The following is a 57,493-nucleotide window of genomic DNA, read 5'->3' as shown; positions in this document are numbered from 1 at the left end:
TGCCGACCGAGTTGGCGATCTCCGCCTGCGACGCCTCGTTCTTGTAGGCCGCGCGGACGACGTCCTTCGGGATGCCGAAGTGCCGCACCATCGGGCCGGGCGGGGACAGCATGATCCGCGCCATCACGCCGAGCACGACCGGGGTCGCGGCGCCGAGGAGCCGGCGGCGCAGCGGGTTCATGTTCGGCACCCGGTGCTTGAGGTAGTGGCGGGCGAAGGAGATGTGCCGGGCCTCCTCCGCGATGTGGATCTTCATGATCGTCTCTTCGAGCGGGTGCTTGATGTGACCGCCCTTGAGGGACTTGCGCTGGACGTAGTCGATCGGGTCCTCGCCGCCGAGCACGAACACGAAGAACATCTCCGTGCTGATCAGCGGGATCCACGGGGCGGCCTGCGCGATGAAGCTGAGCGAGCGGGGCATGCCGCGGATCGGCATCTTCGTCCGGTTCACGAACTCCTGGAACATCATCCCGTGGTGACATTCCTCGGTCGTCTCGTGGTAGACGTACCGGAACTCCGGGCGGCCGTTCGGCAGCCGGTAGGCGTAGTTCAGCAGCCCGCGCTTCAGCAGGTTCTCGAACTGCAGGCCGATCTTCATCGCGGTGGCGACGCGCCAAAGCCCGATCTGCGCCTGGACCTCCGGTGGCTGCGACCGGTACCACGCGGTCTCGCCGAGCCGGTCGAACCGCGGCAGCACCCAGCGGGGATCGTTCTCGTCGACGGTGAATTCGGGGTCGTCCCAGGGGATGTCGGCGTAGGCCTCCCAGTGCTTCTCCACCGACGCCTTGTTCAGGCGGTCGATGACGCCGAGGTACGACTTCTTGTCCTTGACCTGCTCGCGGACCTCGTCGGCGAGTTCGGTGGGGGCTTTCGGCATGTGAGGCGCTCCCTCGGGGGTGGTGCGGCGGCCGGGGCCGGCCTACCGCTGGGGGTCTGGTCTGCCCCGCTCGGGGACGATCAGCTGGGCGACGTCCTTGACCTGACGCAGCACCGCGGCCTGGTGGCCCTCGGCGTCGTCGTCCAGCGCGTTCTGTATCGAGAGGCCGACGAACATCGCGAACACGCCGCGCAGCATGGTCGGGGCGAAGTCGGGCGGAAGGGTGTTGTCGGGGAACAGCCGCTCGAACGTCTCCAGGATCACCTCGAGGATCCGCTCGTTCAGATCGCGGCACAGGGGCCGCAGCTCGTCGTCGGTGCGGGCCGCCACGGCCAGCTCCATGAGGGCCTTGGCCGGACGGCCGCGGAACACCTCCCAGAGGAGGTCGAGCGCGCCCGACACGTTGCGCCGCTCCGGCGGGAGCACCGCGAACGCGGTCTCGTACGCCAGGCGCTGCGCCTCCAGCAGGTGCTCCAGCGCGGCGGCGACGAGCACCATCTTCGTCGGGTAGTGGTGCTGCTGCGCCCCGCGCGACACACCGGCCCGCCGCGCCACCTCCGTGGTGGACGTCCCGGACCAGCCGAGGTCCACCAGGCACTCCATGGTGGCCTCCAGGAGGCGGGCCTGCGTGCGCGACCTGCGCTCCTCCTGCGTCCGGCGGCCGGACGGACCGCGCCGATGACGTCGGCGGCTGCTCACTGACACGCCTCCGACGGTACGAGCGCGGAAACAAGCAAGCAAGCCTGCATGTATGTTGCCCGCATCACAATTGGACACCGGGTCTTATTGATCTCCGCGTACCCCAGCGGACGTAGCCGGGCGGGCCGCGATGCGTCCGGGGGAGCAGGGCCGGTGCCTCTCCTGGCCCGACGACGCGCCCCGGAACGCGGGACGACGATCCCGGGCATGGGAAACGCAGCAGAAGCAAGGCAAGCGATCGGCGACGGCGCGGCGACCACTGAAGGCGGCGCCCGCACCGTGGGACTCACCAAGGTGTACGGCACCGGGACCACGGCGGTCCGCGCCCTCGACGACGTCACCGTGGAGTTCCCGGCGGGGCGCTTCACCGCGATCATGGGGCCGTCCGGCGCCGGCAAGTCCACCCTGATGCACTGCGTCGCGGGGCTGGACGACGCGACGTCCGGCAAGGTCTACGTCGGCGGCCAGGAGCTCGGCGCCCTGTCGGACCGCCGCCTGACCCGGCTCAGGCGGGAGCGGATCGGGTTCGTGTTCCAGGCGTTCAACCTGCTCCCCACGCTCACGGCGCACGACAACATCGTGCTGCCGCTGACGCTGGCGGGGACGGACCCGGACCGGGAATGGCTGGACACCGTCGTCCGCGTCCTCAAGCTGGGGGACCGGCTGGCGCACCGTCCGTCCGAGCTGTCGGGCGGCCAGCAGCAGAGGGTGGCGCTGGCGCGCGCACTCGTCACCCGCCCGCAGATCGTGTTCGCGGACGAGCCGACCGGCAACCTCGACTCGCGCACCGGCGCCGAGGTGCTCGCGCTCCTCCGCGACGCCGTGGACGACCTCGGCCAGACGGTCGCGATGGTCACCCACGACCCCGTCGCCGCCGGGCACGCCGACGCGGTGGTGTTCCTCGCCGACGGCCGCGTCGTCGACGTCATGGAGGCCCCCACGCCCGACCGGGTGCTGGACCGCATGCGAGGGCTGGGAGACCACCGATGATCGGGCTCGTCTTCAAGGAACTGTGGGGACGCAAGCGCCGGATGGCCGGCTCCCTCATCGCGGTCTTCCTGGGAGTGACCTTCCTGAGCGGGACGCTCGTCCTCGGCGACACGCTCGCGGCGAGCATCGACGGCTACGTCTCCAGCGCCTACGGCAAGACGGACGTGACCGTCCGGAACGCGACCAGGGTGAGCGACGCGCCGTGGGGCGCGCGCGGGCAGATCGACGCGTCCGTCCTGGACAGGGTGCGGAAGGTGGACGGCGTCGCGAACGCCGAGCCGACCATCGAGGGATCGGGCCAGCTGCTCGCCAAGGACGGCACGACGATCCAGTCGCGCGGCCCGCGGACGGCCGGCAACTGGATGACCGACCCGAAGCTCAACCCCTACCGGCTGGCCGAGGGCCGCGCGCCCCGCGCGCCGAACGAGGTCGTCATCAACAAGATGTTCGCCGACGAGGGAGACCTGACGATCGGCGACCGGACGGCCGTGCTCACGCCGGAGAAGGTCCCCGTGACCGTCGTCGGCATCAGCATGTTCGGTGACGAGGAGGCGTTCGGCGAGACGTCGTTCACGGCGTTCTCCCTGGAAGGCGCCCGCCGCCACGTTGCGAAGGGGACCGACCGCATCACCGGCGTCGCCGTCCGCGCGCGGGACGGGGTGAGCCAGGACGAGCTGGCGTCGCGCATCAGGCCCGTCGTGCCCGCAGGGGCCGAGGCCGTCACGACGGAGACGGCGGTCGAGGAGGGCATGAGCCTCGTCGAGAGCGGCTTCCTGCAGGTGTTCCGGGTCGTGCTGGCCTCGTTCGGCGGGGTGGCGCTGCTCGTCGCGGCGTTCAGCATCCACAACACGTTCGCGATCACGGTCGCGCAGCGCACCCGCGAGTCGGCGCTGCTGCGCGCCCTCGGCGCCGGACGCCGGCAGGTCCTCACCATCGTCGGCTTCGAGGCGCTGGTGATCGGCGGCGCCGCCACGCTCGCCGGGCTCGCCGGCGGGATCGGGTTCGCGGCCCTGCTCCGGCAGCTGTTCACGCAGTTCCGGATCGGGATCGAGATGGAGGGGCTCACGGTCGCCGCCACCTCGGTCATGATCGCGGTGCCGGTCGGGCTGCTGGTCACCCTGGTCGCGGCGCTCGGCCCCGCGCTGAAGGCGTCGCGGACGCCGCCGCTGGCCGCGCTGCGCGAGGTCGCCGCCGAGACGTCCCGGCCGTCGGAGACCCGCGTCATCGTCGGCGGCGTCTTCGCCGCGGTCGCGATCGGCACCGTCGTGTTCGGCGCGGTCACCGAGCAGACGGCGATGGCGGTGGCCGGCGCCGTGGTGACCGCGGTGTCGATGGTCGTGCTCGGTCCGGTGGCGGCCCGCCCGGTCGCGGCGCTGCTCGGCGGCCCCGCGGCGCGGCTGCGCGGCGTCCCCGGGACGCTGGCGCGCGACAACGCGTCCCGCAGCCCGGCCCGCACGGCCGGCGCCGCGACCGCGCTGATGATCGGCGTCGGGGTCGTGACCCTGATGACGGTGTTCATCGGGTCGCTGCGGGCCTCGCTGGAGGACGGTGTCGCCGGCTCGTTCAAGGGCCCGATCGTGGTGGACTCCGGCGGCAACGAGACCGGAGGGTTCAGCACGTCCCTCGTCCAGGACGCGGCGAAGCTGCCCCAGGTGAGCGACGTCGCGGGACTCGGAACCGGCAGCATGCGGGTGGCGGGCGAGCCGTCCATGGTCAGCGTGGCCGACCCGTCCAGCCTCCGGCGCGTCCTCGACCTGGACGTCACCGAAGGCGGCCTCGGCGACGCCGGTACGTTCGCCGTCTCGAAGAAGGCCGCGGACGACAACGGCTGGCGCGTCGGCACCGCGGTCGGTGTGACGTTCGCGGACGGCGCCTCGCAGAAGCTCACCGTGGGGGCCGTCTACAACAACACCGACCTGACCGGCGACTACCTGGTCCCGCGCACCGCATGGAACGCGCACACCAGGCAGCCGCTCGACACCCGGGCGTTCGTCGAGCTGAAGCCCGGCGCGTCGGTCGCGTCCGCCCGCCAGGCCCTTGCGGCGGTCGCCGAGCCGTACGGCGCGCCCGACATCGAGTCGCGGGACGAGTTCGTCGCCGCCCAGACCGAGGACATGGCCGGCTTCATCACGGTCGTCTACGGGATGCTCATCCTGGCCATCGTCATCGCGCTGCTCGGCATCGCCAACACGCTGTCGCTCGCCGTCCACGAGCGGACCCGCGAGCTCGGGCTGCTCCGCGCGGTCGGCGGGACGCGCCCGCAGATCAGGTCGATGGTCCGCTGGGAGTCGGTCATCGTGGCGCTGTTCGGCACCGGCGGCGGCCTCGGGCTCGGGGTGTTCCTCGGCTGGGGCCTCGGCACCGCGCTCGGCAACCCGTTCGCGCCTCCGGCGGTGCAACTGGCGGTCATCGCGGTGGTCGGCGCGATCGCCGGAGCGCTCGCCGCGATCCGGCCCGCCCGGCGCGCGGCGCGGTCGGCGATCCTGTCCGCGATCTCCGCGCCGTGAGGCGTCCGTCCCCGTCCCCTCCCGCCCGCGGAGGGGGCGGGGCGCGTCCAGGCCCGGCCATCGGGGGCCCGGGCCTGTCGCGCGTGTCGCGGACGGCTCACGGTTAAGGTGTGTCCATGCAGGTCAACCAGTCGGGCAAGCTGACCAACGTCTGTTACGACATCCGGGGACCGGTCCTCAAGCGCGCCAAGCAGCTGGAGGCCGAGGGGAACAACATCCTCAAGCTGCACATCGGCAACCCGGCCCCGTTCGGGTTCGAGGCCCCGCCCGAGCTCCTCCAGGACATGATCCGCAACCTGCCGGACGCGCACGGCTACAGCGACTCCAAGGGCATCCTGTCCGCCCGCCGCGCCATCGTGCAGCGCCTGGAGGACGACGGCGTCCCCGGCATCGACGTCGAGGACGTCTACCTCGGCAACGGCGTCTCCGAGCTCATCGTGATGACCCTGCAGGCGCTCCTCAACGACGGCGACGAGGTGCTCATCCCGGCCCCCGACTACCCGCTGTGGACGGCGTCGGTCTCCCTCTGCGGCGGCACGCCCGTCCACTACCTGTGCGACGAGGACGACGGCTGGCAGCCGAGCCTGGACGACATCGAGTCCAAGATCGGCGACCGGACCCGCGCCATCGTCATCATCAACCCGAACAACCCGACCGGCGCCGTCTACTCGCGCGAGGTGCTGTCGAGCATCGTCGAGGTCGCCCGCCGCCGGAACCTGATCGTCTTCGCCGACGAGATCTACGACCGGATCCTCTACGACGACGCCGAGCACGTGCCGATCGCGTCGCTGGCCCCCGACCTGCTGTGCCTCACCTTCGGCGGCCTGTCGAAGAACTACCGGGTCGCGGGGTTCCGGGCGGGATGGGTGGTGCTGTCCGGGCCGAAGGAGCACGCCGAGTCCTACATCGAGGGCCTCGACATCCTCGCCAACATGCGGCTCTGCCCGAACGTCCCCGGCCAGCACGCCATCCAGGCGGCGCTCGGCGGCTACCAGAGCATCGACGACCTCGTCCTGCCGACCGGACGCCTCGGCGAGCAGCGCGACCGCGCCTGGAAGCTGCTGAACGACCTGCCGGGCGTCAGCTGCGTCAAACCCAGCGGCGCCCTGTACGTCTTCCCGCGCCTGGACCCCGAGATGTACCCGATCGAGGACGACATGCGCTTCGCCCTCGACCTGCTGGAGCAGCAGAAGCTCCTCGTCGTCCAGGGCACCGGGTTCAACTGGCCGTCCACCGACCACTTCCGCGTCGTCACGCTCCAGTACGCCGACGACCTGGAGGACGCCGTCGGCCGCATCGGCGAGTTCCTCGGCACCCGCCGCCGCTGACGCCCGCGGGCGGCACGGTTCGGCCCTTCGCTCAGCCCTTCTCCGCGGCGGCGTCCAGCCGGCGGAGGGCGCCGCGCACGACGTCCGGGTCGGTGGTCGCCCAGAACGGCGGCAGCGAGTTCTTCAGGAAGCCGCCGTAGCGGGCCGTGGCGAGCCGCGGGTCGAGGACGGCGACGACGCCGCGGTCGTCCATCGACCGGAGCAGCCGCCCCGCGCCCTGCGCCAGCAGCAGCGCGGCGTGCGTCGCGGCGACCGCCATGAACCCGTTGCCGCCGCGCGCCGCGACCGCCCGCGACCGCGCCGACGACACGGGGTCGTCCGGCCGCGGGAACGGGATGCGGTCCATGATGACCAGTTGCAGCGACGGGCCGGGGACGTCCACGCCCTGCCAGAGCGACAGGGTGCCGAACAGGCAGGTCCGCTCGTCCTCGGCGAACTGCTTGACCAGCAGGGACGTGGAGTCCTCGCCCTGGCAGAGCAGCGGGTGGGTCAGATGGTCCTTCAGCTCGTCGGCGGCCTGGCGCGCCGCCCGCATCGAGGAGAACAGGCCGAGCGTGCGCCCGCCCGCCGCCTCGATCAGCTCGGTGATCTCGGTCAGGTAGGCGTCGGCGAGCCCGTCGCGGCCGGGCTGCGGCAGGTGCCGCGCGACGTACAGGATGCCCGCCTTCGGATGGTCGAACGGCGAGCCGACGTCCAGCCCGGACCACACGACCTCGGTCTCCTCGCCCTTCTCCGTCGCGGTCTGCGCGAGCCCCTCCGCGGCGGTCTTGGCGTCGCGCGGCCCGCTCTCGTTCAGCGGCGGCAGCCCCCACTGGCGGGCGAGCGGCTCGAACGACCCGCCCAGCGTGAGCGTCGCCGACGTCAGGATCGCGGTGCGCTGCTCGAACAGCGTCGTCCGCAACAGGCCGCCCACACCGATCGGCGCCACATGCAGGGCCGGCGGCCTCTTCGGACGCCCTTCCTGGACGAACGGCTTCTCCAGCCACACCACGTCGAAGCGCTGCCCCATCTCGGGCTGGAACGCCTCCAGCATCCGCACGGCCGTCTCGTGCATCTCCTCCAGCGACGACCGTGCCGCCTTGCGCGCGGCCATGTCGCCGGGGTCGGCGTCCTTCTTCTCCGGGCCGAGCGCCGTGATGCACGCGTGCGCGGCGTCCCGGACGGCGGCGAGCGTGTTGCCGAGCGCGGGCGACAGGACGTCCATACGTCCGGCGGGCATGTCCTCCAGAAGGAGGCCGAGCCCTTCGGCCGACTCCTTCATGCGGTCGGCGATGCCCTCCTCGATGAGGCGCCCGCAACGCCGCGCCGCCGTCTCGACGCCGGCCGCGCTCAGATCGCCGGTCGCGACCGACGTGACCCGGTCGACCAGCTCGTGCGCCTCGTCCACGATCACCACATCGTGCTCGGGCAGGACCTGGAACTCCTCCAGCGCGTCGATGGCCAGCAGCGCGTGGTTCGTGACCACGATGTGCGCCTCGCCGGCCTCCGCCCGCGCCAGCTCCGCGAAGCACTCGGTGCCCTGCGGGCACCGCTGCGCGCCCAAGCACTCCTTCGCCGTGACCGCGACCTGCCGCCACGCCTGCTCGCTCACCCCCGGCACGAGCTCGTCCCGGTCGCCGGTCTTCGTCTCCTCGGCCCACTCGTTCAGCCGCTTGACCTGCCGTCCGAGCGTGGAGAGCTGCTGCGGGTCGAACAGGCTCGGCCCGCCGTCCTCCTCCTCGGGCACCCCCGTCTGCACCCGGTGCAGGCACAGGTAGTTGCGGCGGCCCTTGAGGATCGCGAACTTCAGCTCGGTGCCGAGCTGCGGCCCGAGAGCCTCGGCGAGCCTGGGCAGGTCGCGGTCGACGAGCTGCCGCTGCAGCGCGATCGTCGCGGTGGAGACCACCACGGTCGTCTTGTTCTGCACGGCGTACCGGATCGCCGGGACGAGGTAGGCCAGCGACTTGCCCGTCCCCGTGCCGGCCTGGGCGGCGACGTGCTCACCGGACTCGATCGCCTTCTCCACCGCCCGGGCCATGCTCACCTGCCCCGGGCGCTCGGCGCCCCCGATGGACGTGACGGCCGCGGCGAGAAGGGTCGCCATGTCCGGAATCTGGGTATCGCTGTCGGTCAGCAGATCAGGGGCGGGCACGTCGCCCAACGCTACCGTCCGCGGCCGACACCCGCGCCCCGGTAGCCCGCACTCGGGCCGCCGGTTCCCGCCGGCCCGGAGTTATCCACAATCGCGGGACCGTGCTCGGCCGGCGCGCCGCCCCTGCGAGGGTCGAGCCATGACACCCCTGGTGATCCGCTCCGCACAGGACGCCATCGCGGCCGTCCCCTACCTGCTCGGCTTCCACCCGTCCCGCAGCCTCGTCGTGATCGGCTTCGAGGGCCGCTCCGGCGGCACGTGCGCGATCCGGCTCGACTTACCGTCCGGCGACGCCGGCCGGGTGGCCGCCCTCCTCGCCGCGAACGGCTTCACCCGCTCGCTCGTGCTCGGCTACGGTCCGGCCGGCGAGGTGGCCGCGGCCGCCGCCCCGATGCGCGCGGCGCTGTCGGACGCCGGCGTCCCCGCCGCCGAGGCGATCCGCGTCGCCGAGGGCCGCTGGTGGTCGCTGACGTGCGACGACGACTGCTGCCCGCCCGAAGGGACCCCGTACGACATCTCCGCCAGCGCCCTCGCCGCCCAGGCGACCTTCGCCGGTCACGTGGCCCTCGCCGGCCGCGCCGAACTCGTCGCGTCGGTCGCCCCGATCGGCGACCCCGCGATGCACCGGGCCACCGAGCGTGCCGAGAAGCGCCGCCTCGCCTGCCCCCGCACGGACGCCGAGAGCGACCTCGCCTTCGTCCTGGCCCTGCTCGCCCACGTCCGCACCGGCATCCGCCCGACCGACGACGAGGTCGCCTGGCTCGGCCTCCTCCTCACCGACCTGCGCATCCGCGACGAGGCCTGGATCCGCATCGACGAGGACGCGCCCGCCGCCGACATCGCCTTCTGGCGCGACATCGTCCGCCGCGTGGACGAGAGGCACGTCCCGGCCCCCGCGTCCCTCCTGGCGTTCGCCGCCTACACCGCCGGCGACGGCGGCCTGGCCAACGTGGCCCTGCAACGCGCCCTCGACGCCGACCCCGCCTACTCCATGGCCGTCCTGCTCCGGGAGGTGATCCACGCGGGCATCCCCCCGTCCAAGCTCCGCCTGGGCATGAACCCCGACCAGCTCGCGACCGCCTACGACGCCCACCCCCACCGCAAGGCCGGGTAACCCACCCCACCCACCCAAGCCTCCACACGGCCCGTGTAGGCGTGCAGGGTCCGGGGGCGGCGTCCTGCCGCGCAGCTCGTTCGGCACACCCGTCCACGCTGGTCGGGGGGCGCGCGGGTCAGGGGGCGACGGCCTGGCCGGGCGTGCCGGGGTCTATGCGGCGGTCGCGGTTGCGCTCGTTCCAGGCGCGCATGCGCGGCGGGTAGCCCACGATCTGGACGTCGTAGATGGGCAGGCCGAGGTCGCGTGCCACCTTGGCGATGACCTTGGGGGAGCCGACCCGGCGGCGGGTCCACTCGCCGTCGTGGGCGACCGCGACGGCCGTGGTGTCGGTGGCGAAGGTCTCCGGCTCGACGAAGAACTCCACGCCCTGCCGGGACCGGGCGAACGCGATCAGGGCCTCGATGTCGGAGTCCGTCGCCTCGCGGTCGAGTCTCGTCACCGTGGGTCCGCGATGTCTGCGGATCCCGAATCGATCCCGGAACCTCATCGCCCATCCCGTCGCCTGTGCCGCCGGATTGCGGTGTACGACGATAACGACACCCGCGCGGCGCGGGTTCCCGACACAGCGGCGGCATCCCCGGCGGGCGGGGGGTCGAGCCCTAGACTTGCGCACCTGGGGGATCATCATCGGGGGGATCGATGGACGGGCTGGACCGCGTCCGGCGGGGGGCCGCGGCCGTGCTCGCGGCCTCGCTGTTCGGGTTGCTCAGCACGCTCACCCCCGCTCCGAAGCAGGCCGGGCTCGTCGCCGCCCGGAGCGCGGCCCCGGACCGCCACCCGACGAAGCCGGAGCCCCGGCCCACGGCCCCGCCGAAGCCGCCGCCACCCGACTGCGCGCGGGCCAGGTGCGTGGCGCTGACGTTCGACGACGGGCCCGCCGAGAGCACCGGCGAGCTCCTGGACATCCTGGCCGCCCGCCATGTGAGGGCGACGTTCTTCCTGATCGGCGAGAACGTCGCGGAGCATCCCGAGCTGGTCCGGCGCGAGGCCGCGGAGGGACACGAGCTCGCCGACCACAGCTATACGCACGCCGATCTCGGCCACGCCTCGCGCAAGGAGATCCTGTCGGAGCTGAACCGCACGCAGGACGCGATCCGGCGGGCGTCCGGCGTCACCCCGGTCCTGCTCCGGCCGCCCTACGGGTCGACGTCCGGGCGGCTGAAGAAGATCACGCGGAGCCTGGGGCTGGCGCAGGTGATGTGGACGGTCGACCCGCTCGACTGGGAGCGCCGCGACACCGGGTACGTCGAGAAGCGGGTGCTGAAGGAGGTGAAGCCCGGCTCCATCGTCCTCCTGCACGACATCCATCCGACGACGGTGAAGGCCGTCCCGAGGATCGTCGACGAGCTGGCCGCCCGCGGCTACGTGTTCGTCACGGTGCCGGAGCTGTTCGGCGGCCGCCTGACACCGGGGGAGGAGTACGTCCAGCTGAATTCAGGGGAGGCTCAGGGTCTTCCCTGATACCTCGGCGGCCCGCGCCCGCCGAGCATGGGAGGTATGAACAGCAGCTACGCGGCGGGGGATCTGCGGGTCTCGGACGCCGAGCGGGAACCGGTCATCCAGAACCTCCAGGTCGCCTACGCCGAGGGGCGCCTCGACGAGGACGAGTTCGACATGCGCGTCCAGCTGGCGATGACGGCCAAGACGCGGCGCGACCTCGGCGCGGTCACCCACGACCTGGTGCCCGCGCCTCGCAAGCAGCCGGCCGCGTGGGACGGGGAGTCCCCGACGGGCGAGGACAGGATGCTCGCCGCGGCGGCCCATGCCATCGCCGTCCCCACGCTGTTCGTCGGGCCGCTGTTGCTGATGCTGCTGAGCGGCAAGCGGTCGGAGTACGTCCGCAGGCAGGCCGCCGAGGCCGTGAACTTCCAGGTGACGCTGCTGCTGCTCACGATCGTCACGTTCGGGATCGGCGCGGTCGCGTACGCGGTCGCGTGGGTGCTGTCGGTGATCGCGGCGATGTTCGCGCTGACCGGCGGCACGTTCCGCTACCCCTGGATCCTGCGCCTGGTGAAGTGACCCGGCACCGGCCCGGCCGAGGTGCCGGGCGCCTCCCGGGTTTGTCGGCGGGTGCCTCCGGGGAAGTGTTGACGTGGCCGCTCTGTACGCGGTTCCGTCGCTCCAGGAGATGAATCGACGCCGATGTGTACGCCCGTGGCTTTATTCCCCTCCCTACCTGTGACGCCCCTAACGCCCGAGTTATGTGGACCGTGCATGGGATGATCGATTAACTAGGCGAGGGAGGGGCAGATGACGGAGCTTGAGGTCAAAGGTGATCACCAGCGGGCGGTGGAGGCGCTCCGGAGGTCCTACGCGGCGATCCCGGCGGGGACGCCGGTGCGGCTGGCGAAGCGGACCTCCAACCTGTTCCGGTGGCGCGACCCCTCGGAGGCTCCCGGGCTGGACGTGTCCGGGTTCGACAAGGTCCTGAGCGTCGACGCGGACGAGCGGACCGCCCAGGTCCAGGGCATGACGACCTACGAGGACCTGGTCGACGCGACGCTCCCGCACGGGCTGATGCCGACGGTCGTCCCGCAGCTGAAGACCATCACGCTGGGCGGCGCGGTGACCGGGCTCGGCATCGAGTCGACGTCGTTCCGGGACGGGCTGCCGCACGAGGGCGTCCTGGAGCTGGAGGTCCTCACCGGGGACGGGCAGATCGTCACCGCGACCCGCGACAACGAGCACGCCGACCTGTTCTACGGCTTCCCGAACTCCTACGGGACGCTCGGCTACAGCCTGCGGCTGAAGATCGAGCTGCGTCCCGTCCGCCCGTACGTCCGCCTCCGCCATCTGCGGTTCGGTGACGCGGCGGAACTGGCCCGCGTCATGGGCGAGATCACCGAGAGCGGGACGTTCGAGGGCGAGTCCGTCGACTTCATGGACGGGACGGTCTTCTCCGCGAAGGAGCAGTACATCACGCTCGGCTTCTTCGCCGACTCGGCGCCCTACACGTCCGACTACACCGGCCAGGGCATCTACTACCGGTCGGTCCAGGAACGGTCGGTCGACTTCCTGACGATCCGCGACTACATCTGGCGCTGGGACACCGACTGGTTCTGGTGCTCGGGCGCGTTCGGGGTGCAGAACCCGGCCGTCCGCCGGCTCTGGCCGGACAGGTACAAGCGCTCCGACGTGTACCGCAAGCTGGTCGCCTACGATCGCCGCTACCACATCGTCGCGCGCGCGGAGCGGTGGCGAGGTCTTCGCCCGCGCGAGGACGTCATCCAGGACATCGAGGTGCCGACCGAGCGGCTCCCGGAGTTCCTGGAGTTCTTCCACGACAAGGTGGGCATGAGCCCCATCTGGTTGTGCCCGCTGCGCGCGAAGGAGCGCTGGCCGCTGTATCCGCTGGACGTCGGCCGCCCGTACGTGAACGTGGGTTTCTGGGGAACGGTGCGGATCCCGCCGGGTCAGATCCCCGAGTACCACAATCGGCTCATCGAGTGGAAGGTCGCGGCGCTCGACGGCCACAAGTCCCTCTATTCCACCGCCTTCTACGGCCGGGACGAGTTCTGGCGGTACTACGACGGTGAGACCTATAGGCGGCTCAAGGGGGCCTACGACCCCGGCGAGCGGCTACTGGACCTCTACGACAAGTGCGTGCGCGGACGCTGACCAAGCACCCGCCGTATCGGGGGAGCCCGCCGCCGGTGGCCACCGCCGCCCGGCCCGGGACGGAGAGACAGGAGGAAGAAGATGACGCTGGCCAAGGTCTTCCAGCGGCTCGCCGGGGCTGAGGCGCCAGTGGAGTTCACGGCGTACGACGGCTCGCGGGCGGGGGTTCCCGGCGCCGACATCCGGTTCGACGTGCGCTCGCCCTACGCGGTGTCGTACCTGCTGCACTCGCCGGGGGCGCTCGGGCTCGCCCGCGCCTACGTCACCGGCATGATCGACGTCGACGGCGACATGATCACCGCGCTGACGACGATGCAGCAGGTGCTGGGCGATGTGACGGCGGCCGACAAGGCGCGCATCGCCGGTTCCGTGCTGGGTGATCCGCTGCTGCGCGGCGCGGTCTCGCGCCGGCTGGACCCGCCGCCGCAGGAGGCGCCGTTCAGCCGGATCCCGTCGTGGCTGCGGCACTCCAAGCGGCGGGACGCCCGTGCGATCTCCCACCACTACGACGTGTCCAACACCTTCTACGAGTGGGTGCTCGGCCCGTCCATGGCCTACACGTGCGCGTGCTACCCGCGTGAGGACGCGACCCTGGAGGAGGCGCAGTGGGCCAAGCACGACCTGGTCGCGAGGAAGATAGCGCTGAAGCCGGGGATGCGGCTGCTGGACGTCGGCTGCGGCTGGGGCGGCATGGTCATGCACGCGGCGAAGGAGTACGGCGTCAAGGCGCTCGGCGTGACGCTGTCCAAGCAGCAGGCCGAGTGGGCGCAGAAGGCGATCGCCGACCGGGGCCTGTCCGACCTCGCCGAGGTCCGGCACATGGACTACCGCGACGTGGCCGAGACCGGCTTCGACGCGATCAGCTCCATCGGCCTCACCGAGCACATCGGGAAGGCGAACCTGCCCGCCTACTTCACGTTCCTGCACGGCAAGCTGAAGAAGGGCGGGCGGATGCTGAACCACACCATCACCCGTCCGGACAACAGGGCGCCGTCCCGCAAGGAGAACGGGTTCATCAACCGGTACGTGTTCCCGGACGGTGAGCTGGAGGGCCCCGGCTACGTCCAGATGCAGATGAACGACGCGGGTTTCGAGATCCGCCACCAGGAGAACCTGCGCGAGCACTACGCGCGGACGCTCACCGCCTGGTGCGAGAACCTCGACGAGCACTGGGACGAGGCGGTCGTCGAGGTCGGCGAGGGCACCGCCCGCGTGTGGCGCGTCTACATGGCCGGGTGCGTGCTCGGCTTCCGGCAGAACTGGATCCAGCTGCACCAGACGCTGGGCGTGAAGCTGGACGACGACGGCACGAGCCACATGCCGCTGCGTCCCGACTGGGGATCGTGAAGGCGGGCGCTCCCGCACCGTTGACGGGCCGACCGGACTTTCCGGCCGGCCCGTCGCCGTCCGGGCCTCGGAAGGGATGCTCCTATGGATGTCAAGCGGCGAGTTCAAGATCGTTTGTTGTGATGATCTGGTAGAGCTCGCGAGCGATGTAGCGCTTGAGGCAGCGAATGATCTCCTTCTTGGACAGGCCTTGCCTGGTGCGTCGTTCGGCGTAGGCGCGGGTGCGGGGGTCCCAGCGCAGGCGGCACAGCACCACGCGGTAGAGGGCGGCGTTGGCCTGGCGGTCGCCGCCGCGGTTGAGGCGGTGCCGGGTTGTCTTGCCGGAGGAGGCCGGGATCGGGGCGGCGCCGCAGAGCATGGCGAACGCCGCCTCGCAGGTGAGCCGGTCGTGGTTGTGGCCGGCGGTGACCAGGAGCTGGCCGGCGACATCGGTGCCGACCCCGTTGGCGGCGACCAGGCGGGGGTTGATCGCGGCCACCAGTGGGGCCAGGAGCTGGTCCAGATCGGTGATCTCGGCCGACAGGTGCTGGTGGCGGCGGGCCAGGGAGCGCAGGGCGACCTTGGCGGCGGTGGCCGGTGACGCGGCGGTGGCCGGTGACGCGGTGTCGGCCCGGTCGGGCCGCAGGCCCGCGCAGACGGTGATCAGCTGCGTGACCGGCAGGCCGCGCAGGCGTTCGCGCAGTTCGTCGGGGGCGGTGACGATCAGGGCCTTGATCTGGCGCTGGGCGTCGGCCCGCTGGTCGACCGCCGAGCGGCGGGCCACCCGCAGGTTGCGCAGCGCCTCGACGCGGCCGTCACGCCGCTTGGGGATGCCGGTCCGCTCGCCGGCCAGGGCGGTCTTGGCCGCGTGGACGGCATCGATCGGGTCGGGCTTGCCCTGGAACCGGCGGGTCCTGCGGTCGGGACGGTCGACCTCGACAACATCGACGCCCTGCTCGCGCAGCAGGCGGGCCAGCCCGGCCCCGTAGGCGCCGGTGCCCTCGACCCCGACCCGCCCCAGGCGCCCGAACCGGCGCATCCAGTCCAGCAGCGCGGCGTACCCGGCCGCATCGGCGGGGAACTGCTCGGTGCCCAGCACCCGCCCGACCTGGTCGATCACGGCGGCGGTATGGGTTTGTTGGTGGGTGTCGACTCCACCGGCGACCTCGAAGGTCACCGCGTCCTGGGGTGTAATGGAGGGCATCGTCGTCCTGTCGTCTTGACCGGGGCAGGGCGGCACGCACCAGCCGGGCAACGCGGACAAGACAGAGATGGGGCCTCTCGCCAGGCTCCTATGAAGTCACAACGCCACGTCCGGTGAGTGCACATGAGCGCCTCCCGGCCAAGGCCGACAGATCCCGTTGAAGACCCCAAGGCAGTCAGACGCTGGGTCAGACCCCGCCGGGAGGCGCTCATCTACATCATCTCTGTCAGACGGCGAACAGGAGGGCGGCGCTGGCGAGCACGATCACGGCGGTCGCGAAGTGGACGCCGAAGGCGACCGCCCTGGTGCCGCCATGGCGCAGCACGACGAGGGTGTCGCCGAGCGGCGCGATGGCCGCGACCAGCATGTACCACGCGGCGGCGTGGGCGCCGGCGAAGACGATCAGGGCGAGGCCGACCAGGCCGAGCGTGAGGTCGCGCAGCCCCTTGATCTCCAGGTAGGCGGTGTCGCCGTCCGGCTTCGCGGGGACGCCGTATCCGGCGGCCGCCGCCTGGGGCGCCGCGAGGAAGCGGGCGCCGATGAAGACCACGAACAGGACGAGCACGACGGCGAGGCCGTAGGCGGCGGGAACGAGCATCACGATCTCCATTTTCTAGCACTGCTAGGAACAGAATCGACGCTAGCATAGCGAGGCAAGAACTTCTAGCACTGCTAGAGTTCCGGCCATGACGATCCAGGGACGCCGCGAGCGCGAGCGCGCCGAACGGGAACGACTGATCATCTCGGCGGCGCGGGAGCTGGCCGAGACCGAGGGCTGGGACGCGGTGACGACCCGCCGGCTCGCCGCGGAGATCGAGTACAGCCAGCCCGTCCTCTACAGCCACTTCAAGGGCAAGGACGCCATCATGGCGGCCGTCGCCGTCGAGGGGTTCGCCGAACTCGCCGCCGCGCTGCGGGCGGCGCGCACCTCGTCCACCGAGCCGGCGCGGGTCCTCGCCGAGGTCGCCAGGGCCTATGCGGATTTCGCGGAGCGCAGGCCCGCGCTGTACGACGCGATGTTCACCCTCGCCGTCGACCTGCCGTTCGCGAGCCCCGAGGCGCCCGAAGCCCTGCACGCCGGATTCGGCGAGATACGCGAGGCCGTCCGGCCCTTCGCGGGCGAGGACGATCTGGAGGCGCTCACCGAGACGTTCTGGAGCGGCCTGCACGGCCTCCTCACCCTGATGCGCAACGGCCGCCTGCGCCGCGAGGAGCACGACGTGCGCCTCGCGGTCCTGCTCCGGCGCTTCTCGACCTGACGGCCCGTCCGTCAGCCGTCGTCCCCGCGGCCCACGGTCATGGCCTTGATGAGGCCCTCCGGGGTGAACGCGACCGTCACCCGGGCGCCGTCGGGCGAGGTGCCGTCGACGGTGTCGGCGGACATCCTGATCCGGAAGCCGTGCCCGTCCAGGAACCCGAGGACGACGCGGCGGGGGTCGGCGGGGAAGACCTCGGCCGCCGTCATCAGCACCCGCGGCGCCGTGATCGGGTCGAACCCGGCGGCGGGCAGCGAGGGGTCGTCGAGATGGAAGTAGAACGAGCCCTGCCCGTCGTTGACGCGGCAGCTGTGGACGCCGTTGCCGCCGAGCACCGCGGCGGCGGCGATGGCCATCGTGGTCGCCGCCTGATGCGGGTTCGGGAACCCCGACAGGTCGAGGCCGCCGGCCATGAGTTCCGGAATCTCCTGCCGGTCGCCGTGGTCGCGGATGGCGCGCAGCGGGGCGATGGCGGGCGAGTCCTGCTCGAAGTGCGGGTTGTCCCAGGCCCACTTCCACGTCCGGCTGACGTGGGAGTAGCTCCCGAGGAAGGTCACGCCGTGGAAGGTGCGGCCGCCCGTGCTGAGGGTCCGCTCGTCGAGGTCGAAGGAGGTGTAGCCGTCCCCGAGCGCCTTGATGAGGACGTCCTGGCGGTGGATCGCGGCGGCCGAGCCGTAGGCGCCGAACGCCTCGAACTCGGGGCTGTAGACGCTGAGGCCCGTGAGGAACTCGGACCAGAATCTGGCGCCGCGCCCGTCACCCCGGCCGCGGTGGATGTCGCGCAGGCGGTGCGAGGCGTTCTCGGAGCCGACCTCCAGCACCGCCCGGCGGAGCCAGGCGACGGCCGTGTCCTCGTCACCGGCCTCGGCGAAGTCCACACCGAGGCAGAGAGCGGCTCTGGGGTGCCGGAGCTCGGCGGCGCGCCGCCACGCCTCCAGCTTCCCGGCCCTGTCGCCCCGGTCCTCGCGCACGAACCCGAGGTTGAACGCGGCTCCCCCGTTCCCGCGCTCGGCGGCGCGGGAGTACCAGGTCTCCGCGGCGTCGAGGTCGCCCTTGCCGTCGTTGTCGTACAGGCGGCCGATGTTGAAGCCGGCCTGGTCGGCTCCGAGGTCCCATGCCTGCCGGTAGAGGCGGATGGCCTCCTCCCGGTCCCCGTCGTTCTCGGCGAGGACGCCGAGGTTCAGCGGGCCGCCGGAGTGGCCGCCCTCCGCGGCCTGCCGGTACCACCGCTCGGCCGCGGCCCGGTCGCCCGCCCGCTCGGCGGCGTATCCGGCTTCGAAGGCGCTCGGGGCGTATCCCTGGCCTGCCGCCCGCGTCCACCACTCCACCGCCCGGTCGTCCTCGCCCCGGCCGGACGCGAGCATCCCGAGCTCGTGGGCGCCCCCGGGGTGCCCCGCCTCGAACGCCCGCCGGAACAGGTCCTCCGCGTCGTCCGGGTGCCCCGCCTTCCGCGCCTCCAGACCGTCCTCGTACAGGTCGATCGACTCGGCCGGGTATCCGCTCATGTACGCGCGCCTCCGCTCTAATGGGTCATAGACGTAGAGATCGACGCCGCCTGGCCGCGGCGGGTTCCTCGCGCGTGGCGGAATGCATGGACGGGACGGGCCACGGGTGGTAAGCCCGGGTTTGACGGGCGGGCGTCGCGGCGCCCACGGAGCGCTGGAGTCCTCATGGAACACGACTACGTCATCGTCGGAGCGGGGTCCGCGGGCTGTGCCCTGGCCGCGCGGCTCTCCGAGGACGCCTCCGTGACCGTCGCGCTCCTGGAGGCCGGCGGCCCTGACGACAAGGGCGAGATCCACGTCCCGGCGGCGTTCCCGAAGCTCTTCAAGACCGAGTGCGACTGGGACTACAGCACGGCTCCCCAGGCCGGGCTGGACGGGCGCGAGCTGTACTGGCCGCGCGGCAGGATGCTCGGCGGCTCCTCCTCGCTCAACGCGATGATGTGGGTGCGCGGCCATTACGACGACTACGACGACTGGGACATCCCGGGCTGGTCGTACGAGGACGTCGTCCCGTACTTCAAGCGCGTCGAGGGGCGCGCCGGCAGCAACGCCGGCGACGTGTACGGGACGTCCGGCCCCGTCACGATCTCCGAGCAGCGCAGTCCCAACCCGACGACCCGCGCGTTCCTCGACGCGTGTGCGGCGGCCGGCCTGAAGCGGCGGCCCGAGCTGAACGGCCCGTCCAACGAGGGCTACGCGCTCACCCCCGTGAGCCAGAAGCGCGGCAGGCGGTGCAGCGCCGCCGACGCGTACCTGCGTCCCGCCCGTAAGCGCCCGAACCTCACCGTCGTCACGGGTGCGCAGGTGACGAGGATCCTCGTCGAGGACGGGCGCGCGACCGGCGTCGAGCACGGCGGGGAGCGCGTCACGGCCCGCCGCGAGGTCGTCCTGTCGGCGGGCGCGGTCGGGTCGCCGCACCTGCTCATGCTCTCCGGCATCGGCGACCCCGAGCATCTGCGCGGCGCCGGGATCGAGCCCGTCGTCGAGAGCCCGGGCGTCGGGCGGCATCTCCAGGACCACCTGTCGGTGGCCGTCCTGCGGCACTGCCCCGAGAAGATCACGCTCGCGGACGCCGGGTCGCTGCGCGACGTCGCCCGCTACCTGATCGCGCGGCGCGGGCCGCTGACGTCCAACGTCGGGGAGGCGGTCGTGTTCACCACGAGCGACCCGTCCCTGCACGCCCCGGACCTCGAACTGATCTTCGCGCCGGTCCCGTACATCGCGCACGGGCTCACCCCGCCGGCCGAGCACGGCGTGACCCTCGGCGTCGTCCTGCTCCAGCCGGAGTCGGCCGGGCGCATCACGCTCTCCTCCGCCGACCCGGCCGCGCCGCCGGTGATCGACCCGGCCTACCTGTCCCGCGAGGACGACCTGCGCCGCCTCATGGTCGGCGTCCGGCGCGCCGAGGAGCTGCTCGGCGCCGAGGCGCTGAAGCCCTATGCCGGAGACCCCATGGAGCCCTACACGGGTGCGGAGGACGAGGAGGCGCTGGCCCGCTACGTCCGGGGGCACGCCGAGACGCTGTACCACCCGACCGGCACCTGCCGGATGGGGACGGGGGCGGACTCGGTCGTCGACCCGAACCTGCGCGTCCGCGGTGTCGACGGGCTCCGGGTGGCCGACGTGTCCGTCCTGCCGCAGATCACCCGCGGGCACACCAACGCCCCCGCGATCATGATCGGGGAGAAGGCGGCCGACCTGATCAGGCGGACAGCCACCTGACGATGCGCGCGTTCACCTCGACCGGGGCGTCCACCTGGAGGAAGTGGCCGGCGCCCGGGACGAGGGCGGCCTGCGACCCCGGCGGGAGCTCCGCCCGGACGGCGTCCAGGTCCACCAGGTCCGCGCCGATGCAGCCGTCCTCCGCCCCGTGCAGGTACAAAACGGGGCGCTCGCCCACCTCGGTCGTCGCCCGCTGCTCGGCCGCGTACCGGTCGAGGAGCCGGGACGGGTCGAGCATGACCCGGTAGTACCCGATGGCCGCCGCGACGTTGGCGGGCGTGCGCAGGCAGTCCATGGCGTGGTCGACGTCCGCGGACCGGTCCCGGCCGTCGTCGGGCGACCAGTCGCGCCACAGCCCTTCGACGAACGCGCGGCCCAGCGCGACCTCCGCGAGCGGCGTCTGGAAGACGAAGATGTAGAACGACCGCTTGAGCTGCTCGTAGTCGAGGAACGCGGTCGTCATCACCGAGACGGGCGGGACGGACATCACGACGGCCTTGCGCCAGCGGTCCGGGGCGGCGTTCACGGCGCCGTAGGTGGCGAACGCGCCCCAGTCGTGGCCGACGACGACCGCGTCGGAGCCACCGCCGAGGGCCTCGTGCAGGGCGACGGCGTCGGCGGCGAGGGCGCCGCTCTGGTAGGCGCCGTCCTCCGGGACGGACGTCGGGGCGTAGCCGCGCATGAAGGGCGCCACGGCGCGGTACCCGGCGGCGGCCAGGTCCGGCATGAGGTGCCGCCAGGAGTGCGCCGAGTCGGGGAAGCCGTGCAGCAGCAGGGCCAGGGGCCCGTCCTGCGGGCCCGCCGCGAGGTATCCGAAGTCGAGCCCGTTCGCCGTGACAGATCCGGTCGTGATGTCGCCCATGTCCGCCTCCTCGGTTCGCGGCGAACGGTGCCGGGGTCCCGGTGGGCGGTGGGTATCGGGGTGGCCATTCTTCGGATACCGGCGTCTACTTATCTGTTTACAGCGGAATCCGTAGTCACTTAGCATCAATGCAACTGGATCGATTGCAGCGAGGGAAGTGTGATGACGGAGCCGGACGTGACTGGCAAGCGGTACGACGCGATGCAGAAGGCGGCGCGCGACCACCTGTGGATGCACTTCGCGCGCCACTCGGCCTCCCAGGGCGGCGACGAGATCCCGGTGATCGTCCGCGGTGAGGGGCCCTACGTCTACGACTCGGCGGGCCGGCGCTACCTCGACGGGCTGTCCGGGCTGTTCACCGTCCAGGCCGGCCACGGGCGCGAGGAGCTGGCGCAGGCCGGTGCCAAGCAGGCCGCCGAGCTGGCGTTCTTCCCGCTGTGGTCGTACGCGCACCCGAAGGCCGTCGAGCTGGCCGAGCGCCTCGCCGCCCTCGCGCCCGGCGACCTGAACCGCGCGTTCTTCACCGCCGGCGGCGGCGACGCCGTGGAGAGCGCGTGGAAGCTCGCCAAGCACTACTTCAAGCTCACCGGCAAGCCGGGCAAGCACAAGGTGATCAGCCGCGCGGTCGCCTACCACGGCACCCCGCACGGCGCGCTGTCGATCACCGGGCTGCCCGAGCTGAAGGCCCCGTACGAGCCGCTCGTGCCGAGCGGGTTCCGGGTGCCGAACACCAACATCTACCGGGCCGCCGAGCACCGCGACGACCCCGAGGCGTTCGGCCGGTGGGCCGCGGACCGGATCGAGGAGGCCATCGAGTTCGAGGGCCCGGACACCGTCGCCGCCGTGTTCCTGGAGCCGGTGCAGAACGCCGGCGGCTGCTTCCCGCCGCCGCCCGGATACTTCCAGCGCGTCCGGGAGATCTGCGACCGGCACGACGTCCTGCTGGTGTCGGACGAGGTCATCTGCGCGTTCGGGCGCCTCGGCGCGATGTTCGGCGCGGAGCGGTTCGGCTACACGCCCGACATCATCACGTTCGCCAAGGGCGTCACCTCCGGGTACGCGCCGCTCGGCGGGATGCTGGTGGCCGACCGCCTCTTCGAGCCGTTCAAGAACGGGACGGAGATGTTCGCGCACGGCTACACGTTCGGCGGGCACCCGGTGTCGGCGGCGGTCGCCCTGGCCAACCTCGACCTGTTCGAGCGCGAGGACCTCAACGGGCACGTCCGGCGCAACCGGGACGCCTTCCGCGGCACGCTGGAGCGGCTCCGCGACCTGCCGATCGTCGGGGACGTCCGCGGCGACGGCTACTTCTACGGCATCGAGCTCGTCAAGGACCAGGACACGCGCGAGACGTTCGACGACGAGGAGTCCGAGCGGCTGCTGCGCGGGTTCCTCGACAAGGCGCTCTACGAGGCGGGCCTGTACTGCCGCGCCGACGACCGCGGTGATCCGGTCGTCCAGCTGGCGCCGCCGCTGATCTGCGACCAGGGGCACTTCGACGAGATCGAGCAGATCCTCCGTTCCGTCCTCAAGGAGGCATGGGGCCGGATGTGAGCTGGATGTCCGGGCCCGGCCGCGCGCCGGGCCCGGGATCACTACTGTGAGGCGCGTCACCGTCCCGATCAGTGTGCGCGTGCGGCTTTACTTTGAGAGGCTGCATGTAAACCGAATCGGGTTCGGATATGACGAGGTGGTGGGCGAAGGTGCTCAAGGTCGAGGACATCAACCTGACGGACTGGGAGTTCTGGCGGCGGCCGCACGACCACCGGCACGAGGCCTTCAAGGCCCTGCGGTGGCACCCGTCCCTGGTCCTGTTCGAAGAACCCGACATCGTCATCGCACCGCAGGGGCCCGGCTACTACGCGCTGACCCGGCACGCCGACGTCGTCGAGGCGTCCCGGCGCCCGCAGGACTTCTGCTCCGGCAGGGGCGCCATCAGCATCCCGGACATGCCGGGCGACATGCACGAGTACTTCGGCTCGATGATCAGCATGGACGACCCCCGGCACGCCAAGATCCGGCGGATCGTGTCCCGGGCGTTCTCCCCGCGGATGATCCAGCGGTTCGAGGACCGGGTCGAGGCGGTCGCGGGCCAGATCGTCGAGAGCATCGCGGCCGGCGGCGGCACCGGGGACTTCGTCGCGGACGTCGCCGCCCGGCTTCCGCTGAAGATCATCTGCGACATGATGGGCATCGCCGAGGACCGGTACACGACCGTCCTGGACGCCACCAACGTCATCCTCGCGGGCAACGACGCGGAGTTCATCCCGTCCGACGACCCCGAGCAGCTCGCGATGGCGCTGCTCGCCGCGGGCGAGACGCTGAAGGGACTGGTCGGGGAGCTCGGCCGCAAGCGCCGCGCCGAACCTACCGACGACCTGACGTCCGCCCTGGTCAACGCCAACATCGACGGCGAGTCGCTGACCGACCAGGAGCTCGGCTCGTTCTTCATCCTGCTCGTCGTCGCCGGGAACGAGACCACCCGCAACGCCATCGCGCACGGCCTCGACCTGCTCACCCGCGACCCCGACCAGCGGGCCCTGCTCACCGAGGACTTCGAAGCCCGCGTCCCGGGCGCGGTCGAGGAGATCGTCCGGTATGTGTCGCCGGTCATCTGGATGCGCCGCACCGCCACCCGCGACACCACGCTGAACGAGCACGAGATCAAGGAGGGCGACAAGCTCCTCCTCTACTACTGGTCGGCCAACCGCGACGAATCGGTCTTCACCGACCCGGAGAAGTTCGACATCCTGCGCGACCCGAACCCGCACGTCGGCTTCGGCGGCCCCGGGCCGCACTTCTGCCTCGGCGCGCACCTGGCCCGGCGCGAGATCACCGTGATGTTCCGCGAGCTGCTGCGCCGGACGCCGAACATCCGGGCGTCCGGCGACCCCGACCGGCTGGAGTCCAACTTCATCAACGGGATCAAGCGCCTGCCCTACTCGATCTGATCCGGCAGGGGCGGCGCGGCGCCGGCACCCAGGGCCTCGGCCCGCGCCGAGGCCCTGGGCGGTGCCGGCTAGCGCAGCTCGCGCTTGAGGATCTTGCCGGTGGCGGTCATCGGCAGCTCGTCGCGGAACTCGACGATCCGCGGGTACTTGTAGCCGGCGAACTGCTCCTTGCCCCACGCGACCAGCTCGTCCTCGGTCACGGTGGCGCCCGGCGTCCGGATCACGTACGCCTTGACCTCCTCGCCGTGCGAGGGGTGCGGCACGCCCACGACCGCGGCCAGCGACACCTCCGGGTGGGTCATCAGGACCTCTTCGAGCTCCCGCGGGTACACGTTGTACCCGCCCCGGATGATCATGTCCTTGGAGCGGTCGATGATGTAGTAGTAGCCGTCCTCGTCCCGGCGGGCCACGTCACCGGTGCGGAACCAGCCGTCCTTGATGGACGACTCGGTCGCCTCCGGCCGGTTGTGGTAGCCCTTCATGATGTTGTGGCCCCGGATGGCGATCTCGCCGGGCCCCTCGCCCTCGATCTCCTTCCAGCCGTCGTCGATCAGCTTCATCTCCACGCCCCAGACGGGCAGGCCGATCGAGCCCGGCTTGGTCGGACGGTCCGGGCGGTTGAACGAGGCCACCGGCGACGTCTCCGACAGGCCGTAGCCCTCCAGGATGTCCACGTCGAACTTCTTCTTGATCCCCTTCAGGACCTCCATCGGCAGCGCCGACCCGCCCGACACCGCCACCCGCAGGTTCTCCCGGATCGTCGCGATGTCCTCCTCCGAGGTCTCGTCGGTCAGCAGCCCCCAGTACATCGTCGGGACGCCCGCGAAGATGTTCACCTTCTCCTTGACCATCAGCTCGACGGCCTGCTTCGCGTCGAACCGCGCCTGCATGACGAGCGTCGCGCGCCGGTAGAGGCCGACGTTCATCACGCACGTCTGCCCGAAGATGTGGAACAGCGGCAGCGTCACCAGCGACGTGTCGTGCAGGGTCCGGTAGAAGAGCGTGTCGTCCACCATGGTGTTCATCAGGAGGTTGCTGTGCGTGAGCTCGGCGCCCTTCGGCTGGCCGGTCGTCCCGCTGGTGTAGATGATGACGGCGGTGTCGTCCGGCTCCGTCCGCGCCGTGTCGAACGTGCCCGGCTTCCCGGCGAGCGCCGCCCAGAACAGGTCGGCGCCCTCGATCGGGGACTCGGCGGCGGACGGGTCCGCCGGCAGCAGGAAGAAGTGCTCGCACCCCTCGGCCTGCTCGAAGCCCGCGTACCCCATCTCGCCGAGCGGCAGCTCCGGCGTCCCCTCGAAGCAGAAGAGCGCCTTCGCGCCGGAGTCGCCCAGGTGATAGGCGATCTCCCGGGGCTTGAGCAGGACGTTCAGCGGGACGACCACCGCGCCCGCCTTGAGCGCCCCGAAGTAGACCATCGGGAAGTACGGGAGGTTCGGGCTGGACAGGGCCACCTTGTCGCCCGGCTTGATGCCGCGCTCCCGCAGCAGGTTCGCGACCTGGTTCGCGACCGAGTCGAGGAACGAGTAGGAGAGCCGGAGATCGCCGAACACGACCGCGTCGCGGTCGGGCGTTTCCCTGGCGGCGTCCTCCAGTAGCACGGACAGGTTGAGCATGGCACTCCTCGCGCGGAAAGGTGACCGGCCGGTTAGTTACCGCCGAGTCTATGAAACCGTTCCGCGATCCTGCCGCACCGGGCACCGATACGATGTGCCGTTTCATCGAGAAAGGCTGCGGGATCTTGATCATTTTCGGCTGGCGGGTGGTCTTCTTCACCCTCACCCGGGGCGTCTTCCACTGCCCCGACTGCGGCGGCGACCGCGAGTACCGGCGCCGGCAGGGACGCAACTTCTTCACGCTGTTCTTCATCCCGGTCATCCCGCTGACCAAGGCGGGCGGCGAATTCGTCGAATGCGACACGTGCCACGGGCGCTGGAACACCGGCGTCCTGAACGTGCCGACGACCGCGCAGCTCGCCCAGATGCCCGCGATGCTGCTGCGCATGGCCATCGCGCAGGTGCTGCGCTCCGGCGACTACACCGACGCGGCGGCCCGCACCCGCGCGGTCGCCGTCGTCCAGCAGGCCGGCGACACCGGCTACGGCGACGCCGCGCTGACGGCCGACCTCGGCCGCCCCTTCGACGACGTCCGCGTCGAGATGGCCCGCGCCGCCTCGGCCCTCGCCCCCGAGGCGCGGGAGAGCATCCTGCGCGCCGCCGCCGAGATCGCGCTGGTCGACGGCCCGCTGACCGCCTCCGAGGAGGAGACCCTCGCCGCCGTCGGCGCCGATCTGGAGCTGACCCGCGTCCAGGTGACCGGCGTCGTCTCCATGGCCCGCCAGCAGTCCGGACACTGATCCCCGGCGGGAGGGCTTGCGGCTGCGCTACTCTTGATGTATGTCAGCCAGGCTGCTCCTCGAAGGACCACGTTGACGATTTGACGTCAGCGTGGTGGCCCCTCCTGTGCGAGGGGCCGTTTCATGTCGGCGGACGGCCACGACCCAGTGAGCAGGAAAGCGGAGTCTGAAGCGTGAGCAGCGACGAGCACTACGATCCACGGGCGGTTCAGGACAAGTGGCAGGCCCGCTGGGCGGAGCTCGACCCGTTCCAGGCGGACGAGAAGGACACCGCCCGGGAGCGCCGCTACGCCCTGGACATGTTCCCCTACCCCAGCGGTGACCTGCACATGGGGCACGCGGAGGCGTTCGGCATCGGCGACGTCCCCGCCCGCTACTGGTTCCAGCGCGGCTACAACGTCCTGCACCCGATCGGCTGGGACTCCTTCGGCCTGCCCGCCGAGAACGCCGCCATCAAGCGCGACTCGCACCCCGCCGAATGGACCTACGCCAACATCGAGACGCAGGCCGCCTCGTTCCGCCGCTACGCCCCCTCCTTCGACTGGACGCGGCGCCTGCACACCTCCGACCCCGAGTACTACAAGTGGACGCAGTGGCTGTTCCTGCGCTTCTACGACCGGGGCCTGGCCTACCGGAAGGGCGGGCACGTCAACTGGTGCCCGAAGGACCAGACCGTCCTGGCCAACGAGCAGGTCGTCGGCGGGCACTGCGAGCGCTGCGGCGCGCTGGTCGAGAAGCGCGTGCTGACCCAGTGGTACTTCAAGATCACCGAGTACGCGGACCGGCTGCTGGACGACATGGCGCAGCTGGAGGGCAAGTGGCCCGAGCGCGTCCTGCTGATGCAGCGCAACTGGATCGGCCGCTCCACCGGCGCCGACGTCGACTTCGTCATCGAGGGGCGCGACGAGCCCGTCACCGTCTACACCACCCGTCCCGACACGCTGTTCGGCGCCACCTTCATGGTGGTCGCCGCCGACGCCGAGCTGGCCGAGGAGATCTGCCACCCCGACCACCGGGCCGCGTTCGAGGCCTACCGCGAGGAGGTCTCCCGCGAGAGCGAGATCGAGCGGCTGTCCACCGAGCGTGAGAAGACCGGAGTGTTCCTGGGCCGCTACGCGGTCAACCCGGTCAACGGCGAGCGGCTGCCGGTCTGGGCGTCCGACTACGTGCTGGCCGAATACGGCCACGGCGCGATCATGGCCGTCCCGGCGCACGACCAGCGCGACCTGGACTTCGCGCTGAAGTTCGGCCTGCCCGTCCGCGTCGTCGTCGAGACCGGCCTGCCCGACCCGGCCGAGACGGGCGCCGCCACCCCCGGCGACGGCGCCATCGTCAACTCCGGCCCGATCGACGGGCTGACCAAGGCCGACGCCATCGCCCGCATCACCGAGATCCTGGAGGAGCGCGGCACCGGCCGCGCGTCGGTGAACTTCCGGCTGCGCGACTGGCTGGTGTCCCGGCAGCGGTTCTGGGGCTGCCCCATCCCGATCGTCCACTGCCCGTCGTGCGGCGAGGTCCCCGTCCCGGACGACCAGCTGCCGGTCGCGCTGCCCGAGGGCCTGCGCGGCGCCGACCTGGCGCCCAAGGGCACCTCGCCGCTGGCCGCCGCGTCCGACTGGGTGAACGTCGAGTGCCCCAAGTGCGGCGGCGCCGCCACCCGCGACACCGACACCATGGACACCTTCGTCGACTCGTCCTGGTACTACTTCCGGTACTGCTCGCCCGGCTACGAGGGCGGCCCGTTCGACGTCGAGCAGGTCCGCAAGTGGATGCCGGTCGACCAGTACACCGGCGGGGTCGAGCACGCCATCCTGCACCTGCTGTACAGCCGGTTCTTCACCAAGGTCCTGCACGACATGGGCATGGTCGACTTCACCGAGCCGTTCACCCGGCTGCTGAACCAGGGCCAGGTGATCAACCAGGGCAAGGCGATGTCCAAGACGCTGGGCAACGGCGTCGACCTGGGCGAGCAGATCTCCGAGTTCGGCGTGGACGTCGTCCGGCTGGCGATCCTGTTCTCCGGCCCCCCCGAGGACGACATCGACTGGGCGGACGTGTCCCCGCACGGCATGTCGAAGTTCCTGTCGCGCGTCCACCGGATCGCCTCCGAGGTGACGTCCGCGCCGGGCGTCGACGTCACCTCCGGCGACACCGCCCTGCGCCGCGTCACCGCCCGCACCGTCGACGAGGCCACCACCCTGGTCGAGACGCAGCGGTTCAACGTCGCGATCGCGCGGATCATGGAGCTGGTCACCGCGACCCGCAAGGCCATCGACTCCGGCCCCGGCGCCGCCGACCCGGCCGTCCGGGAGGCCGCCGAGACGATCGCGGTCCTGCTGTCGCTGTTCGCGCCCTACACCGCCGACGAGGCGTGGGAGCTGCTGGGCCGCACCGCCCCGGTGATCCATGCGGGCTGGCCGTCCGCCGACCCCGCCCTGCTGGTGGAGGAGTCGGTCACCTGCGTCGTTCAGGTGGCCGGCAAGGTCCGCGACCGCCTGGAGGTGCCGCCCGGCATCGCCGAGGAGGAGCTGGAGCGGCAGGCGCTGGCCTCGGTCAAGGTCCAGGACGCCCTGGGCGGCGCCGACATCGTCAAGATCATCGTCCGCGCACCCAAGATCGTCAACATCGTCCCGAAGCGCTAGAGGGCAAAAAGCAGCGGCCGCCGGAGCTCCGGCGGCCGCTGCTCGTCACATCTTGCGGAGGACCGCCACGACCCGTCCGAGCACGGACGCCTCGTCGCCGGGGATCGGTTCGTAGGCGGGGTTCTGCGGCATCAGCCAGATGTGGCCGTCGTCGCGGCGCTTGAACGTCTTCACCGTGGCCTCGCCGTCGATCATGGCCGCCACGATGTCGCCCTGCTCGGCCACCGGCTGCTGCCGGACGACGACCCAGTCACCGTCCGCGATCGCGGCGTCGATCATCGAGTCCCCGGTGACCTTCAGCAGGAAGTGGGTGCCCTCGCCGACGAGCTGCTTGGGCAGCGTGAACACGTCCTCGACGGCCTCCTCGGCGAGGATCGGCCCACCCGCGGCGATGCGCCCGACCAGCGGCACGTACGCGGGCGTGGGGTGCGCCGGGGCCGGCTCGTAGGGCTCCTCGTCCGTCCGCACCGGCGTCGCCCCCGGCACCCGCACCTCGACGGCGCGCGGCCGGTTGGGGTCGCGGCGCAGGAAGCCCTTGCGCTGGAGCGCCCGGAGCTGGTGCGACACGCTGGAGGTGCTGGTCAGCCCGACGGCCTCGCCGATCTCCCGCATCGAGGGCGGGTACCCCCGGCGCTGCACCGAGTCGCGGATCACCTCCAGCACCATGCGCTGTCGCTGGGTCAGGCCCGTCTCGTCCATCGGCCCGTCGGGCAGCTCCCGGACCTTGCTCATCGCTAGTCGCCTCCCGGGCGCCTCGATCCGTCACTCCTTGTCATGGCACGCTACCGCGTCCAGGCCTAATGATCAAACAATTGTTCGAAGAGGTGCTCGCTTTTTGCGGACGTCGCCTGATAGAACATCGTACAGACGTTCGATCGAAAATGCATTCGACGTCATGGAGGGGAGAGATGTCTGGTTCACCCCACAGTGACCGAACCCCGATCCGCCTGACCCGCCGCGGCCGCGCCGTGGTGATCGGCTTCGCCGCCACGGTGACCCTCGTGCTGCTCTGGCTCACCGTGGGCCCCGGCGCCTTCGCCGGCTCCCGAGAAGACCGCGAAACCAGGCACCCGGCTCGAACGGTGACCGTGGAACCCGGCGAGACCCTCTGGGACATAGCCTCCGCCGCCGACCCCGACACCGATCCCCGCCTGGTCGTCCAACGCATCATCGACCTCAACGGCCTGGCCGGCGACCCCACCGTCCACCCAGGCCAAGAACTACGCCTCCCCACCAATTGACCCCCGCCGGCCACGGCGAGCACCGGCGCAGCCACCGCGCACACCAACCTCCTCAAACCAACGCGCCGTCCCCAACGCCCGGCGCGCGCGAGAGGTTCACAGCGGGGGAGTGTCGAGGGTCGCTCCTTGGGAGACGTGCCGCCGGGTCCGGAGTCGCGCACGAGGCGACCATCGCCGAACCGCCCCCCAACAAGCCAGCGGGTACACGTGCCCTCTCAGGGTGGCTCCCCGAGGCTTGAGGGGTGCTGGCGAGCGTACCGGCGCGTGCGAGGCGTTCACGTCGGCTCTGAAGCCTCACCCGGCCCCCTGTGCGGCGTCCTGGACCCGTGCCTTCACCGACGACGCCCTATGTCGCTGGCGGGTGCGATGGGTGGGGTCGGGGATTGGGGGGGTTCGTGACGGTGGCATGGGGGGTGGGGACGGTGGGTGACGACACGCCCGGCGGGAAAAAGGGGAGGTCGGAGGTGACCTGCGCGGACGTGGCGGATGTGGCTCGGGAGGCTCCGGATCAGGTTGCGAACGCCTGCGGCGAGCCGTACGGTTGACCACAACATCTAGTAGTCACATCGATGTAGTTCCCTATATATGGCACTCACATCGGTGTAACTCGTTTACGTCAGGGGAGGGGTCCAACGTGCACTGCCCGTTCTGCCGTAACCCTGACACCAAAGTGATCGACAGTCGTTCGACCGACGACGGGGGCGCCATTCGGCGTCGCCGGTCGTGCTCGGAATGCGGCAAGCGATTCACGACGCAGGAGAATGTGCTCGTGATGGTGGCCAAGCGCAGTGGGGTCACCGAGCCGTTCTCCCGAGAAAAGATCATCGCCGGGGTGCGCAGGGCCTGCCAGGGCCGCCCGGTCGACGAGGATGCGCTCGCGAAGCTGGGGCAGCGGGTCGAAGAGGAGATCAGGTCCTCCGGCTCCGCGGAAATCCCCTCGCACGAGATCGGCCTCGCCATCCTGGGGCCGCTCGGCGAACTCGATGAGGTCGCCTATCTGCGATTCGCCTCGGTCTACCGGAGCTTCGAATCGCTGGACGACTTCGCCAAGGAGATCGAGACACTGCGGAAGGCCTCCTCGGGGGAGCCCGGCCCGTCCCGGTAGGGGACGGGGCCGGAAACACACAGCAGCACATGTAGAAGGCGCCTCCGGGCGGGCATGGCCCGCGCGGCGGCGGGGTTGTTCCTGAACAGGGCCCGGCGGGAGGGCCCGAGAGGGGGAAGGTCATGACGGAGACGGTGAGCGGCTCGGCGGCACGGCGCGGCAAGGGGGGCCGCAAAGGGCTGAAGGTCGAGCGCATTTTCACCACGCCCGGCGTGCATCCGTACGACGAGCTGCGCTGGGAACGTCGTGACGTCGTCATGACCAACTGGCGGGACGGCTCGGTGAACTTCGAGCAGCGCGGCGTCGAGTTCCCCGACTTCTGGTCGCTGAACGCCGTCAACATCGTCACGTCCAAGTACTTCCGCGGCGCCGTCGGCACGCCGCAGCGGGAATGGAGCCTGAAGCAGCTCGTCGACCGCGTCGCCCGGATGTACGTGGAGACGGGTCTCCGGGAGGGGTATTTCGCCTCCGAGCAGGACGCCGAGGTCTTCGACCACGAGCTGAAGTACGCCCTCGTCCACCAGTTGTTCAGCTTCAACTCCCCCGTGTGGTTCAACGTCGGCACCAAGTCCCCGCAGCAGGTCTCGGCGTGCTTCATCCTGTCGGTGGACGACACGATGGAGTCGATTCTCGACTGGTACAAGGAAGAGGGCGTCATCTTCAAGGGCGGTTCCGGCGCGGGCCTGAACCTGTCCCGCATTCGCTCCAGCCGGGAACTGCTCTCCTCCGGCGGGACGGCCAGCGGCCCGGTGTCGTTCATGCGCGGCGCCGACGCGTCCGCGGGGACGATCAAGTCGGGCGGCGCGACCCGCCGGGCCGCCAAGATGGTCGTCCTGGACGTCGACCACCCCGACATCGGGGAGTTCATCGAGACCAAGGCGCGCGAGGAGGACAAGATCCGCGCGCTGCGGGACGCCGGGTTCGACATGGACCTCGGCGGCAAGGACATCGGCAGCGTCCAGTACCAGAACGCCAACAACTCCGTCCGGGTGTCGGACGAGTTCATGCACGCCGTCGAGTCGGACGGCGAGTTCGGGCTGCGCGCCCGGATGACCGGCGAGGTCGTCGACACCGTCAAGGCCAAGGACCTGTTCCGGCTGATGGCCAAGGCGGCGTGGGAGTGCGCCGACCCGGGCATCCAGTACGACGACACGATCAACGACTGGCACACCAACCCCGAGACCGGGCGCATCACCGCGTCCAACCCGTGCTCGGAGTACATGAGCCTGGACAACTCGTCCTGCAACCTCGCCAGCATCAACCTGCTGAAGTTCCTCACCGACGCGGGGACGTTCGACGTCGCGAAGTTCGTGAAGCTCACCGAGCTGATCATCACGGCGATGGACATCTCCATCACCTTCGCCGACTTCCCCACGGAGAAGATCGCGCAGACGACCCGCGACTACCGCCAGCTCGGCATCGGCTACGCCAACCTCGGGGCGCTGCTCATGGCGACCGGGCACGCCTACGACTCCGAGGGCGGACGGTCCCTCGCGGCGGCGGTCACGTCGCTGATGACGGGCGTCGCCTACCGGCGGTCGGCGGAGATCGCCGGCGTGGTCGGGCCGTACGCGGGGTACGCGCGCAACGCCGAGGCGCACAAGCGCGTCATGCGCAAGCACGCCGCCGCCAACGACGGCATCCGGACGCTGGACGCGATGGACAAGGCGATCCACGCCGCCGCCGCCAAGCAGTGGGCCGACTGCCTGAAGGCCGGCGAGAAGCACGGCTACCGCAACGCCCAGGCCAGCCTGCTCGCCCCGACCGGGACGATCGGGCTGATGATGGACTGCGACACGACCGGCATCGAGCCGGACCTCGCCCTGATGAAGTTCAAGAAGCTCGTCGGCGGCGGATCCATGCAGATCGTCAACCAGACGGTGCCGCGGGCGCTGGAGAAGCTCGGCTACCCGCAGGAACAGATCGAGGCGATCGTCGAGTACATCGCCGAGCACGGCCACGTCGTGGACGCCCCCGGCCTGCGCCCCGACCACTACGAGGTGTTCGACTGCGCGATGGGGGAGCGGGCGATCAGCCCGATGGGGCACGTCCGGATGATGGCGGCCGTCCAGCCGTTCCTGTCCGGCGCGATCTCCAAGACCGTCAACATGCCGGAGCAGGCCACGATCGAGGACATCGAGAAGGTGTACTTCGAGGGCTGGCGGCTCGGGCTCAAGGCGCTGGCGATCTACCGTGACAACTGCAAGGTCGGCCAGCCGCTGTCCGCCGCGGGCAAGAAGGCCGAGCCCGCCGCGGAGGCGCCGGCCGAGGTCGTCGCCCGTCCCGTCCGCAAGCGGTTGCCGAAGCAGCGTCCCGCGACGGTCACGCGCTTTTCCGTCGCGGGCGCCGAGGGGTACATGACCGCGTCGTCCTACCCGGACGACGGCGTCGGCGAGGTGTTCCTCAAGCTCGGCAAGCAGGGCTCCACGCTCGCCGGCGTGATGGACGCCTTCTCCATGGCGATCTCCATCAGCCTGCAGTACGGTGTCCCGCTGGAGACGTGGGTGGAGAAGTTCACCAACATGCGGTTCGAGCCGGCGGGCATGACCGACGACCCCGACATCCGCATGGCGACCTCGGTGATGGACTACATCTTCCGCCGGCTGGCGCTGGACCACCTGCCGTACGAGGAGCGCGCGGGCCTCGGCATCTTCACCGCCGAGGAGCGCGCGATGCAGGCCAACGGCGAGGACCCGGCCGCCCTGCACGCCGAGGACGAGGTCGACCACGAGTCGCTGGCGCAGTCCGCCGAGATCACCCGTCCGGCAGCGCCCGCCCCGGCCCCGGCCGCCGAGGCGCACTCCTCGATGGAGGTCATCGAGAGCCGCCAGGGCCGCACCGCCGACGCGCCGCTCTGCCTCACCTGCGGAACGAAGATGCGCCCCGCGGGCAGCTGCTACGTCTGCGAGGGCTGCGGCTCCACCAGCGGCTGCAGCTGACGATCCGGTGAACGGCCGGGGCTCCGGGAGACCGGGGTCCCGGCCGTTTCGCGTGGTGGGTCAGGTGGTGGGGTTCTTGTCGTCGCCGCGTTTGATCGGCTGGGTGGTGGCGGCGCGGCGGCGCTGGGACTTGCGGCGGCCCGCCACCAGCACGTCGTCCTCGGTGTCGGCGGGGTCCTTCGCCGCGGTGTCGGTGCCCTCCGGCAGCGCGGGGGGCTCCGGCTGGTTCTTCGGGCGGCGCGGTGACCGCGGCCGCTTCGCGGGCTGCATCTCGGCCTGGCGCAAGGACTCGACAAAGCTGGCCGCGTCGTTGTCGTCGTCATCGTCGGCGGGGTGCCGCCCGCGCCGTCCGATGACCCACTGGTCGAGGGTCAGCCGGCCGCCGCCGCCCGCCGCGAACACCAGGCTGGCCATGCCCAGGGCCAGGACGAGCTCGTAGCCGTTCTGGACGGTCGTGCCGTCCACCATGAACAGGCCCTGGTCCGCGTGGACGAACACGAACGCGCCGGCCATGTCGATGAACAGCAGGGCGCCGGTGACGGGCAGGCCGAGCCCGGCGATCAGCGCGGCCCCGCCGAGGAGTTCGACGAACGCCGAGTAGACGGCCGCCGCGGTCGGGAGCGGGACGCCGAGCGTGTCGAACGTGCGGCTCGTCGCGGTGACGCCCGCCTCGATCTTCTGCCAGCCGTGCGCCATGAAGACGACGCCCACGCCGAGCCGTGCGAGCACTGCCACGACGTCGTACAGCGGCCGAGAGCGCATGCCGTCGTCTCCTTTGCGCGTGGAAATGGCCCTGTTTCGACGGAGAGTATGACGGCCTTCGCGCGAAAACCGCGAACACCGCAGGTGAGAGCGGTCGCGAGAGGCCCGGTCAGCGGTCGCCGGAGACCCGGGCGAGGGATGCGGCGACGGTCTCGCAGACGTGCTCGACGGTCTCGATGCCGTCCCGCATCGTGGTGCCGCGTTCGGAGATGATGGCGAGCAGGAGGGTACGGTCGCCGTCTCGCACGATGCCGATGCTGTTGACCGTCCAGCGGCCGCCGTGCCTGTCGCGGGGGAGCCAGCCGTTCTTCAGCTCGGCGTCGGACCCGGCGACGCTCACACCCCAGGCCTGCTCCGGCGCCACGTCCCCCATCAGGCGGCGGACATACCGGCGGTTCGCGGTATGGAGCGGGCCTTCGTCCGATGTCAGCGCGGTCAGCAGCCTGACCTGGTCGGCGGCGCTCGTCGTGGTGGAGCCCCAGGAAGTGCCCGGCCCGGGTTCGGTGTCGCGCAGGCCCAGCTTCCGGTTGGCGGACGCCAGGCCGTCCGCGCCGCCGATCGCTTGCCACAGTGCCGTGGCGGCGGCGTTGTCGCTGACCGTGATCGCACGTTCGGCCAGTGCCTTCTCGGTGGGGGTGAGGGTGCGTTTCTCGCGCTGGGCCTTGAGGAGGAGCGCGATGACGATGTCGACCTTGACGATGCTCGCCGTCGCCGTCCGCAGGCTCCCGCCGTAGGTGTAGGAGAGGCCGGTGGTCAGGTCGCGCGCCGACACCGACAGGCGTCCGGGACGGTCATCGAGGTACGCGTCGAGCGCCCGGGTCAGCGCGTCGCGCTGGAACGTCGGCGTCGTGGGCTTCGGCGTGGGCGTCATCGTCATGACCGTCGGGAGGGGGACGGGCGCGGGCCGGTAGGCGATCGCCTGCGACCCCGCGGCGAGTATGCCGGTCGCCGCGAGCGCCACGGCGGCGAGAAACCCCGCGCGCCTCACGGACGCGCTCCTGCCTCGGTCTGCATGATCGTGAGCTTCGCGAGCGGCGTGTTACCCCACCGTTACCCCCCTCTCACCTTGGCGGGAGGGCTCGACCGGACGGGGGAGGCGGATGACCCGCGCGGGGGAGGCCGCCGCATGACGGTCAACGCCAGGCTTCGGCTCATGAGTGAGATGCCCGTTGTGCCGGGGGCCGTCGGGTCGAGGTGGAGCGCGGTACGGCGCCTCGCGGGGTACGGCGCCGCCGCGTCGCTGTCGCTGTACCTGGCCGTGAAGATCGTCTGGGTCGTGGTCGCCCTCCTCGGGCACGCCGCCGCCGATTTCGGCGACACGGACTGGATCGTCCTCAACACGGTGACGGTCGGCATGTCCGCGACAGGGATCGCGCTGGGGCTGGTCCTGGCGCACGGCCGGCGATGGCGGACCCCGGCCGCGCCCCTGGTCGTCCTCGCGTGGACGGGTAGTGGGTTCCTGATCCCTCTTCTGCCCTACGGACTGCTCAGCGCCCTCCTGGGTGCGGCGGGTGTGAAGACCGGCGGCGACGATGGAGACTCGGGCGGCGACGCGGCGCCGTCCTGGGAACTGCTGCTGATCGGCATCGGATTCACCGGCATGGCGGTGGGGCTGGCCGTCGCCCTCCCCATCTACATGCGCGAACGCTGGCCGGCCGCCTTCCTCGGACGTCTCGCCGACCGCGAGCCGGCGACCGTCCGCCGCGTGCGCACGCTGACCGCCGTCACCGCCATACCGGCCGTTCTCTGGACGTACTGGTCGCTGGGCGGTACGCGCGGCCTGGACCCGGCACACCACGACCTCGTCGACCTCAACACCCGGCTCCTGATGGCGAACTCAGCGCTCTGGGCACTCTTCGGGATCTGGAGCGTCTGGGCCATCGCCTCCGCCCGTCCGAACATGCCGGTCTGGTTGCCGATGGCCCTGGGATTCGTCGCCTCGGGCTCCTTGTTCGCGTGGAGCTCATGGAAGCTCGCGGTGGCGGTTCTCCGTCCAGGCGACTACGCGGCCGCCGAGTTCCCGGCCGTCACGCTCGTCCAGCACGGCCTCGCCATCGCCGGCGGCGTCCTGATGATGACCGTCCTGACGAATTACGTGCGCAGATGAGTTCAGCGGGTGCGACCGCGCGGCTTGAGGGGTGTGGCGGGCATAGCCGGAGCCGGGATCGGGGCGCCGTCGTAGCCGCGCACGGTGCCGAACCGGTCGCCCGTCATCCAGTCCTCGCGGGCCCGGGCGATCTCCTCTCCCGTCCGGGCGACGAAGTTCCACCACATGACGAGCTTCTCCTCGAACGGCTCACCGCCGAGCAGCAGGAGACCGCTCTCGCCGTCGGCCCTCAGCGGCAGTTCCCGGCGTCCGGATCCCAGGTACAGCATCGACCCCGGCTCCACGCGCATCCCGTCGACCTCCGTGACGCCGGACATGGTGAGCGCCGCGTATTCGAAGTCCGGATCGACGGGCAGTCGCACGTCGGCTCCGTCGTCCAGGACGATGTCCGCCCCCACGATGGGTGTGAACACCGTGCCGGGCGATGCCGCCCCGTCCAAATCACCCAGGATGACGGTGGCGCGGAAGCCAGGACCGTCCACGACGGGCAGGTCGGCGTGGTGCTCGAACGCGGGCTCGGAATAGCGGTCCGAATCCGGCAGCGCCACCCACAGCTGAGCCCCGTGCAGGATCGGGCCGTGCCCGCGCGGCGACTCCTCCGAATGCGCGATGGCCCGTCCCGACGTCATCAGCCCGAGCTCTTTCGGCCGGACGGTCTGCAGGCTGCCCAGGCTGTCGCGGTGCAGCACCTCGCCGCCGTGCAGCCAGCTCACCGTCTGCAGGCCGATGTGCGGATGGGGCGGCACCTGCATCCCTGGCTCGTCGGCGATGTCGTCCGGCCCGTAGTGGTCGACGAAGCACCACGCGCCCACCATGCGCCGACCCAGGCTGGGCAGCAGCCTCCGGACGACCGTGCTCTCACCAAGCGGCACCCGGCGGGGCGGCAACAGCTCATGGACCGGCCGCCCCGGCACCCGGTCGCGGCCTCCGCATTCGACCGGCTTGGGCCGGACATCAAGATTGCTCACCGAACCGCCCTCCCGAGACGCCACCCCTCAACGATGCCCTATCCGGCCTTCCAGTGAACCGCCAGGCTCCGTACCCGGTGGCATGCGCGTTCGTGTACACCGGGCCCCTCTCCGACGCGGCGAGCTGACGAGCGTGGTGCAGCTCAGCCTCGAACACCCCCGGCATGCCGGCGATGAACCGCAGGGTGGCGGGCCGCCCGGCCACGAGTTCCGAGCAGCTGGATCGGACAGGGCGGCTGCCAGCCGGTCAGGTGGGCGGAGTGGGGAAGGGGCGGGCCCAGGGCTCGTTGTCGAGTTCCAGAGTGTTGATCAGTTGACCGATGGCGCGGTACCAGCCGGCGAGGACAAGGAGCTCCAGCAGTTGGGGCTCGTCATAGTGGACGGTGAGGGCGTCCCAGGTGGGCCGGGAGATCTGGGCGGAGTCGTGCAGTTCATCGACCGCGCTGAGCAGGAGCCACTCTCTGGGAGACCAGGGGGCGGAGGCGCCGGACACGGTCGCCTCGATCTGTTCGGGGCCGAGTCCGGTGGCCATACCGAACGTCGCGGCGTGGACGCCCCACTCGTACTCGCAGCCGGCGCGGGCGCAGGTGCGGTGGATGACGATCTCGCGGTCGCGGGCGGGAAGGCTGCCGTGGGCGAGGAGTCCGGCGCCCAGGACGCGCATTCGGGACGCCAGCTCCGGGGCGCGGTGCAAGGTGCGGAACAGAACGAGCGGGTCGTGCGTGACGTTCGGCGGCATCCACTTGGCCAGGGCGGCGGCGATCTCCGGTGAGTACGGGGGGTCGAGCGGGGCGATGCGCGGCACGGTGCTCCTCCGGGTGCTTCGATTTTAGAAGCAGTGTGCTGCTTCGAAAACCGAAGCGCAAGAGGGGTGGCAGGTCAAGGGGTGTCGGCGTCGAACGACTCGGCCCACCGGTCGGACCATCGCGACAGGGGACGGAGTGCCTCGTGGACGTCCCGGCCCAGGTCGGTGAGGGCGTACAGGTTCTCCGGGGTCTTGTGGACGAGGCCCGCGTCGGTCAGTTCGAGGAGCCGCTGCCGCAGGACGCTGGACGACATGTCGTCGCACCGCTGCTGCAGAGTGCGGAAGCCGAGAGGGGCGTCCCGCAGTTCCCAGATCATGCGCAGCGTCCACCGCCGGCCGAACAGATCGAGAGCGGCCATGAGCGGACGCCCACCGCCCGAACCGCGGACAGGCCTTCCCGGTCTTGGCATACCCCCTCCGATAAGTCGGTAGCCGAAACACTAGCCGCCCCCACGTAACAGCGACCGCCCCCCCACCAACACCCGACACCGTCGCACCAACCCCCGACACCGCGCCGCCGACGCGCGTGCGGGGGACTGTCTGAAAGTTTGTGGGTGAGGTGGTGATCGCCTGTCAGTTCAGGGTGATGCGGTCACCGTAGTGCAGGGCCAGCGCGTTGAGCGCGGTCTTCCATCCTCGGGTTTTGCCGGTCACGTTGGTCCGTCCTTTCAGGGGGCTGCGGATGACCAGGTAGAGCACCTTGAGCGCGGCCTGTTCGGTGGGGAAGTGCCCGCGGCGGCGGGTGGCCTGGCGGAACCGGGCGTTCAGGCTCTCGATCGCGTTGGTGGTGTAGATGACCTTGCGGATCTCGGCTGGGAACGCCAGGAACGGGGTGAAGGTCGGCCAGGCGTCCTGCCAGAGCCGGATGATCGCCGGGTAACGCTCGCCCCATTCGGCCTCGAAGTCGGCGAACCGCTGCTGGGCGGCGTCCTCGCTCGGGGCGGTGTAGATCTCGCGCAGATCTTTGGTGAGCCGGCTCCAGTGCGCCTTGGAGGCATAACGCAGCGAGGAGCGGACCAGGTGCACGATGCACTGCTGGACGGTGGCCTGCGGCCAGATCTCCTCGATGGCCTCCGGCAACCCCTTGAGCCCGTCACAGCAGGCGATGCACACATCCCGAACCCCGCGGTTGCGTAGTTCGGCCAGCACACTCATCCAGTGCTTGGCGCCCTCGCCGCCGGTCCCGACCCACATGCCCAGCACGTCGCGCTCGCCGGCGCAGTCGATGCCGACCGCCACATACACCGGACGGTTGGCCACGTTGCCCTCGCGGATCTTCACATACAGCGCGTCGATCAGCACCACCGGATACACCGCATCCAGCGGTCGGGCCCGCCAGGCCTCCATCTCCTCCAGCACCTTGTCGGTCACCCGGGAGATCAGATCCCGCGACACCTCGACCTGGTAGATCTCGGCCAGGTGCGCACGGATCTCCCCGGTGGTCAGACCCTTGGCATACAGCGAGACGATCGCCTCATCGAACCCCTCCACCCGGCGGGCATGCTTAGGCACGATCTGCGGCTCGAACTCACCCGCGCGGTCCCGCGGGACCTGGATCCGCACCGCTCCGACCTCGGTCGACACCGTCTTGGACGAGCTGCCGTTGCGGTGATTACCGGTCGGCTCGGCCGGGCGTTCGCCCCGGTCATAGCCCAGATGATCGGACATCTCGGCCTCAAGAGCAGCCTGCAGCACGGTCCTGGTCACACCGGCCAAAAGCCCGTCCGGCCCGACCAGCGACACCCCCTCCGCCCGCGCCCGCTCCACCAGCTCGGCAGCGAGCCGGACGTCCAGCCCGCCCGACCGCTCGCCCTTGTCCTCGTCGGTCACAGATGATCCTTCCCAGCCGGGGCATCAGCCCCAGCCTTCCGGATCACCACCCCACCCACACGATCTTCCGGACAGTCCCCGGTGCGGTGCCGCGGATGTGCGGTGTGGTGCCGCGGGCGTGCGGTGTGGTGCCGCGGGCGTGCGGTGTGGTGCCGCAGAGGTGCGGTGTGGTGCCGCGGATGTGCGGTGTGGTGCTGCGGAGGTGCGGTGTGGTGCTGCGGGCGTGCGGTGTGGTGCCGCGGGCGTGCGGTGTGGTGCCGCAGAGGTGCGGTGTGGTGCCGCGGAGGTGCGGTGTGGTGCTGCGGAGGTGCGGTGTGGTGCTGCGGAGGTGCGGTGTGGTGCTGCGGAGGTGCGGTGCGGATGTGCGGTGCGGTGCCGCGGATGTGCGGTGCGGTGGTGTGGGCGTGCGGTGCGGTGGTGTGGGCGTGCGGTGCGGTGGTGTGGATGTCCGTGGGGTGGTGCGGGCATGCGGTGGAACGGTGCGGGCGTGCGGTGGGGTGGTGCGGGCATGCGGTGGAACGGTGTGGGCGTGCGGTGCACTGTCGGGGGCTTGCGGCGGTGCGGATGTGCGTGCGGTGGGGTGGGCGTCCGGCGCGGTGGTGCGGGCGTGCGGTGCGGTGGTGCGGGCGTGCGGTGCGGTGGTGTGGGCGTGCGGTGGGGTGGTGTGGAAGAGAGTGTGGGGTGGCGGGGTTCACTTGTACGTGATGCACGGTGAGTACAAGGTTCCTGGCGGCAAGCTTGTCGTCGCTGATGTCGATGTCGTGGACGGGCTGCTGCGGTCCCCCAGGATCAGCGGCGACTTCTTTCTAGAGCCGGACGAGGCTCTGGAGACGATCAACGGCGCCCTGGAGGGGCTTCCGGCGGGGCTCGACGCGCGGGCGATCGGCGTGCGCGTGCAGGCGGCCCTGCCGCGCGAGACGGTGATGCTCGGCATCACCGCCGAGGCCGTGGGGATCGCCGTGCGGAGGGCCGTCGCGCGGGCGTCCGACTGGCGCGACCACGACTGGCGGCTGATCCACGAGCCGCCGCAGGAACCGGCCCTGCACATGGCGCTCGACCAGGTGCTCGCGGAGGAGGTCGGCGCGGGCCGGCGACCGCCGACGCTGCGCGTCTGGGAGTGGGCGTCGCCGGCGGTGGTGATCGGCAGCTTCCAATCGCTGCGCAACGAGGTCGACGCCGGGGCGGCGAAGCTGCACGGGGTGGAGGTCGTCCGCCGGATCAGCGGCGGCGGGGCCATGTTCATCGAACCGGGCAACACCATCACCTACTCGCTGTACGCGCCGGAGACGCTGGTGGCGGGCATGTCGTTCGCCGAGAGCTACGCGTTCCTCGACGACTGGGTGCTGGGCGCGCTCGGCGGGCTCGGGATCAGGGCCTGGTACCAGCCGCTGAACGACATCACCTCCGACCAGGGCAAGATCGCGGGTGCGGCACAGAAGCGGCTCGCCGCGGGCGCGGTGCTGCACCACGTGACCATGGCGTACGACATCGACGCCGACAAGATGCTCCAGGTACTGCGGATCGGGCGGGAGAAAGTCTCCGACAAGGGGATCGCCAGCGCGGTCAAGCGCGTGGACCCGCTCCGCCGGCAGACCGGCCTTCCCCGGGAAGAGATCATCGACCGCATGATCGGCCACTTCCGCTCGCGGTACGGCCTGACCCGGGACCCGGTGAGCGACGACGAGCTGCGCCTGGCCCAGAAGTACGTCACCGACAAGTTCAGCACGTCCGACTGGACCGCCAGGGTTCCCTGACCGGCTCACGGTCCGCATGTCGCGTCCCTCTCCGCGCCCGGGCGGTCGTCGTGCAGGTCGCCGACCCAGTCGACCCGGCCGACCCGCCCGAGCCGGCCGGGTGGCCGTGGGAGGCGTTGGCGATCACGGTTTGCGACCGCGGCCCTGGCCACTTGTTCAGTGGTCGTGGTGGGTGGGTGATGGCTTTGGCTGGCCTGTTCTGTGGGGCGGGTTATCAGGCGCCAGGCGATCCCGGCGGCGATGACGTAGGACGTGCCGATCAGGGCGAACGCGATGGTCGCGCCGGTCGTCCAGCCGGAGGACGCGCCCAGGACGGCGCCGATGGCCGCGATGCCGATCAGGGTGCCGACCTGGCGGCCGGTGTTGAGGACGGAACCGGCGACGTTGCCGTTCTCCGGGCCCGCGGCGTCGACCATGACGGCGGTCATGGCGGGTGAGACGATGCCGCCCGCGATGCCGGTCACCGCGAGGGCGGCACCCGTCGCCCAGTACGGGCTCGCGGGAGTGATGCCGGTCAGCGCGAAGGAGGCCGCCGCGGCGAGCAGGAGCGCGCCGGTGAGGAGGGGGCCGTTCGGGATGCGTGCGGAGAGGCGCGCGAACGCCAGGTTGCTGAGCGGGATGAAGACCGTAAGCGGCAGGATCTGGAGTCCCGCCCTGAGCGGGCCGGCGCCGGCGGCGTGCTGGAAGTACAGCCCCGCCAGGAAGAGCGTTCCGTAGAACGCCGCGTTGAACAGGAGCCCCACGGCGTTCGCGCCCGTGAAGGGCCGGTCGCGGAACATGGTCCACGGCATGACGGTGATGCGGGCGCGGCGTTCTCGCAGCGGGAGGAGCAGGACGGTCACCAGCGCCACGCCGGCCGCGGCGAGGACCGGAGGTGAGACCCATCCCTGATGCGGTCCCTCGATCAGCGTGAAGCTGAGCGCGGCGAGCCCGGCGACCAGCAGGGCGTGGCCGGGGACGCCCAGAGACGCGGGGCGGCCCGGGGCGGCGGTGATGAAACGGCGGGTCAGCACCATGCCCGCGATGCCGAACGGCAGGTTGATCAGGAAGATGCTCCGCCAGCCGAAGGCGCCGACGAGGACGCCGCCGACCGTCGGGCCGAGCGCGAAGGACGCGGACACGATCGCCGACCAGAGCCCGAGCACGCGGGTGCGGCCGCGGGGGTCGGGAAACTCTCTGAGGAGCAGTGCGAGGGAGCTCGGCATGAACAGCGCGGCGCCCACGCCCTGGACGATCCTGGCGGCGATAAGCACCCCGATCGCCGGTGCGAGCGCGGCGGCCAGGGACGCGGCGAAGAACACCGCCATGCCCCACAGGTAGACCCTCCGCGCTCCCAGCCGGCCGGCGAGGCCGCCGGCGAGCATCAGCAGGGCCGCGAACGCCAGGACGTAGCCGTCGACGGCCCAGGTGAGCCCGGCCAGCGGCGCGTCCAGCCGCTGCTGGATCGTCGCCCCGGCGATCTGCATCACCGTGGCGTCCACGCTCGCCATCACGAATCCCGCGGCGAGGGCGGAGATCCTCATGGCGGGGGAGCGGTCCGATGCCATGATCAATCCTCTCGCTAAGCGGACCGGTGGCGTCCGCTTCGGTGAAGCTAGCGTAACCGGACCGCTGCTGTCCACTTGAATCGGACTGTAAGCGTCCGCTTATGGCTAGGATCGCGGCATGGAGGGCACCCGGAGCGCCGTGGACCGGCTGCTGGACGACGGTTCCGGCCGCCGGCCGCGCGCCGACGCCCGGCGCAACCTGGAGCGCCTCGTCGAGGCGGCGCGGGAGGCCGCCGGTGAGATCGGCGGCGAGGTCACCGCGCACGAGATCGCCCGCCGCGCCGGGGTCGGCGTCGGCACGTTCTACCGGCGGGTCAGCACGCTGGAGGCGCTTCTGGAGGCCGTCCTGGCCGAGGTCATGGGCGAGATCATCGAGAAGGGCGACGAGGGGCTCGCCGATCCCGACCCGTGGAAGGGCTTCTGCGACTTCGCCGCGGCCTACATCACGCTCCGGAACGAACTGTGCGATATCAGCGAAGCCCTGGGCGGCGCCCTCGGGGACGCGCGCGCGGAACTGCGCGAGCGCATCCACATGCTCGTGGAGCGGGCCCAGGACGCCGGCGCCATGCGGGCGGACATCGCGTGGCAGGACGTCGCGTTCCTGCTGGTCTCCGTCTCCACCGGGGACCACACGGTCGGCCTGCACGCGAGCGAGCACCAGTGGGACCGCAACCTGCGGATCGTCCTGGACGGCCTGCGCACCCCCGAGCCGGCGCCGCTCCCCGGTGCGCCGCCCACCGAATCGGCCGGTTGAGGCCGTGCCGCGCCGTGCGGAACGGAACTCGCCGACCCTGCCGTGCGTCATCCTTCCATGGCAGGTCGCGGGGCCGTGCGACTGCCTCTAGGTTGGTGACATCGATCGATGTTGAGGAGCGTTCATGTCGATGCAGAAGGGCGCCAACACCGCGGTGCCGGTCCCCTCGGTACGGGTCGAACTCGGCTGGCAGGGTGGGCCCGGCGTGCCCGACGCGGACGCGTCGGCGCTCCTGCTCGCTGAGACGGGCCGCGTGCGGACGGACGACGACTTCGTCTTCTATAACCAGCCCGCGCACGCGTCCGGAGCCGTCCGGCACGAGGGCAAGCAGCAGGGTCCGACCGTCCTGGACATCCTGGCGGTCGACCTGAACCGCGTCGAGCCCGCCATCGACAAGATCGTCATCGCCGCGTCCTCCGACGGCGGGACGTTCGGCCAGTTCCAGGGCTTGTACGTGCGCGTGGTGGACGCGGCGGCCGGAACCGAGGTCGCACGGTTCGACAGCGAGGGCGCCACGAGCGAGACCGCGTTCGTACTGGGCGAGCTCTACCGCAGGCAGGGCGCGTGGAAGTTCCGGGCCGTCGGCCAGGGCTATGACTCGGGGCTCGCGGGCCTGGCCGGCGACTTCGGGATCTCGGTCGACGACCCGGGCCAGGCCGCCCCGCCGCCCCCGCCCGCGCCTCCGCAGCCGCAGGCCCCGCCGCCCCCGCCGGCGCAGGAGCAGTACGCGCCGCCCCCGCCGCCCGGCGGCCAGTACACGCCTCCGCCGCCTCCAGGCGGGCAGTACGCGCCGCCGCCTCCTCCTCCGCCCGGGGGTCAGTACGCTCCGCCGCCGCCCCCTGGCCAGTACACGCCGCCTCCGCCGCCCCCAGGGCAGTACACGCCTCCGCCCCCTCCTCCGGCGACCCCCCAGCAGCCCCAGCCGCAGCAGCAGGACGGCAAGATCTCGCTGACGAAGAACTCCCCGTCGGTGTCCCTCACCAAGCACGGCGCGACGTCCGGCCACATGCGCGTGAACCTGAACTGGAGTGCGCGCGAGGGCGTCGCGAAGGGACGGCTCGGCAAGCGCCGCCGCGGCGTCGACCTCGACCTCGACCTGTGCTGCCTTTGGGAGCTGCAGGACGGCCGCAAGGGCATCATCCACGCGCTCGGCGACATGGGCGCGCTGAACCGCGCTCCGTTCATCCAGCTCGACAAGGACGACCGCACCGGAGCGATCGATTCGGGGGAGAACCTCCACATCAACCTCGACCACACGGCCGAGTTCAAGCGGATCCTGGTGTTCGCCGAGATCTACGAGGGCGCCGACGACTTCCGCGGCCTGGACGCCGTCGCCACGCTGTTCCCGGTGAACGCGGCGCCCATCGAGATGCGCATGAACGACTGCATGGACGCGTCCCGCGACGCGGTCCTGGCGCTCATCGAGAACGTGAACGGCGAGCTGGTCGTGCGCCGTGAGGGCCGGTACGTCCTCCCGCCGCCCGGCCGGCCGCGCTGGGGCAAGATGACGGTCGACCAGGCGTACGGGTGGAACCTGGAGTGGGTCGCGTCGCGCGGCAAGGACTGACCGCCCGCCGCGGCTACGCGGCCTTCAGCTGGTCGGCGAGCTTCTTGTCGCGGGCCACCCTGACGAGCGCGGCCGTGAGCCGGGCGAGGTCCTTGTCCGGCACCTTCGCGGCGAGCTCGTCGGGGTCGGCCGGCAGGCCGAGCCGTTCGGCGCCCTTCCTCACCTGGTCGTCGACGTAGGGGCGCAGCCACGGCCAGATGGCCTGCGCCTCACGGCAGAAGATGTCGACGCCCGTGGGGCCGATGCCGGGGAACTCCTGGAGCAGGTCCGACGCCTTCTTGCGGTCGCGTTCCGCCGCTATCGCGAGCCGCCGCAGGTCGCCCTGGTACTGGTCCCGGACCATCTCCGCCATGTCGCCCAGCCGGGAGGCGGTGCTCTCGTCATAGCGGACGTAGTGGCCGCGCCCGAGCGCGTCGACGCGCTCCTGCCAGGTCAGCCTGGCCATCCCGCGTGCCGTCCCGCCCCCGGCGTCGAACAGCTCGCGCGCCGCGGACAGGGCGATGTCGGACGAGATGCGGGCGCTCAGCAGGTTCGCCAGTACCAGCAGCTTGAAGAGCGCTGCCGGCTGGTCCTTCAGCGGTATGCCGGCCTCTTCGGCGAACGTACCGCCGGACTCGTGCATCAGCTTCTTGACGACGGCATCCATGGCATGTACCTCCTGTGCTGCCGCCTACCCGAGCCGGTGCGGATGACTCATCGCACGGGCGCGAGGCGGTGTCAGAGGAGGCTGAGCTGGCCTTCTCCCGCGAGCGGGTCACGGTGCTTCTTCAGGTGACGCCATTGTGGAAGGTCATCCAGATAGGACCACGAAAGCCTGTGGTGGGGTGTAGGCCCGTGCTCCTGGAGAGCCTTCTGGTGGACGGGTGACGGGTACCCGGCACTGTCGGCGAACCCGTACCCGGGGAATTCACCGTCCAGTTCTGCCATGAGCCGGTCACGGTGGACCTTCGCAAGGACGGACGCGGCCGCGACGGTGACCGACCTCTGGTCCGCCTTGATTTCGCACCGCACGCGCCAGGGACGGCTCAGGAAATCATGCTTTCCGTCGAGAATGACGACGTCGGGCCGGACGGGCAGTGCCTCCAGCGCGCGGACGGCGGCGCGCCTCAGCGCCTCGGTCATGCCCAGTTCGTCGATCTCCTCGGGGCTGGACGCGCCGATGGCGTGCCCGGCGAGCCATCCGGGGAGGAGCTCGGCGAACGACGCGCGGTGGGCTTCGGTGAGGAGCTTGGAGTCGGTCAGCGCGACCGTCTTCTTCCCGCGTCCGGGCAGCACGGGCGGCGGGCTCAGGTCCGTGATCGCGGCGCAGACCACCACGGGGCCCGCCCAGGCGCCGCGCCCGACCTCGTCCACCCCGGCGATCCGCACGGCGGCACCGCTCCCGGAGGGCGCCGCCAGCAGCTCCTCCTCGATCTTGTAGCCCGCGACGCGCGAGACGCCTTCGGCCGCGGCGGGCGGAGGCACCATGCCGGGCAGGGCGCCGGTGGAGTCGGTCAAGGGATCTCCTTCAGGCAGGTGACGGCTCGCGTCACCGATCGTAGGGCCCGGACTTCTGGACAGGACGAATGTCGTGGCCCCCGCGCCGGGTGCGTTCGGTTCCGCACCAGGCAGGGTCGGGAGAACGCAACGAACCGGGCCGGGGGAGTCCCGTTCCGGGCGGTCCTGCGCTTTACTCGCTCTTGATGGCTTTGTTCGGCAGGTCCCGCTCCCGCCCGGCGAAGGACGCCGCGGCGCGGGATCTTTTCGAGCGCCTGCGGTGGCGCTACTTCCAGGTCACTCCCGGCTTGCGGTTCCTGGGCGCGGTGCTGCTCCTCGCCCTGGTGCTCTCCGCGACGGTCGTCCTGGACGGGCCGATCCTCGGCGCGGCCGCGTTCACGGTGATCGCGGTGGTCGTCGTCCACCTGACGCTGCGCTCGCCCACGGGGATGGCGGTCGTCGCGGTCATCCTGGCGTGGCTCGGCGTGTCGGTCCCCCTGGGCGGGCTCTACCCGGACGACGGGACGCCGCTGTACCTGAACCCCGCCGTGCTCCTCGGCGCCCTGGCCGCGCCCGTCGCGTTCGTCGCCTACCGCCTGCGCGGTTACACGCCGTGGCGGACGACCCTCCTGGCCCTGGCCGCCGCGGGAGTGGCGGCGGCGGCGCTCGCGCATCCGCTGCCGGCGGCGGGCGTGGCGCCCGGCTGGGCGGCGGCGCTGGCCGTCCTCGCCTACCGCTGGGACCGGGCCAGGCGCACGGTGCCCGCGGAGGCGTACGAGACAGGCTGGGTGCAGGAGCAGGCCAGCCCGAAAGGGGACGGCATGGCGGGGCCGCGTGAACGGCCGGACAGGCCGGCCAGGCCCGATCGCCGTCCCACCGGTGAGGACACCGGTGCCACGGCCGCGCAGGGGGTCCCGGACCAGCGTGCCGCGGCGCAGGCGGCCGATGCCGCGTCCGTCCCCGAACGGCAGGCGCCCCCGGAGCGCAGGACGGACGAGTCACCGGACATCTCCGTGGCGGACGCGCTCGCGGAACTGGAGAACATGATCGGGCTGGAGCCGGTCAAGCGGCAGGTGCGCTCCATCGCCGCGTCCATCGAGGCCGCGCACATGCGTGCGGCCGCGGGGGTGCCCACCGAGAAGCCCATGCGGCATTTCGTCTTCGTGGGGCCGTCGGGGACCGGCAAGACCACCGTCGCCCGCGTGCTGGCCAAGATCTTCTACGCGTTCGGTCTGCTCCCTGAGCCCGCCCTGGTCGAGGCGCACCGTGCCGACCTGGTCGGCGAGTTCCTCGGGGCCACGGCCATCAAGACCAACCGGCTCGTCGACTCCGCCCTGGGCGGGGTGCTGTTCATCGACGAGGCGTACAGCCTGGTCAACTCCGCCGAAGGGCAGCCCGACCGGTTCGGTGACGAGGCGGTCCAGGCGCTGCTCAAGCGCGCCGAGGACGACCGCGACAACCTCGTCATCATCCTGGCCGGGTACGACGCACAGATGGCCGAGTTCCTCGACTCCAATCCCGGGCTCGCCTCCCGGTTCGGCACGCGCGTGCACTTCCCGTCCTACCGGCCCTCGGAGCTGCTGCAGATCGCCGAGTACCACACCGGCCTCCGCGACGACCGTCTGGACGCGGAGGCCCGCAGACGACTCGCGGACCGTTTCGACGAGGTCGAACGGCGCGGCATCATCGACGATCTGGGAAACGGACGGTTCGTCCGGTCGCTGACAGAGGCGGCGGCGCGCGCGCGGGACGTCCGCGTGGTCGAGTCCGTCTCGGCGTCCGGAGAGCCCGCCAGACCCACCGCCGACGATCTGGTCACCGTGCGCGCCGAAGACGTCGAGACCGCCTTCGCCGAGGTCACCGAACGGTTCCGCGGCTACGCCGAGACCCCGACGCTGGACGAGGCGCTGGGCTCGCTCGACGCGATGATCGGGCTGGAGCCGGTGAAGCGGCAGGTCCGGGAGATCGCGGCCCAGCTCCAGGTCGCAAGGATGCGGCAGGAGCAGGGGCTGGTCACCCGCCCGCCGACGCGCCACTTCGTCTTCACGGGACCGCCGGGCACGGGCAAGACCACCGTCGCCCGGGTTCTCGGCCGCATCTTCGCCGCGTTCGGCCTCCTCGCCCGGCCCGAGGTGGTCGAGGCCCAGCGCGCCGACCTCGTCGGCGAACATCTCGGCGCGACGGCGCTGAAGACGAACAAGGTCATCGACTCGGCCCTGGGCGGCGTCCTGTTCGTCGACGAGGCGTACGCGCTCAGCAACCCTGGCTATTCCGGCGGGGACGCGTTCGGCGCGGAGGCGGTGCAGACACTGCTCAAGCGCGCCGAGGACGACCGTGACCGCCTCGTCGTCATCCTGGCCGGATATGAGGCGGACATGGGCCGTTTCCTGTCGTCCAACCCCGGCCTCGCCTCCCGCTTCGACGTGCGCGTGGACTTCCCCTCCTACGGGCCGGACGAACTGCTCCGTATCGCGCAGCTCATCGCCGAGCAGGGGGGTGACCGATGGGAGGAGCGTGCTCTGGACGACCTCGCCCTCGTCTTCCAGCGCGCGTGTGGAACGGGCCGCATCGACGAGCTGGGCAACGGCCGCTTCGCCCGTTCCATGTACGAGAAGGCCTGCGCGTGCCGTGCCCTCAGAGCGGCGCGGCTCGGATCCGCGGCGACCACCGCCGACCTGACGCTCCTCACCACGGACGATGTGCGGGACGCCTTCAGCGAGCTGACCCACCGCCTGGCCTGACCCGGCCCGCTGGAGGGTGCGTAGACCGTCGGTGGGCTGCGGTGTAATCGGGGCATGTCTTCGGTGACGTGGGATCAGGTGCTGGCCTGGCGGATGCGGCGGCAGTACGTCGAGCAGGCGGAGGAAGCCCCCGCGCTCGACATCGCCCGGCGGCTGGCGGGCGTGCAGGCGCAGGTCGCCTCCGCGGCCGAGCTCGCCGTCGCGGTGCGCCAGCGGACCCCCGTCGCCGGCGAGGTGGCACGGGCGCTGCTGGACGAGCGGACGCTCGTCAAGACATGGGCGGCGCGCGGCACCCTGCACCTCCTGCCCGCCGACCAGGCCGCCGCGCATCTCGTGCTCTGCTCGGCCGCCCGCCACTGGGAGAAAGGGAGCTGGCAGCGGACCTTCGGCGCCACCCCGGCCGACCTGGAGGCGATCGCGGCCGCGGCGACCGACGCCCTGTCCGAGGGCGCCGCGCTCACCCGTGAGGAACTCGCCCGGGCCGTCGTGGACAGGACGGGATCGCAGCATCTCGCCGACGTGCTCGGCTCCGGCTGGGGAACGCTGCTGAAGCCGCTGGCCTGGTGGGGCGTGCTCTGCTACGGCCCCCCGCAGGGCAACAGGGTCACGTTCACCTCACCTGCCCGATGGCTGCCCGGCTGGGCGGGCCTTCCGGCGGTGGAGGACGCCGCCCGCACTGTGATCCACGCGTACCTGGGCGCTCACGGTCCTGCGACCGCCGACGCGTTCGACAACTGGCTGATGCGCAAGCAGAACCGCAAAAAGGACCTCAAGGCCTGGTTCGCCGCAGCAGAGGACGGGTTGGCCACCGTCGAGGTGGAGGGCGAACCCATGTTCGTCCTGGAGGAGCACAAGGACGAGTTGATGGAGACCCGGCCGACGGATTCCGTCCGGCTTCTCGGAGCCTTCGATCAGTACGTGCTGGGCGCCGGAACGAGCGCGACGTACCTGGTGCCCGCAGAGCACAGGAGCAAGGTGAGCCGAGCCGCCGGCTGGATCTCCCCGGTCGTCCTGTACGGGGGACGGGTCGCCGGCGTCTGGGACGCCAAGAACGGCGACTTGGCCGTGACCGCATTCGAGGACATCCCCGCGGGCCCGCTCAAGGACGAGACGAACCGCCTCAAGCCTCTGCTGTCCTGACCGCGCGGGCCTCCCCCGGCGAAGCGAGCCCCGCCGCACACCGCGTCCACCATGGTCGTCTAGGGTGCCCAGCGTGGACGAGCGGGACGAACCGAACGAGTACCGGCAGACACGTTACGAGGCCCCGCAGGGCGCCACCGACGTGCTCCTGATCAGGCACGGCGCCTCGGCACCGGCGCATCCTGACCGGCCGTTCCCGCTGGTGAACGGCCAGGGCGACCCGGAACTGGCCCCCGAGGGCCGCGAACAGGCCGAGCGGGTCGCCGAGCGCCTCGCCGGGGAGGACCTGGACGCCCTCTACGTGACACCTCTGCGCCGCACGGAGGAGACTGCGGCGCCGCTGGCCCGCCGACTCGGCCTGCAACCCAAGGTCGAGGCCGGGCTGCGCGAGGTCCACCTGGGCGAGTGGGAGGGCGGGCTGTTCCGCAAGATGGTCGCCGAGAACGACCCGGTGGCCCAGCGGATGTTCGCCGAAGAGCGCTGGGACGTCATCCCGGGTGCGGAGGACTCCGAGGCGTTCGCCGCGCGTGTCGAGGAGAGCATGACCCGGCTCGCCGCGGCGCACGCGGGCGGCCGGATCGCGGTCTTCACCCACGGCGGCGTGATCGCGCAGGCGCTCGCGTCGGCCACAGGCGCCAGGCCGTTCGCGTTCCTCGCCCCCGACAACGGGTCGATCTCGCGGCTGGTGCGGCTCGGCGGCCTGGCGTCGATCCGCGGGTTCAACGACGTCTCCCATCTGGACTGGTCCGCCCCGGCACCGCTGACCTAGAGACGGAACCGACCTAGAGACGCAAACGCAGCTTCTGCCCGGGACGGAGTTGCGCGGCAACGTCGATCGCGGCGGAGGCGAGCACGGCGGCCACCGGGTACCCGCCCGTCGTCGGATGGTCGGACAGGAAGATGATGGGCATCCCGCTGGGCGGAACCTGGAGCGAACCGGTCACCATGCCTTCGCTGCCCAGTTCGCCGTCGCGCGCGCGGACGAGGGGCGGTCCGTCCAACCGGACGCCTACGCGGTTGCTGTCCGGCGACACCTCGTACTGCTTGGACGTGAGCGTGACCATGGCGTCCTCGGTGAACCAGTCATCACGCGGCCCGGGGATGATGCGCAACACCGGTATCTCAGGGAGAGGCGGCGCCGGCGCGACGTCAACGGTGATGTCATCGAGGTTCTCGACCGAGCCGACCGGCAGCCGGTCGCCAGGGGAGAGGGGCGCCGGTCCCAGACCGGACAGCAGGTCGGTGGAACGACTCCCCAGCACTTCATCGACCACCACACCACCCCGCACGGCGAGATAGCTCCGGAGTCCTGCCGAGGGCGTGCCGAGTTCGAGGACGGCACCGTCCCGCACATGGCACGGTGCGTGCGTCCCGCAGGCCCGGCCCTCGATGCGCACCGGCACCGGCGCCCCGGTCACCGCGACCCAAGCGCGGTCACGAAAGCGCAGGGCCGCACCGCCGAAGGTGAACTCCACGCCCGCCGATCCCTCGGGGTTGCCGACGAGCCGGTTGGCCAGCCGGAACGCGCCCTCGTCGGCGGCCCCGGACCGGGGCACGCCGAGGTGGGCGCGGCCGGGTCTGCCGAGGTCCTGGACGGTCGCCAGCGGCCCCGGTCGCACGACCTCGATCAAGGACGCTCCTCGGGCACGAACCGGACGCGCATCCCGGGCCGGAGCAGGGACGGCTGGTCGCGCGACACGTCCCACAACCGCAGGCCGCTGTGCCCGAGCAGCCGCCAGCCCCCCGGCGACCGGGACGGGTACACGGCCGCGTACGGTCCCGCTATCGCGACCGAGCCGGCCGGCACGGACGTCCTGGGAGACTCGCGCCGCGCCACGTGCAGCGCCGGGTCCAGCCCCGACAGGTAGCCGAAGCCGGGGGAGAACCCCAGGTAGGCGACCGTGTACGAGGCCGCGGAATGGCGGCGGACGACCTCGTCGCGGGACAGCCCGGTGAGGTCGGCGACCTCGTCGAGGTCCTCGCCGTCGTAGACCACCGGGATCTCCACCGGCTCCGCGTCCCCCTCGGCGTCGCCGGGCAGCCGCAGCCGCGGGAGCCCCGCCGCGATCCGGTCCAGATCGGCCGACGCGCCGGCGATCACCAGGACGGTCTGCTCGCCGGGGACGACGTCGACGACGCCGGGGAGCGGCGTGTCCCTCAGCGCGGCGTTCAGCCGGTGCGCGGTCGCCAGGTCGCCGGTCTCGACGAGCAGGGCCCGGTCACCGGCCCGCAGGACGTTCACGCGAACGGCTCCAGCGCGACCTCGGCGTCGGACAGGGCCGACCGGACGGACCGGGCCAGCGCCACCGCACCGGGCGTGTCACCGTGAACGCAGATGGACCGGGCCTTCAACGCGACCTCGCTGCCGTCCACGGCGACGACGGTGCCCTTCACGGCCATGCGTACCGCGCGCTCCACCACGGCCTCCCGGTCGTGGATGACCGCGCCGGGTTCGCGGCGGGACACGAGCGCCCCGGACGGGGTGTAGGCACGGTCGGCGAAGCACTCGGTGACCACCGTGAGCCCGTCGGCGACGTCGCGCACCGCGGACGACGGGAGGGTCAGCAAGGGCAGTGACGGGTCGTACTCCCGTACCGCGTCGGCCACCGCACGCGCCTGCGCCGCGTCGCGCGTGACCCGGTTGTAGAGGGCCCCGTGCGGCTTGACGTAGGCCACCCGCCCGCCCTCGACGCGCGCGATGCCGTCCAGCGCGGCGAGCTGGTACAGGATCTCGGCGGTCAGCTCCGGTGCGGCCACGTCCATCTCGCGGCGACCGAAACCGGCCAGGTCCCGGTAGGACACCTGCGCGCCGATGGTCACCCCGCGCTCGACCGCCGCCGCGCACACCCGGCGCATGATCAGCGGGTCGCCGGCGTGGAAACCGCAGGCCACGTTCGCGCTCGTGATGACGTCGAGCAGCGCCAGGTCGTCGCCCAGCTCCCAGATGCCGAACCCCTCGCCGAGGTCGGCGTTGATGTCGATGACCGCCATGCCCAAGACCTACCACCGATCCGCGTGCCTCAGACGGTCTCCTCGTGCAGACCCTCGACCTCGTGCTCGGACGCCCACGCCTGGTACACGCCCCGGTCGAAGAGCTCCAGCCCGAGTGCCTCCGCCAGTGGCGCCTTGCCTCCGCTGTACTCCACGCGCAACCAGCCGTCGTGCTCGCCCAGGACGACGAACGGTTCGCCACGCCATGTGCAGTGCGTCGTCACGTACCGGAGCTGGTCGACCTCCGACAGGGGCACCACCCGCACGTACCTGTCCGGTGCGACTTGACGGAACCCTTCGGCCTGCCGCGTGGCGTAGAGCCGCACGAGGTCCTCGTCCGGGCTCGCCTCGTACTCGGTGCCCCGCCAGGTCGCGTAGAAGCCGTGCCTGATGGTCACCGGTGTCCTCCCGGCCGCTTCACGACCCACCTGCGCAGGTCGGCGTCGTAACCCGCCACGAGGGTCTCCGCGCCTTCGGAGTCGAGCCGGTACATCTCGGCGGCGTGCGGCAGCCGCTGGCTCTCGATCTTGAACTCGGGGATGGCGGGCCCGTCGCCGGGCGCGTAGCCGGAGCCGGGGAACGGCGCCTTCTCGATCACCCAGCCGCCGGGGATGATCCCCATGCTCCACTCGTCGATCCCGCCCAGCGGGCGCCGGAACAGGGCCGGTTTGACCGCCGGCCAGCGGAGGACGAAGACCTGCTCGTCCGCGGGTGAGAACGGCGAACCCTCGTACACCAGCCCGAGCGCCCGGATCAGTGCCGCGGGTGTCCTGATCTCCCGCAGGTCCTGGAACCGGTGCACGTAACCGGCGACGAGGTCGTAACCGCCTTCCAGGTAGTGCTGCACATGTTCCGGCCGCAGGACCTTCTGCATCACCACGATCTGGGACGCCCTGTCCGGAGGCTGCTGCTCCTTGGGGGACGGCGCGCTCTGCGGTGGCGTCGCCGGCACATCGCGCTTGCCCTCCGCGCCGCCACGTCCGTGACCCGCGACAGGGACGTCCTGCGCTGTGTGCCTGGACGCGGCGTCTCGTGCGCCCGGCCTGCTCGGGGCCGGGCTCGGGGCGTCCTGGACGACGCCCTGCCCGCCATGCCCGGAAGGAGGGACCTCCTGAGCGGATCCCGCTCCTCCGATACGGGTATCGGCCTGGGCCGCGGCAGTGGGGATGCTCTGCTGCCGGGTGGTCGCCTTGTCGCGATCGCGCTGGCCGTAGAGGGGCGCCACCGGGAGGCCGTGGGGGTCGCTCGGCGTTTCGCGGGACGGGTTCACCGGGGCACCGGACCGGCGCGAGGGCAGGCGCCGCTGGTCGGGGGGCGTCTCCCGCGCCGCCGGGGCCTCCGGGGCGCGGGCCGGCTGAGGAGGGGCGGGACGCTGCTCGGGAGTCCGCTGCTCGGGAGTCCGCGGCTCGGGCGCGGGACGCGGGGCGGGAGCCGCCGGCCGCGCGGCCGGGGCCGGTGGAGCCGGAGCCGGAGCCGGAACCGGCGGGAGAGGAGCCGGTGGCGCGGCGGCCGGTGGCGCCGCGGCGGACGGCGCCGGAGCCGGAGGCGGCGCCACCGGCGGCGGAGCCGGGGGCGCCGGAGCGGGAGGTCGGCGCGCGGGTGAGGTGCCCGCCGGGGCTGTGCCCGCCCGTGACGGCGCGGGAGCCTCGGAGGGTACGTCCGGTCCGGTCCGGGCCCGTTCGGGGCTCTCCGGCGACTTGGGGGCCCGGCGTCCCGCGGCCGGGTCCCGCCGGGCGGCCTTGCCGCGGGTCCGCTTGGACGGGCCCGCCACGTGGACGTCCGTGGGCGCGGGCGGCGTGGGCGCGGCCCGGCGCGGCTCCTCGGGTTCGAGCAGCGCGTTGGCGTCCAGGTAGCACGCGCTGGGAAGGCCCGGGTTCACGGCCAGTTGCCACTCCGGGTGCGGCCAGCGCCGGGACAGCTCCGCCAGCGTCGCCTGGCGGTGATGGACCGCCTGCCCCTGGAGGGAACGATCCATCGCCTCGGGGGAGGTGAAGGCGAGGATGAACGTGCCGTCGCCGAACTGGGCCGTGGCGAACTGCTGCCCGGCCGCCTCCGGATCGCCGGGCGCGGGCAGGTAGAGGACCGCGCGTGCGAGAAGCTCCAGGTACCCGTGCTGGTCACCGCGTTCGCGGGCCTCGGTGAGCGCCCTCTCCAGGGTGGATCCGGAGGGACGCGCCCGGCGGGACGCCGCCTGCCCGGAACGGCCCTGCTCCTCGGGGACGGCCAGCGGGATGCCGAGACCCGGCAGCGCCAGCGGCCCGCCGTCGGGGCCGGATCTGCTCGCCTGGTAGACGAGTTCGAGCGGGGACTCGATGCGGTAGACGTCGCGGAACGCGCCCATCATCTGCCCGGCGAGAAGGGCGCACGCCTCCAGGAGTTCGGTGGAGGCACGCCCGCCGCGCTCCCGGAAGGTGAGCCGGTCCCACCAGTTCTTGCGCTCCTCCTCGTCCGGCGGCTCCCAGCCGAGCGCCCTCAGCCGCCGCTCCTGGCGCGGTGCCAGCGGACGGGGCAGGAACGCGCTTCCGACGGCCTCGGCGTCCAGCGCGCCCTCCGACCTCATGGCCTGGACATAGGGCAACCCGCTGGGCCCCTGCACGATGAGGAACGACGTGACGGGCAGGCGTGAAAGCTCCAGAGTCAGCCGTTGGGCGAAGTCGTTCCAGTCCACTCGGGATCCA

General features: G+C 71.5%; 48 protein-coding genes (1 of these 48 cut by a window edge). 24 read left to right on the top strand and 24 right to left on the bottom strand.

All coding sequences use genetic code 11. The annotated features are described in order from the left end of the window. Positions 1-877: the 5' portion of an AurF N-oxygenase family protein gene (locus K8Z49_RS14825; protein WP_021599248.1), read on the bottom strand. Its footprint begins 113 nt before the window's first position; 877 of the gene's 990 nt are visible here — the first part of the coding sequence; it begins with the start codon at positions 875-877; its stop codon lies beyond the left edge, outside the window. Between the two features lie 42 nt (positions 878-919). Further along, positions 920-1,582 carry a TetR/AcrR family transcriptional regulator gene (locus tag K8Z49_RS14820; protein WP_235206540.1) on the bottom strand — a complete coding sequence of 221 codons (663 nt, stop codon included), beginning with the start codon at positions 1,580-1,582 and terminating at the stop codon, positions 920-922. Positions 1,583-1,783: 201 nt separating this feature from the next. On the opposite strand from K8Z49_RS14820, the gene K8Z49_RS14815 reads away from it, so the two are divergent. From K8Z49_RS14815 to K8Z49_RS14805, 3 genes are all read left to right on the top strand, one after another. Then, positions 1,784-2,566, top strand: coding sequence for an ABC transporter ATP-binding protein (locus K8Z49_RS14815; protein ID WP_024936247.1), 783 nt, complete (start codon positions 1,784-1,786; stop codon positions 2,564-2,566). After that, positions 2,563-5,073, top strand: coding sequence for an ABC transporter permease (locus K8Z49_RS14810; RefSeq protein WP_075024372.1), 2,511 nt, complete (start codon positions 2,563-2,565; stop codon positions 5,071-5,073). Before K8Z49_RS14815 ends, K8Z49_RS14810 begins: the two co-directional genes overlap by 4 nt. A gap of 116 nt (positions 5,074-5,189) precedes the next feature. Further along, positions 5,190-6,401 carry a pyridoxal phosphate-dependent aminotransferase gene (locus K8Z49_RS14805; protein ID WP_075024371.1) on the top strand — a complete coding sequence of 404 codons (1,212 nt, stop codon included), beginning with the start codon at positions 5,190-5,192 and terminating at the stop codon, positions 6,399-6,401. A gap of 31 nt (positions 6,402-6,432) precedes the next feature. Here the strand turns inward: K8Z49_RS14805 and K8Z49_RS14800 are convergent, their stop codons facing one another. Continuing rightward, positions 6,433-8,484, bottom strand: coding sequence for an ATP-dependent DNA helicase (locus tag K8Z49_RS14800; RefSeq protein WP_412521065.1), 2,052 nt, complete (start codon positions 8,482-8,484; stop codon positions 6,433-6,435). 187 nt (positions 8,485-8,671) lie between these two features. On the opposite strand from K8Z49_RS14800, the gene K8Z49_RS14795 reads away from it, so the two are divergent. Continuing rightward, complete coding sequence (locus K8Z49_RS14795; protein ID WP_412519254.1) at positions 8,672-9,646, top strand: DUF4192 domain-containing protein; 975 nt, start codon at positions 8,672-8,674, stop codon at positions 9,644-9,646. Between the two features lie 118 nt (positions 9,647-9,764). On the opposite strand, the gene K8Z49_RS14790 is transcribed toward K8Z49_RS14795, so the two are convergent. Then, a complete protein-coding gene (locus K8Z49_RS14790; RefSeq protein WP_024936243.1) occupies positions 9,765-10,136 on the bottom strand; it encodes a hypothetical protein in 372 nt (123 codons plus the stop codon). A 152-nt stretch (positions 10,137-10,288) separates the two neighbouring features. Between K8Z49_RS14790 and K8Z49_RS14785 the strand changes: the two genes are divergently transcribed. The 4 genes from K8Z49_RS14785 (at position 10,289) to K8Z49_RS14770 (ending at position 14,614) form a co-directional block, all read left to right on the top strand. Further along, entirely contained in the window at positions 10,289-11,110 is an 822-nt protein-coding gene (locus K8Z49_RS14785) for a polysaccharide deacetylase family protein (protein WP_075024369.1), read from the top strand. Positions 11,111-11,146: 36 nt separating this feature from the next. Then, positions 11,147-11,668, top strand: a complete 522-nt coding sequence (locus K8Z49_RS14780; protein WP_075024368.1) for a DUF1707 and DUF4870 domain-containing protein — start codon at positions 11,147-11,149, stop codon at positions 11,666-11,668. Positions 11,669-11,899: 231 nt separating this feature from the next. Then, entirely contained in the window at positions 11,900-13,267 is a 1,368-nt protein-coding gene (locus tag K8Z49_RS14775) for an FAD-binding oxidoreductase (RefSeq protein ID WP_412519251.1), read from the top strand. A gap of 81 nt (positions 13,268-13,348) precedes the next feature. Then, positions 13,349-14,614, top strand: coding sequence for a class I SAM-dependent methyltransferase (locus tag K8Z49_RS14770; protein ID WP_412519249.1), 1,266 nt, complete (start codon positions 13,349-13,351; stop codon positions 14,612-14,614). 91 nt (positions 14,615-14,705) lie between these two features. Here the strand turns inward: K8Z49_RS14770 and K8Z49_RS14765 are convergent, their stop codons facing one another. After that, complete coding sequence (locus K8Z49_RS14765; protein ID WP_412521063.1) at positions 14,706-15,788, bottom strand: IS110 family transposase; 1,083 nt, start codon at positions 15,786-15,788, stop codon at positions 14,706-14,708. 235 nt (positions 15,789-16,023) lie between these two features. Next, positions 16,024-16,395, bottom strand: coding sequence for a DUF4267 domain-containing protein (locus K8Z49_RS14760; RefSeq protein ID WP_024936242.1), 372 nt, complete (start codon positions 16,393-16,395; stop codon positions 16,024-16,026). Between the two features lie 88 nt (positions 16,396-16,483). Here K8Z49_RS14760 and K8Z49_RS14755 point away from each other — a divergent pair, with 88 nt between their 5' ends. Beyond that, positions 16,484-17,056: a TetR/AcrR family transcriptional regulator gene (locus tag K8Z49_RS14755; protein ID WP_021594182.1), complete on the top strand. Its 573-nt coding sequence runs from the start codon at positions 16,484-16,486 to the stop codon at positions 17,054-17,056. 11 nt (positions 17,057-17,067) lie between these two features. On the opposite strand, the gene K8Z49_RS14750 is transcribed toward K8Z49_RS14755, so the two are convergent. Beyond that, positions 17,068-18,558: an SEL1-like repeat protein gene (locus K8Z49_RS14750; protein WP_075024366.1), complete on the bottom strand. Its 1,491-nt coding sequence runs from the start codon at positions 18,556-18,558 to the stop codon at positions 17,068-17,070. A gap of 165 nt (positions 18,559-18,723) precedes the next feature. Between K8Z49_RS14750 and K8Z49_RS14745 the strand changes: the two genes are divergently transcribed. Further along, the gene (locus K8Z49_RS14745) at positions 18,724-20,280 is read left to right on the top strand and encodes a GMC family oxidoreductase (protein WP_412519246.1); all 1,557 of its coding nucleotides are present in this window, start codon (positions 18,724-18,726) and stop codon (positions 20,278-20,280) included. Here K8Z49_RS14745 and K8Z49_RS14740 read toward each other — a convergent pair. Further along, positions 20,261-21,142 (bottom strand): alpha/beta fold hydrolase, encoded by an 882-nt coding sequence (locus K8Z49_RS14740; protein ID WP_412519244.1) that lies wholly within the window; start codon positions 21,140-21,142, stop codon positions 20,261-20,263. The genes K8Z49_RS14745 and K8Z49_RS14740 overlap by 20 nt on opposite strands. Positions 21,143-21,304: 162 nt before the next feature. Here K8Z49_RS14740 and K8Z49_RS14735 point away from each other — a divergent pair, with 162 nt between their 5' ends. Beyond that, complete coding sequence (locus K8Z49_RS14735) at positions 21,305-22,696, top strand: aspartate aminotransferase family protein (protein ID WP_021594186.1); 1,392 nt, start codon at positions 21,305-21,307, stop codon at positions 22,694-22,696. Between the two features lie 128 nt (positions 22,697-22,824). Further along, on the top strand, positions 22,825-24,093 hold the full coding sequence (locus tag K8Z49_RS14730) for a cytochrome P450 (protein ID WP_075024364.1): 1,269 nt from the start codon (positions 22,825-22,827) through the stop codon (positions 24,091-24,093). A gap of 68 nt (positions 24,094-24,161) precedes the next feature. On the opposite strand, the gene K8Z49_RS14725 is transcribed toward K8Z49_RS14730, so the two are convergent. Next, positions 24,162-25,706 carry a long-chain-fatty-acid--CoA ligase gene (locus K8Z49_RS14725; protein ID WP_021594188.1) on the bottom strand — a complete coding sequence of 515 codons (1,545 nt, stop codon included), beginning with the start codon at positions 25,704-25,706 and terminating at the stop codon, positions 24,162-24,164. A 125-nt stretch (positions 25,707-25,831) separates the two neighbouring features. Between K8Z49_RS14725 and K8Z49_RS14720 the strand changes: the two genes are divergently transcribed. Continuing rightward, a complete protein-coding gene (locus K8Z49_RS14720; RefSeq protein WP_143118804.1) occupies positions 25,832-26,446 on the top strand; it encodes a TerB family tellurite resistance protein in 615 nt (204 codons plus the stop codon). Positions 26,447-26,619: 173 nt separating this feature from the next. Continuing rightward, the gene (leuS, locus tag K8Z49_RS14715; RefSeq protein WP_021594190.1) at positions 26,620-29,088 is read left to right on the top strand and encodes a leucine--tRNA ligase; all 2,469 of its coding nucleotides are present in this window, start codon (positions 26,620-26,622) and stop codon (positions 29,086-29,088) included. Positions 29,089-29,133: 45 nt separating this feature from the next. Here leuS and lexA read toward each other — a convergent pair whose 3' ends face one another. Further along, complete coding sequence (lexA, locus tag K8Z49_RS14710) at positions 29,134-29,820, bottom strand: transcriptional repressor LexA (protein ID WP_021594191.1); 687 nt, start codon at positions 29,818-29,820, stop codon at positions 29,134-29,136. Between the two features lie 176 nt (positions 29,821-29,996). Between lexA and K8Z49_RS14705 the strand changes: the two genes are divergently transcribed. The 3 genes from K8Z49_RS14705 to K8Z49_RS14695 all read left to right on the top strand — a co-directional run bounded on the left by K8Z49_RS14705 (position 29,997) and on the right by K8Z49_RS14695 (position 34,373). Further along, complete coding sequence (locus tag K8Z49_RS14705) at positions 29,997-30,329, top strand: LysM peptidoglycan-binding domain-containing protein (RefSeq protein WP_412519240.1); 333 nt, start codon at positions 29,997-29,999, stop codon at positions 30,327-30,329. Positions 30,330-30,963: 634 nt separating this feature from the next. Continuing rightward, positions 30,964-31,434 (top strand): transcriptional regulator NrdR, encoded by a 471-nt coding sequence (gene nrdR, locus K8Z49_RS14700; protein WP_075024362.1) that lies wholly within the window; start codon positions 30,964-30,966, stop codon positions 31,432-31,434. A gap of 122 nt (positions 31,435-31,556) precedes the next feature. Continuing rightward, the gene (locus K8Z49_RS14695; RefSeq protein WP_021594194.1) at positions 31,557-34,373 is read left to right on the top strand and encodes a vitamin B12-dependent ribonucleotide reductase; all 2,817 of its coding nucleotides are present in this window, start codon (positions 31,557-31,559) and stop codon (positions 34,371-34,373) included. 60 nt (positions 34,374-34,433) lie between these two features. On the opposite strand, the gene K8Z49_RS14690 is transcribed toward K8Z49_RS14695, so the two are convergent. Next, positions 34,434-35,135, bottom strand: a complete 702-nt coding sequence (locus K8Z49_RS14690) for a DoxX family protein (RefSeq protein ID WP_021594195.1) — start codon at positions 35,133-35,135, stop codon at positions 34,434-34,436. A gap of 109 nt (positions 35,136-35,244) precedes the next feature. Continuing rightward, entirely contained in the window at positions 35,245-36,123 is an 879-nt protein-coding gene (locus tag K8Z49_RS14685) for a serine hydrolase (protein ID WP_412519237.1), read from the bottom strand. 165 nt (positions 36,124-36,288) lie between these two features. On the opposite strand from K8Z49_RS14685, the gene K8Z49_RS14680 reads away from it, so the two are divergent. Further along, positions 36,289-37,242, top strand: coding sequence for a hypothetical protein (locus K8Z49_RS14680; protein ID WP_412519235.1), 954 nt, complete (start codon positions 36,289-36,291; stop codon positions 37,240-37,242). 2 nt (positions 37,243-37,244) lie between these two features. Here K8Z49_RS14680 and K8Z49_RS14675 read toward each other — a convergent pair whose 3' ends face one another. The 4 genes from K8Z49_RS14675 to K8Z49_RS14660 all read right to left on the bottom strand — a co-directional run bounded on the left by K8Z49_RS14675 (position 37,245) and on the right by K8Z49_RS14660 (position 40,845). After that, positions 37,245-38,210 (bottom strand): pirin family protein, encoded by a 966-nt coding sequence (locus K8Z49_RS14675; protein WP_412519233.1) that lies wholly within the window; start codon positions 38,208-38,210, stop codon positions 37,245-37,247. 247 nt (positions 38,211-38,457) lie between these two features. Beyond that, positions 38,458-39,015, bottom strand: coding sequence for a carboxymuconolactone decarboxylase family protein (locus tag K8Z49_RS14670; RefSeq protein WP_075024358.1), 558 nt, complete (start codon positions 39,013-39,015; stop codon positions 38,458-38,460). Between the two features lie 74 nt (positions 39,016-39,089). Next, a complete protein-coding gene (locus tag K8Z49_RS14665) occupies positions 39,090-39,374 on the bottom strand; it encodes a winged helix-turn-helix transcriptional regulator (protein ID WP_021594200.1) in 285 nt (94 codons plus the stop codon). 214 nt (positions 39,375-39,588) lie between these two features. Further along, positions 39,589-40,845 carry an IS256 family transposase gene (locus K8Z49_RS14660; RefSeq protein WP_412519231.1) on the bottom strand — a complete coding sequence of 419 codons (1,257 nt, stop codon included), beginning with the start codon at positions 40,843-40,845 and terminating at the stop codon, positions 39,589-39,591. Positions 40,846-41,549: 704 nt separating this feature from the next. On the opposite strand from K8Z49_RS14660, the gene K8Z49_RS14655 reads away from it, so the two are divergent. Next, positions 41,550-42,599: a biotin/lipoate A/B protein ligase family protein gene (locus tag K8Z49_RS14655; RefSeq protein ID WP_412519229.1), complete on the top strand. Its 1,050-nt coding sequence runs from the start codon at positions 41,550-41,552 to the stop codon at positions 42,597-42,599. Between the two features lie 5 nt (positions 42,600-42,604). Here K8Z49_RS14655 and K8Z49_RS14650 read toward each other — a convergent pair whose 3' ends face one another. After that, positions 42,605-44,146, bottom strand: a complete 1,542-nt coding sequence (locus tag K8Z49_RS14650; protein WP_412519227.1) for an MFS transporter — start codon at positions 44,144-44,146, stop codon at positions 42,605-42,607. 118 nt (positions 44,147-44,264) lie between these two features. On the opposite strand from K8Z49_RS14650, the gene K8Z49_RS14645 reads away from it, so the two are divergent. Then, positions 44,265-44,900: a TetR/AcrR family transcriptional regulator gene (locus K8Z49_RS14645; RefSeq protein ID WP_021599851.1), complete on the top strand. Its 636-nt coding sequence runs from the start codon at positions 44,265-44,267 to the stop codon at positions 44,898-44,900. 124 nt (positions 44,901-45,024) lie between these two features. Continuing rightward, positions 45,025-46,467, top strand: coding sequence for a TerD family protein (locus tag K8Z49_RS14640; RefSeq protein ID WP_111829718.1), 1,443 nt, complete (start codon positions 45,025-45,027; stop codon positions 46,465-46,467). Between the two features lie 13 nt (positions 46,468-46,480). Here the strand turns inward: K8Z49_RS14640 and K8Z49_RS14635 are convergent, their stop codons facing one another. Then, positions 46,481-47,113: an endonuclease gene (locus K8Z49_RS14635; RefSeq protein ID WP_412519224.1), complete on the bottom strand. Its 633-nt coding sequence runs from the start codon at positions 47,111-47,113 to the stop codon at positions 46,481-46,483. 71 nt (positions 47,114-47,184) lie between these two features. Then, positions 47,185-47,934: a ribonuclease HII gene (locus tag K8Z49_RS14630; RefSeq protein ID WP_412521061.1), complete on the bottom strand. Its 750-nt coding sequence runs from the start codon at positions 47,932-47,934 to the stop codon at positions 47,185-47,187. A gap of 215 nt (positions 47,935-48,149) precedes the next feature. On the opposite strand from K8Z49_RS14630, the gene K8Z49_RS14625 reads away from it, so the two are divergent. The 3 genes from K8Z49_RS14625 (at position 48,150) to K8Z49_RS14615 (ending at position 52,593) form a co-directional block, all read left to right on the top strand. Further along, positions 48,150-50,684 carry an AAA family ATPase gene (locus K8Z49_RS14625; RefSeq protein WP_024936148.1) on the top strand — a complete coding sequence of 845 codons (2,535 nt, stop codon included), beginning with the start codon at positions 48,150-48,152 and terminating at the stop codon, positions 50,682-50,684. Between the two features lie 54 nt (positions 50,685-50,738). Continuing rightward, the gene (locus tag K8Z49_RS14620) at positions 50,739-51,824 is read left to right on the top strand and encodes a winged helix DNA-binding domain-containing protein (protein WP_412519222.1); all 1,086 of its coding nucleotides are present in this window, start codon (positions 50,739-50,741) and stop codon (positions 51,822-51,824) included. 73 nt (positions 51,825-51,897) lie between these two features. Continuing rightward, positions 51,898-52,593: a histidine phosphatase family protein gene (locus K8Z49_RS14615; protein WP_024936150.1), complete on the top strand. Its 696-nt coding sequence runs from the start codon at positions 51,898-51,900 to the stop codon at positions 52,591-52,593. A gap of 13 nt (positions 52,594-52,606) precedes the next feature. Here the strand turns inward: K8Z49_RS14615 and K8Z49_RS14610 are convergent, their stop codons facing one another. Genes K8Z49_RS14610 through K8Z49_RS14590 form a run of 5 tightly spaced genes read right to left on the bottom strand, consistent with a single transcriptional unit; the run spans position 52,607 to position 57,483 of the window. After that, positions 52,607-53,455, bottom strand: a complete 849-nt coding sequence (locus K8Z49_RS14610) for a biotin-dependent carboxyltransferase family protein (protein WP_412519219.1) — start codon at positions 53,453-53,455, stop codon at positions 52,607-52,609. Then, positions 53,452-54,066: a 5-oxoprolinase subunit PxpB gene (gene pxpB, locus K8Z49_RS14605; protein ID WP_021599013.1), complete on the bottom strand. Its 615-nt coding sequence runs from the start codon at positions 54,064-54,066 to the stop codon at positions 53,452-53,454. Before pxpB ends, K8Z49_RS14610 begins: the two co-directional genes overlap by 4 nt. Beyond that, positions 54,063-54,815 carry a LamB/YcsF family protein gene (locus K8Z49_RS14600; RefSeq protein ID WP_021599014.1) on the bottom strand — a complete coding sequence of 251 codons (753 nt, stop codon included), beginning with the start codon at positions 54,813-54,815 and terminating at the stop codon, positions 54,063-54,065. Before K8Z49_RS14600 ends, pxpB begins: the two co-directional genes overlap by 4 nt. Before the next feature lie 29 nt (positions 54,816-54,844). Then, entirely contained in the window at positions 54,845-55,213 is a 369-nt protein-coding gene (locus K8Z49_RS14595) for a hypothetical protein (RefSeq protein ID WP_021599015.1), read from the bottom strand. Continuing rightward, positions 55,210-57,483 carry a TY-Chap domain-containing protein gene (locus K8Z49_RS14590; protein WP_412519217.1) on the bottom strand — a complete coding sequence of 758 codons (2,274 nt, stop codon included), beginning with the start codon at positions 57,481-57,483 and terminating at the stop codon, positions 55,210-55,212. The genes K8Z49_RS14595 and K8Z49_RS14590 overlap by 4 nt, the downstream gene beginning before the upstream one ends. Between the last annotated feature and the right edge of the window lie 10 nt (positions 57,484-57,493).

Source organism: Actinomadura madurae, assembly GCF_047130825.1.
In the GTDB taxonomy this organism is placed as follows: domain Bacteria; phylum Actinomycetota; class Actinomycetes; order Streptosporangiales; family Streptosporangiaceae; genus Spirillospora; species Spirillospora madurae.
This window is presented reverse-complemented; position numbering and strand designations above follow the sequence as displayed.

Coding starts and splice junctions, on each gene's coding strand:
- K8Z49_RS14815 (WP_024936247.1), top strand. CDS start 1,784: ATGGGAAACGCAGCAGAAGCAAGGCAAGCGATCGGCGACGGCGCGGCG.
- K8Z49_RS14810 (WP_075024372.1), top strand. CDS start 2,563: ATGATCGGGCTCGTCTTCAAGGAACTGTGGGGACGCAAGCGCCGGATG.
- K8Z49_RS14805 (WP_075024371.1), top strand. CDS start 5,190: ATGCAGGTCAACCAGTCGGGCAAGCTGACCAACGTCTGTTACGACATC.
- K8Z49_RS14800 (WP_412521065.1), bottom strand. CDS start 8,484: ATGGCGACCCTTCTCGCCGCGGCCGTCACGTCCATCGGGGGCGCCGAG.
- K8Z49_RS14795 (WP_412519254.1), top strand. CDS start 8,672: ATGACACCCCTGGTGATCCGCTCCGCACAGGACGCCATCGCGGCCGTC.
- K8Z49_RS14790 (WP_024936243.1), bottom strand. CDS start 10,136: ATGAGGTTCCGGGATCGATTCGGGATCCGCAGACATCGCGGACCCACG.
- K8Z49_RS14785 (WP_075024369.1), top strand. CDS start 10,289: ATGGACGGGCTGGACCGCGTCCGGCGGGGGGCCGCGGCCGTGCTCGCG.
- K8Z49_RS14780 (WP_075024368.1), top strand. CDS start 11,147: ATGAACAGCAGCTACGCGGCGGGGGATCTGCGGGTCTCGGACGCCGAG.
- K8Z49_RS14775 (WP_412519251.1), top strand. CDS start 11,900: ATGACGGAGCTTGAGGTCAAAGGTGATCACCAGCGGGCGGTGGAGGCG.
- K8Z49_RS14770 (WP_412519249.1), top strand. CDS start 13,349: ATGACGCTGGCCAAGGTCTTCCAGCGGCTCGCCGGGGCTGAGGCGCCA.
- K8Z49_RS14760 (WP_024936242.1), bottom strand. CDS start 16,395: ATGCTCGTTCCCGCCGCCTACGGCCTCGCCGTCGTGCTCGTCCTGTTC.
- K8Z49_RS14755 (WP_021594182.1), top strand. CDS start 16,484: ATGACGATCCAGGGACGCCGCGAGCGCGAGCGCGCCGAACGGGAACGA.
- K8Z49_RS14750 (WP_075024366.1), bottom strand. CDS start 18,558: ATGAGCGGATACCCGGCCGAGTCGATCGACCTGTACGAGGACGGTCTG.
- K8Z49_RS14745 (WP_412519246.1), top strand. CDS start 18,724: ATGGAACACGACTACGTCATCGTCGGAGCGGGGTCCGCGGGCTGTGCC.
- K8Z49_RS14740 (WP_412519244.1), bottom strand. CDS start 21,142: ATGGGCGACATCACGACCGGATCTGTCACGGCGAACGGGCTCGACTTC.
- K8Z49_RS14735 (WP_021594186.1), top strand. CDS start 21,305: ATGACGGAGCCGGACGTGACTGGCAAGCGGTACGACGCGATGCAGAAG.
- K8Z49_RS14730 (WP_075024364.1), top strand. CDS start 22,825: ATGACGAGGTGGTGGGCGAAGGTGCTCAAGGTCGAGGACATCAACCTG.
- K8Z49_RS14725 (WP_021594188.1), bottom strand. CDS start 25,706: ATGCTCAACCTGTCCGTGCTACTGGAGGACGCCGCCAGGGAAACGCCC.
- lexA (WP_021594191.1), bottom strand. CDS start 29,820: ATGAGCAAGGTCCGGGAGCTGCCCGACGGGCCGATGGACGAGACGGGC.
- K8Z49_RS14705 (WP_412519240.1), top strand. CDS start 29,997: ATGTCTGGTTCACCCCACAGTGACCGAACCCCGATCCGCCTGACCCGC.
- K8Z49_RS14695 (WP_021594194.1), top strand. CDS start 31,557: ATGACGGAGACGGTGAGCGGCTCGGCGGCACGGCGCGGCAAGGGGGGC.
- K8Z49_RS14690 (WP_021594195.1), bottom strand. CDS start 35,135: ATGCGCTCTCGGCCGCTGTACGACGTCGTGGCAGTGCTCGCACGGCTC.
- K8Z49_RS14680 (WP_412519235.1), top strand. CDS start 36,289: ATGAGTGAGATGCCCGTTGTGCCGGGGGCCGTCGGGTCGAGGTGGAGC.
- K8Z49_RS14665 (WP_021594200.1), bottom strand. CDS start 39,374: ATGGCCGCTCTCGATCTGTTCGGCCGGCGGTGGACGCTGCGCATGATC.
- K8Z49_RS14655 (WP_412519229.1), top strand. CDS start 41,550: ATGCACGGTGAGTACAAGGTTCCTGGCGGCAAGCTTGTCGTCGCTGAT.
- K8Z49_RS14650 (WP_412519227.1), bottom strand. CDS start 44,146: ATGGCATCGGACCGCTCCCCCGCCATGAGGATCTCCGCCCTCGCCGCG.
- K8Z49_RS14645 (WP_021599851.1), top strand. CDS start 44,265: ATGGAGGGCACCCGGAGCGCCGTGGACCGGCTGCTGGACGACGGTTCC.
- K8Z49_RS14640 (WP_111829718.1), top strand. CDS start 45,025: ATGTCGATGCAGAAGGGCGCCAACACCGCGGTGCCGGTCCCCTCGGTA.
- K8Z49_RS14635 (WP_412519224.1), bottom strand. CDS start 47,113: ATGGATGCCGTCGTCAAGAAGCTGATGCACGAGTCCGGCGGTACGTTC.
- K8Z49_RS14630 (WP_412521061.1), bottom strand. CDS start 47,934: ATGGTGCCTCCGCCCGCCGCGGCCGAAGGCGTCTCGCGCGTCGCGGGC.
- K8Z49_RS14625 (WP_024936148.1), top strand. CDS start 48,150: ATGGCTTTGTTCGGCAGGTCCCGCTCCCGCCCGGCGAAGGACGCCGCG.
- K8Z49_RS14620 (WP_412519222.1), top strand. CDS start 50,739: ATGTCTTCGGTGACGTGGGATCAGGTGCTGGCCTGGCGGATGCGGCGG.
- K8Z49_RS14600 (WP_021599014.1), bottom strand. CDS start 54,815: ATGGCGGTCATCGACATCAACGCCGACCTCGGCGAGGGGTTCGGCATC.